35 protein-coding genes and 1 tRNA gene (1 of these 36 cut by a window edge) are annotated in these 43,485 nt (G+C 74.6%); 18 read left to right on the top strand and 18 right to left on the bottom strand.

All coding sequences use genetic code 11. The annotated features are described in order from the left end of the window. A partial coding sequence (locus ACIOHG_RS31555; protein ID WP_400955696.1) for a D-alanyl-D-alanine carboxypeptidase family protein occupies positions 1-1,940 on the top strand: 1,940 nt, incomplete at its 5' end. Positions 1,941-2,048: 108 nt separating this feature from the next. On the opposite strand, the gene ACIOHG_RS31550 is transcribed toward ACIOHG_RS31555, so the two are convergent. The 3 genes from ACIOHG_RS31550 to ACIOHG_RS31540 all read right to left on the bottom strand — a co-directional run bounded on the left by ACIOHG_RS31550 (position 2,049) and on the right by ACIOHG_RS31540 (position 5,777). Next, positions 2,049-2,969 carry a YhjD/YihY/BrkB family envelope integrity protein gene (locus ACIOHG_RS31550; protein ID WP_400955694.1) on the bottom strand — a complete coding sequence of 307 codons (921 nt, stop codon included), beginning with the start codon at positions 2,967-2,969 and terminating at the stop codon, positions 2,049-2,051. A gap of 75 nt (positions 2,970-3,044) precedes the next feature. Continuing rightward, the gene (locus tag ACIOHG_RS31545; protein WP_400955693.1) at positions 3,045-3,815 is read right to left on the bottom strand and encodes a polyprenol monophosphomannose synthase; all 771 of its coding nucleotides are present in this window, start codon (positions 3,813-3,815) and stop codon (positions 3,045-3,047) included. Between the two features lie 150 nt (positions 3,816-3,965). Beyond that, the gene (locus tag ACIOHG_RS31540) at positions 3,966-5,777 is read right to left on the bottom strand and encodes a hypothetical protein (protein ID WP_400955691.1); all 1,812 of its coding nucleotides are present in this window, start codon (positions 5,775-5,777) and stop codon (positions 3,966-3,968) included. 139 nt (positions 5,778-5,916) lie between these two features. On the opposite strand from ACIOHG_RS31540, the gene ACIOHG_RS31535 reads away from it, so the two are divergent. Next, positions 5,917-6,702: a hypothetical protein gene (locus ACIOHG_RS31535; protein WP_400955689.1), complete on the top strand. Its 786-nt coding sequence runs from the start codon at positions 5,917-5,919 to the stop codon at positions 6,700-6,702. Positions 6,703-6,726: 24 nt separating this feature from the next. Here ACIOHG_RS31535 and ACIOHG_RS31530 read toward each other — a convergent pair whose 3' ends face one another. Together ACIOHG_RS31530 and ACIOHG_RS31525 are read right to left on the bottom strand one after the other, a co-directional pair. Beyond that, positions 6,727-7,305, bottom strand: coding sequence for an SUKH-4 family immunity protein (locus ACIOHG_RS31530; RefSeq protein ID WP_400955688.1), 579 nt, complete (start codon positions 7,303-7,305; stop codon positions 6,727-6,729). Positions 7,306-7,361: 56 nt separating this feature from the next. Then, positions 7,362-8,339 carry a nucleic acid/nucleotide deaminase domain-containing protein gene (locus ACIOHG_RS31525; RefSeq protein ID WP_400955686.1) on the bottom strand — a complete coding sequence of 326 codons (978 nt, stop codon included), beginning with the start codon at positions 8,337-8,339 and terminating at the stop codon, positions 7,362-7,364. Between the two features lie 127 nt (positions 8,340-8,466). Between ACIOHG_RS31525 and ACIOHG_RS31520 the strand changes: the two genes are divergently transcribed. Both ACIOHG_RS31520 and ACIOHG_RS31515 read left to right on the top strand, forming a co-directional pair. Next, on the top strand, positions 8,467-9,330 hold the full coding sequence (locus ACIOHG_RS31520) for a nucleic acid/nucleotide deaminase domain-containing protein (protein ID WP_400955685.1): 864 nt from the start codon (positions 8,467-8,469) through the stop codon (positions 9,328-9,330). 249 nt (positions 9,331-9,579) lie between these two features. Beyond that, positions 9,580-9,652: transfer RNA gene (locus ACIOHG_RS31515), tRNA-Arg, on the top strand. Between the two features lie 486 nt (positions 9,653-10,138). On the opposite strand, the gene ACIOHG_RS31510 is transcribed toward ACIOHG_RS31515, so the two are convergent. Further along, on the bottom strand, positions 10,139-10,357 hold the full coding sequence (locus tag ACIOHG_RS31510) for a hypothetical protein (protein ID WP_400955683.1): 219 nt from the start codon (positions 10,355-10,357) through the stop codon (positions 10,139-10,141). A 164-nt stretch (positions 10,358-10,521) separates the two neighbouring features. Between ACIOHG_RS31510 and ACIOHG_RS31505 the strand changes: the two genes are divergently transcribed. Continuing rightward, the gene (locus tag ACIOHG_RS31505) at positions 10,522-11,013 is read left to right on the top strand and encodes an HPP family protein (protein ID WP_400955682.1); all 492 of its coding nucleotides are present in this window, start codon (positions 10,522-10,524) and stop codon (positions 11,011-11,013) included. A gap of 186 nt (positions 11,014-11,199) precedes the next feature. Here ACIOHG_RS31505 and ACIOHG_RS31500 read toward each other — a convergent pair whose 3' ends face one another. Together ACIOHG_RS31500 and ACIOHG_RS31495 are read right to left on the bottom strand one after the other, a co-directional pair. Next, positions 11,200-12,009 (bottom strand): ABC transporter permease, encoded by an 810-nt coding sequence (locus tag ACIOHG_RS31500; RefSeq protein WP_400955680.1) that lies wholly within the window; start codon positions 12,007-12,009, stop codon positions 11,200-11,202. Beyond that, positions 12,006-12,917, bottom strand: coding sequence for an ABC transporter ATP-binding protein (locus ACIOHG_RS31495; RefSeq protein WP_400955679.1), 912 nt, complete (start codon positions 12,915-12,917; stop codon positions 12,006-12,008). Before ACIOHG_RS31495 ends, ACIOHG_RS31500 begins: the two co-directional genes overlap by 4 nt. Positions 12,918-13,223: 306 nt before the next feature. Between ACIOHG_RS31495 and ACIOHG_RS31490 the strand changes: the two genes are divergently transcribed. From ACIOHG_RS31490 to ACIOHG_RS31455, 8 genes are all read left to right on the top strand, one after another. Beyond that, a complete protein-coding gene (locus ACIOHG_RS31490) occupies positions 13,224-13,388 on the top strand; it encodes a hypothetical protein (protein ID WP_400955678.1) in 165 nt (54 codons plus the stop codon). 103 nt (positions 13,389-13,491) lie between these two features. Then, positions 13,492-14,730, top strand: a complete 1,239-nt coding sequence (locus ACIOHG_RS31485) for a cytochrome P450 (protein WP_400955676.1) — start codon at positions 13,492-13,494, stop codon at positions 14,728-14,730. Continuing rightward, the gene (locus ACIOHG_RS31480; protein WP_400955674.1) at positions 14,727-15,575 is read left to right on the top strand and encodes a biotin/lipoyl-containing protein; all 849 of its coding nucleotides are present in this window, start codon (positions 14,727-14,729) and stop codon (positions 15,573-15,575) included. The genes ACIOHG_RS31485 and ACIOHG_RS31480 overlap by 4 nt, the downstream gene beginning before the upstream one ends. Further along, a complete protein-coding gene (locus ACIOHG_RS31475) occupies positions 15,572-17,926 on the top strand; it encodes an ATP-binding cassette domain-containing protein (RefSeq protein ID WP_400955672.1) in 2,355 nt (784 codons plus the stop codon). Before ACIOHG_RS31480 ends, ACIOHG_RS31475 begins: the two co-directional genes overlap by 4 nt. Then, a complete protein-coding gene (locus ACIOHG_RS31470; protein WP_400955670.1) occupies positions 17,923-20,172 on the top strand; it encodes an ATP-binding cassette domain-containing protein in 2,250 nt (749 codons plus the stop codon). The genes ACIOHG_RS31475 and ACIOHG_RS31470 overlap by 4 nt, the downstream gene beginning before the upstream one ends. A 3-nt stretch (positions 20,173-20,175) precedes the next feature. Further along, a complete protein-coding gene (locus tag ACIOHG_RS31465) occupies positions 20,176-23,421 on the top strand; it encodes a DUF4135 domain-containing protein (protein ID WP_400955668.1) in 3,246 nt (1,081 codons plus the stop codon). A 28-nt stretch (positions 23,422-23,449) separates the two neighbouring features. Beyond that, on the top strand, positions 23,450-25,732 hold the full coding sequence (locus tag ACIOHG_RS31460) for a TOMM precursor leader peptide-binding protein (protein ID WP_400955666.1): 2,283 nt from the start codon (positions 23,450-23,452) through the stop codon (positions 25,730-25,732). Positions 25,733-25,786: 54 nt separating this feature from the next. Continuing rightward, complete coding sequence (locus ACIOHG_RS31455; protein ID WP_400955664.1) at positions 25,787-27,304, top strand: SagB family peptide dehydrogenase; 1,518 nt, start codon at positions 25,787-25,789, stop codon at positions 27,302-27,304. Between the two features lie 83 nt (positions 27,305-27,387). On the opposite strand, the gene ACIOHG_RS31450 is transcribed toward ACIOHG_RS31455, so the two are convergent. From ACIOHG_RS31450 to ACIOHG_RS31440, 3 genes are all read right to left on the bottom strand, one after another. Beyond that, positions 27,388-28,083, bottom strand: a complete 696-nt coding sequence (locus ACIOHG_RS31450; protein WP_400955662.1) for a response regulator transcription factor — start codon at positions 28,081-28,083, stop codon at positions 27,388-27,390. 48 nt (positions 28,084-28,131) lie between these two features. Continuing rightward, positions 28,132-28,395: a hypothetical protein gene (locus tag ACIOHG_RS31445; protein ID WP_400955660.1), complete on the bottom strand. Its 264-nt coding sequence runs from the start codon at positions 28,393-28,395 to the stop codon at positions 28,132-28,134. Positions 28,396-28,774: 379 nt separating this feature from the next. After that, positions 28,775-29,104, bottom strand: a complete 330-nt coding sequence (locus ACIOHG_RS31440; protein ID WP_400955659.1) for a hypothetical protein — start codon at positions 29,102-29,104, stop codon at positions 28,775-28,777. Between the two features lie 282 nt (positions 29,105-29,386). On the opposite strand from ACIOHG_RS31440, the gene ACIOHG_RS31435 reads away from it, so the two are divergent. Beyond that, positions 29,387-30,397: a LuxR C-terminal-related transcriptional regulator gene (locus ACIOHG_RS31435; protein ID WP_400955657.1), complete on the top strand. Its 1,011-nt coding sequence runs from the start codon at positions 29,387-29,389 to the stop codon at positions 30,395-30,397. Positions 30,398-30,414: 17 nt separating this feature from the next. Here ACIOHG_RS31435 and murJ read toward each other — a convergent pair whose 3' ends face one another. Together murJ and ACIOHG_RS31425 are read right to left on the bottom strand one after the other, a co-directional pair. Then, complete coding sequence (gene murJ / locus ACIOHG_RS31430) at positions 30,415-32,490, bottom strand: murein biosynthesis integral membrane protein MurJ (protein ID WP_400955655.1); 2,076 nt, start codon at positions 32,488-32,490, stop codon at positions 30,415-30,417. 290 nt (positions 32,491-32,780) lie between these two features. After that, the gene (locus ACIOHG_RS31425) at positions 32,781-33,611 is read right to left on the bottom strand and encodes a phosphatase PAP2 family protein (protein WP_400955654.1); all 831 of its coding nucleotides are present in this window, start codon (positions 33,609-33,611) and stop codon (positions 32,781-32,783) included. A gap of 323 nt (positions 33,612-33,934) precedes the next feature. On the opposite strand from ACIOHG_RS31425, the gene ACIOHG_RS31420 reads away from it, so the two are divergent. Together ACIOHG_RS31420 and ACIOHG_RS31415 are read left to right on the top strand one after the other, a co-directional pair. After that, the gene (locus ACIOHG_RS31420) at positions 33,935-34,906 is read left to right on the top strand and encodes a sigma-70 family RNA polymerase sigma factor (RefSeq protein WP_400955652.1); all 972 of its coding nucleotides are present in this window, start codon (positions 33,935-33,937) and stop codon (positions 34,904-34,906) included. A gap of 42 nt (positions 34,907-34,948) precedes the next feature. After that, positions 34,949-35,137, top strand: a complete 189-nt coding sequence (locus ACIOHG_RS31415; protein WP_400955651.1) for a hypothetical protein — start codon at positions 34,949-34,951, stop codon at positions 35,135-35,137. Between the two features lie 39 nt (positions 35,138-35,176). On the opposite strand, the gene mscL is transcribed toward ACIOHG_RS31415, so the two are convergent. The 4 genes from mscL to ACIOHG_RS31395 all read right to left on the bottom strand — a co-directional run bounded on the left by mscL (position 35,177) and on the right by ACIOHG_RS31395 (position 39,558). Then, positions 35,177-35,590: a large conductance mechanosensitive channel protein MscL gene (gene mscL, locus ACIOHG_RS31410; protein WP_400955650.1), complete on the bottom strand. Its 414-nt coding sequence runs from the start codon at positions 35,588-35,590 to the stop codon at positions 35,177-35,179. A 528-nt stretch (positions 35,591-36,118) separates the two neighbouring features. Further along, positions 36,119-36,436 carry an FmdB family zinc ribbon protein gene (locus tag ACIOHG_RS31405; protein ID WP_400955648.1) on the bottom strand — a complete coding sequence of 106 codons (318 nt, stop codon included), beginning with the start codon at positions 36,434-36,436 and terminating at the stop codon, positions 36,119-36,121. A gap of 95 nt (positions 36,437-36,531) precedes the next feature. Beyond that, positions 36,532-37,830 (bottom strand): MFS transporter, encoded by a 1,299-nt coding sequence (locus ACIOHG_RS31400; RefSeq protein ID WP_400955647.1) that lies wholly within the window; start codon positions 37,828-37,830, stop codon positions 36,532-36,534. 207 nt (positions 37,831-38,037) lie between these two features. Beyond that, the gene (locus ACIOHG_RS31395; RefSeq protein WP_400955646.1) at positions 38,038-39,558 is read right to left on the bottom strand and encodes a potassium/proton antiporter; all 1,521 of its coding nucleotides are present in this window, start codon (positions 39,556-39,558) and stop codon (positions 38,038-38,040) included. 241 nt (positions 39,559-39,799) lie between these two features. Here ACIOHG_RS31395 and ACIOHG_RS31390 point away from each other — a divergent pair, with 241 nt between their 5' ends. Together ACIOHG_RS31390 and ACIOHG_RS31385 are read left to right on the top strand one after the other, a co-directional pair. Beyond that, positions 39,800-42,538 carry a penicillin acylase family protein gene (locus ACIOHG_RS31390; protein WP_400955645.1) on the top strand — a complete coding sequence of 913 codons (2,739 nt, stop codon included), beginning with the start codon at positions 39,800-39,802 and terminating at the stop codon, positions 42,536-42,538. A 168-nt stretch (positions 42,539-42,706) separates the two neighbouring features. Continuing rightward, positions 42,707-43,093 carry a hypothetical protein gene (locus ACIOHG_RS31385; RefSeq protein ID WP_400955643.1) on the top strand — a complete coding sequence of 129 codons (387 nt, stop codon included), beginning with the start codon at positions 42,707-42,709 and terminating at the stop codon, positions 43,091-43,093. Between the two features lie 79 nt (positions 43,094-43,172). Here ACIOHG_RS31385 and ACIOHG_RS31380 read toward each other — a convergent pair whose 3' ends face one another. Beyond that, positions 43,173-43,485 carry the 3' portion of a 5-formyltetrahydrofolate cyclo-ligase gene (locus ACIOHG_RS31380; protein WP_400955642.1) on the bottom strand. It continues 284 nt past the right edge of the window, so the window shows 313 of its 597 coding nt (coding positions 285-597); its start codon lies off the right edge, out of view; it ends in the stop codon at positions 43,173-43,175.

Here is a 43,485-nt window from a genome sequence, read left to right as displayed (position 1 = left end):
CCGTCGAGTCCGCGAAGGACGACGGTGCCGAGGAGGAGCCGGTCGCTGCCGGTCCCGAGCCGACGATGACGTTGCGGCTGGGCGCGCTGCCCCCGGCCGAGAAGGACGCGGAGGAGGCCGAGCCCGCCGAGCCTGCGAAGAGCGAGGACGCGGAGGACGGTGAGGAGGAGCCGGTTGTTGCCGGGCCGGAGCCGACGATGACGCTGCGGCTGGGCGTGCTGCCTCCGGCCGTGAAGGCGGAGGACGCGGAGGAGGCCGAGCCCGTCGAGTCCGCGAAGGACGACGGTGCCGAGGAGGAGCCGGTCGCTGCCGGTCCCGAGCCGACGATGACGTTGCGGCTGGGCGCGCTGCCCCCGGCCGCGAAGGACGCGAAGGATGCGAAGGCGGGGGACTCCGAGCCCGCCAAGTCCGTGAAGGCGGAGCCTGCTGAGCCCGCCGAGCCGGCGGAGGACGAACCTGTCGCGCCCGAGCCGACGATGACGTTGCGGGTCGACAAGGACCGTCCCGAGCGGACCGTCAGGTTGCGGGCGCCCGAGGATGGCGGTGCGGCCGAGGCGAAGACCGTGCGGACCGTACAGCCCGGGGCCGCGTCCGCTCCGGCCGCCGCTGCGCCGGTCGCGGCTGCGCAGGAAGTGGCTCCGCAGGAGCTGCCGCCGCCCGGGCCGGACAGCACGATCGAGGCGCTGGAGGTGCTGAAGGCGCTCAGTGCGCGGCCGATGACGCCGTTCCGGCGGGCGATGAAGCGGGTCGTCGTCTGGGGCGTCTTCCTGTCCGTGGTGCTGGGGGTGCTGGTGGCCGCGCAGCTGTTGCGTCCGCTGCCGCAGCCGAAGGCGAAGCTGGGGCTGACGGACTCGTACACCTTCGGCGGGGAGCCGCTGAACCTCCCGTGGCCCGCGAAGGGGCAGGCCGCCGCCGCGGTGATGGGGGTGGGTGACCTCGGGTCCTCGGGGGAGGAGAAGGCCGTCCCGATCGCCTCCGTCACCAAGGTGATGAACGCCTACCTGATCCTGCAGGCGCACCCGCTGAAGAAGGGTCAGACCGGCCCGGTGATCACGGTGGACAAGCAGGCCGCGCAGGAGTCCGCCAACGCCGACGAGTCGAAGGTGACGCTGACCGAGGGGCAGCAGATCAGCCAGTACGAGGCGCTGGAGATGCTGATGCTGCCGTCCGCGAACAACGTGGCCCGGCTGCTGGCCCGTTGGGACTCCGGCAGCGAGGACGCCTTCGTCAAGAAGATGAACGACACCGCCGCGAAGCTGGGCATGGTCAACACGGTCTACGCCGACCCGGCCGGGTACAACGCCGACACCAAGTCCACCGCCAAGGACCAGTTGAAGCTGGCCGCGCAGGTGATGAAGGACGACACCTTCCGGCAGGTGGTCGCCGAGCCCGACACCCGCTTCAACGGCCAGCGGGTGTTCAACACCAACGGGCTGCTCGGCAAGAACGGCAACATCGGGGTGAAGACCGGCTCGTCCACGCCCGCGCAGTCCGCGTTCATGTGGGCCGCGGTCAAGGACGTCGGCGGCGTCAAGCGCACCCTGATCGGCGTCACGCTGTCCCAGCCGGCCACCAAGGAGGAGCCCAGCCTGGTGCGGGCCGCCCAGCCGGTCAGCCAGAAGATCAACGTGGCCGCGCAGGAGGCGCTGACCGGGCAGACCCTGGCCAAGCAGGGCCAGGTGGTCGGCCGGGTGAGCGACGGCCTGGGCGGCAGCGTCCCGCTGATCGCCACCAAGGACCTGACGGTGGCCGGCTGGTCCGGCATCACCGCGCGGCTGACCCTGACCCCGGTCGGCACCCTGGCCCACACCCTCCCGGCCGGCACCCAGGTCGGCACCCTCTCCGCGGGCGACGGCGACGACCGGGTCGAGGTCCCGGTGACCCTGCAGACCGCCCTCGCACCGCCGTCCATCGGCTCCCGCCTGCTGCGCCTCGGCTAGCGGAAGCAGCGGCGGACCGCGAAGGGCCCCCGGTGTCGGGGGCCCTTCGCCGTGTGCGGGGCCCACCGACCGCCGGGCGCGGGTCTCACCGGCCGCCGGGGGCGGGGCTCACCAGCTGCCGGGCGCGGTGGGGGTGCCGAGGCGGCGGGCCAGCACCGGCTCCTCGGCGAGCACCCGGCCCAGCACCAGGGCCAGGGTGACGGTGGTGAACAGCGCGATCAGCCAGGACAGCGCGGTGAACACCACCCCGTACGGGCCGAACTTCTCGACCGAGACGGACATCGCGTGCGGGAGGTAGACCTTCGAGGCGACGCCCAGCCCGACCTCGCCGAGGCCGCACAGCAGCGCGCCCGGCAGCAGCGGGTACCAGCGGACCCGTCCGCCCAGCAGCAGGTGCTGGGTCCACCACCAGACCGCGGTGGAGACGGTGAAGGTCAGCGGGAGGCCCAGCCAGGGGCCGGCCCCGAAACCGTCCCGCAGCGGCACCTGGACCACCAGGAACACCAGCCAGCCCAGCAGCCACACCACCCAGCGCCACAGCGCCAGCCGGGCGCTGTTCCGCGGCATCTCCCAGGCCCGTTCGCAGACCCGTTGCAGGGCCCGGCTCAGCGCCGTCGCGGAGATCAGCGTGACCAGGGCGCCGACCAGGCCGAAGCTCTGCGCGGTGCCGTCGTCGTGCCGGGCGTCCATCAGCTGCTGGACCTGCTGCTGGGCGGCGCCCCGCAGTCCGAGCTGCTCGCGCAGCGAGTCCGTGACGCTGTGCTTGAGCGAGGCGGGGGCGAACACCGCGAGCACGAACAGGGCGGGCAGCGCCGACAGGAAGGCCTGGGCGGCCAGCCGGGTCGCGTTGTCCAGCAGGTTGACCCGGACCAGGTTGCCGACCGCGCGGCCGACCAGCGGGATCCGCTCGGGGGCCTGCTTGGCGGACTCGCCGAGCCGGGCCGCCCGGGCCTTCGCGGCTCCCCACCGGCCACCGCCCCGGGACTCCGGCTCCGCGCCCGGCTCCGCTCCTCGCCGTGGCTCTGTCACGCCGCCACCTCCGCACGCTCCGCCGGGCCGGGAACACCCATCGTCACCCGGCCCGCGGAGGCGCGGCGCTGCCGCCTACTTCTTCCGGGTGAGCTTCGCCAGCCGGGCGGAGAGGCCCCAGGAGGTGACCCGCCACAGGGCCTCGACGACGATGTCGCGGCTCATCTTGGAGGCGCCGTGCTCGCGCTCCACGAAGGTGATCGGCACCTCGGCGACCTTGAAGCCGGACTTGACGGCCCGCCAGGCCAGGTCGACCTGGAAGCAGTAGCCCTGCGAGGCGACCTCGTCCATGCCGAGTCCGAGCAGGGTCTCCTTGCGGAAGGCCCGGTAGCCGCCGGTGACGTCGCGGATCGGGACGTCCAGCATCAGCCGGGAGTAGGTGGAGCCGCCCTTCGACAGCAGCAGCCGGGACTTCGGCCAGTTCACCACCGCGCCGCCGGGCACCCAGCGGGAGCCCAGCACCAGGTCGGCGCTGTGCAGCGCGGTCAGCAGCCGGGGCAGCTCCTCGGGCTGGTGCGAGCCGTCGGCGTCCATCTCCACCAGGACGTCGTAGCCGTTGTCGATGCCCCAGTGGAACCCGGCCAGGTAGGCCGCGCCGAGACCCTCCTTGCCCTTCCGGTGCAGCACCTGGACGTGCGCGTCCCCGGCGGCCAGCGCGTCCGCGAGCTTGCCGGTGCCGTCCGGGCTGTTGTCGTCGGCGACCAGGACGTGCGCCTCGGGGACGGCGGCGCGGACACGGGAGACGATCCGCTCGACGTTCTCGGCCTCGTTGTAGGTCGGGATGATCACCAGGATGCGGCCGAGACCGGCGAACGGGGTCTGCGGGTTCTCCGGGGAGGAAGTCACAGGCGGAGACCTTTCGAGTGCGACGAACCGGGGCGCCACGAGCGCTCAGCACCCACCGTAGGCCACCGGGACCACCATCCACCGCCACGCCCGCCGTCGCCCGGCCCGGCGGGCAGCAGACCTGTCGTCTCCCCTCGCCCCACGGCAGGATCAATGGCGAGGTGTCGACCGGTCGCGCAGTTCCAGGGCGAGCGAGCCCTCCGGGAGACCGACCAGCAGGATGCTTCCGACCAGTGAGAGCCCGGTGGCGGGGGAGCCGAGGCGCAGGTCGAGGACGGTGTCGGACACCTCCAGGGAGCGGACTCGGATCAGGCCGTCGGACCAGGCGGCGGCCAGGGCCGGTCCGGAGGCGCCGGTGTCGAGGGCGAGTGCGGTGACCGGGCACGGTCGCCGGTCGGCGGGTTCGGGCATCGGCTCGTCGCCGGGCCCCCAGAGCCGGACGGCGCCGTCCAGGCCGCCGCTGGCCAGCAGCGGCATGCCGAGGCCGGCCGGCTCGGCGTCCACCGCGGCGGCAGCGAGGGCGGTGACCGGCCCGGTGTGCAGTTTCTCGCCGAGCACCGAGCCGCCGTGGTGCCAGTGGACGGTGCCGTCGCTGTCGCCGAGGGCCGGGGCCGCGTGGGGCAGGTCGGCGGCGGCGGCCAGGGCGGTCGGTTCGCCGGCGGCGGCGCGCAGCCGGGCCAGTGCCTCGTCCAGGGCGTGCGGATCGAGGCCGGGGGTCGGGGGGCCGGGGGTGACCAGGTCGAGGCCGCCCCACTGGTCCAGTAGGACGAGGCTGCCGCCGGGAGTGGCGGCGAGGGCGCGCAGCGGTTTCGGTCCGGGGACGGTGATGCGGCCGAGGACGGTGCCGTCGGCGGAGGCGAGGGTGTGGACGGCGCCGTTGGGGTCGGCGAGCAGCCACCGGCCGCGGTAGGGGCCGGCGCCGGGGGCCGTGGCGGCGGTGTCGGGGTGGCGGCGGGCCCAGCGGGCGGTCCAGCGGCACGGGGCCGTGCCGAGCCGGTCGGCGGCGAACGCGGCGGCGGCGAGGTCCTGCGGGTCTCCCGGGTCGGTGCCGAGCAGCCGTGCGCGCAGTTGGTGGGCCCGGACCGCTGGTTCGGGGGTGTCGATCAGGGCGGGGCCCGCGGCCTGCCAGGCGGCGTCCAGTGCGGCGGGGGCGGTGCCGGGGGCGGCGGCTTCCAGGGCGGCGGTGACGGCGACCGGTTCGGCGAGTGCGTACAGCAGTGGGTCGGCCGCCAGCGGGCCGGGGTCGCCGGAGCGGGCTGCCGCGGCCCACAGGCCGGTGAGCAGTTCGGTCCCGGCGGCGACCAGGTGGGGCCGGCCGTCGGCGTCGAGCGGGACGCGGGCCAGCAGGTCGGCGAAGGCCGGTGGGGCGGGGAGGACGGCACCCACCGCCCGGCCGGGGTTCGGGTACGCGGCGGGGTCGAGGCCCTCGCTCGCGCACCAGGCGTCCCAGCGGGCGCGGTCGGTCCAGCGGGGGTCATCCAGGTCGAGTTCGGCGGGTTCCGCGACCGCGGTGAACACGAGGTCCGCCGTTGCCTCGGCCACCAGTCGGACGTGCGGCAACTCCAGCAGCGGGTCCAGGAGTTCGGCCACCAGCCGGACCGGGTCGAGGGCCTGGTCGAGCTCGGGGACGCAGATCACGGTACGCCGGGGGTCGGAAGCCAGCCGGTCGAGCAGTTCCCCGACGGTGCGGGCCGACACGCCCAGTTGCTGTCCGAGCTGCCAGACCGCGGCCCGCACGCCGTACCCGGCGGCGGGCAGGAAGGCGTTGACCCGCTGTTCCACGGGGGTGTCGGGGGCGGTGCCGCCGGCGGTCAGCCAGGCCAGCAGGTGGGTCCGGCCGCTGCCCGCAGCTCCCAGGACCCGGCACAGGCGAGGCGCCCTGGGGTCCTTCAGCCATCCGAGCAGAGCCGCTCCGGCGTCCCTGCGGCCGGCGTGCAGCGGAGGTATCCGGTGCTGGCCCACTTCCTTCGCCCCCGTTCTGTCCTGTGTCCGTCACTGTTCCGGTCGGAGCCTACCCACCGGCGGCCGGCCCGGCGGGAGAGTTGACCGACTCCCGGTGCGGCCTGAATAGTCGTTCCGGCAGACGGGGGAAGGGGAGCGCATGGGTGTCGTACTGCCGGACGAGTTGGCCTGGGTCCTCGACCTGATCGGTGTGAACTGGCCCAACGTCGACGAGGACGAGTACCGCGAGATGGCCGACGAGCTCCGCGAGCTCGCGTCCTCGCTCACCGAGGACACCGACGCCCTGTCGAGCGCGGTGGGCGGCCTGCTCGGGATGAACCAGGGGGCCGCCGCGGAGGCGTTCCGGGCGAAGTTCGACAAGGTGGTCGGCACTCATCTGCCGCAGGTCGGCAAGGCGTTGGACCTGTTCGCCACCGGTTTGGACGGCGCCGCCCTGGTGATCTCCGGCGCGAAGGTCGCCGCGATCGCCCAACTCGTCATCATGGCCACCGAGTTGATTGCCGCCCAGGCCGCCGCTCCGTTCACGTTCGGACTGTCCGAAGCGGGTGCGGTGGGCGCCACCCAGGTCACCCGGGTCATCGTCAAGCGCCTCCTCAAGGAGGCCGAGCAGCAGTTGCTGTCGCAGCTGATGTCGCTGGTCGAAGGCCCGGTGTTCGCGGCCCTCGGCAGCATGGGGCAGGACCTGGTGGTGCAGCTGACGATGAACGCGGTCGGCGCCCAGCACGGGATCGACCTGGGCCGTACCGCACAGGCCGGGGAGAGCGGTTTCAAGAGCGGTGTGCAGCAGTCGGTCGACCAGGTGAAGGGCTACGCCGCCGATCCGCTGGGCGCGGCCGAGCAGTTCGGGCAGGGCGTGGTCACCGGTGCCGCCAGCAATGCGGGCACGGCCCCGGCCGGGAGGGTGCCGCACCCGCGCGGCCGCTGACCCGGCTCTCCGGGCGGCCGGGAGTCAGGAGCCGTGCCGGATCTCGTCGAGCAACAGCCGCCAGACGCCTTCGGGTTCGGCCATGGCACGTGGCTCCAGGGCGGTCAGCTCGGCGGTGAGCCGTTCGACCGAGTCGCGCAACTCCTGCGCTCCGCTGCCCTCGTCGTAGTGCGGCAGCTCGCGCTGGAAGGCCAGCAGGAAGGCCGCCAGCGAGGACAGGTCGACGTGGTAGGGGCGCTCCAGGCCGTCCTCGGCGATGTCCAGCGGGACGGCGTGGACGCCGCCGGTGGTGCCGTCCAACGCGAGTGTGCCGGTGGCGAGTTCGCCGAGGACCAGCCAGGACCCGGCACCGGGGCCGAACAGGTCGAGGTACTCCTCCTCGGCCTCCTCCCAGTCGCCGAAGTGCTCGCGCATCGGCACCGGTCCGGTGGCCAGGTGCTCCTCCGCCTCGAAGACGGCGGTGCGGCCGGCCGGCAGGCCGACGGTGGTCAGGAACTCGAAGGCGCCGGGGTCGGTCACCGACTCCGCGATCCGCTCCGCGGGGGGACGCACCAGCCCGTCCGGACCGAACTCCCGTTCCATCTCCGCGCGTGTCACTGCCACCGGGCCCTCCCGCCGTCCGCCGCGGCCCCGCCCGGCCCGGTGCGGGCCGGTGCGGATCAGCCGTAGATCTGCTGGTGTCTGCGCTTCAGTCTTATCAGATAGCGGTTGTGCTGGACGTTACCGTCGGAGGTGGCGGAACCGTCGTAGTCGAAGGTGTGGGTGACGTCGGTGGCGTTCGGGAAGTACTGCTTCAACCAGGCTCCGCAGGTACTGCCCGTCGGGCAGGGCTGGCGCTCGGTGTAGACGGCTTTGACGTGGTCCTGCATGCCTTGGCGCAGGATGGGCAGGCCGAGCACGACCTCGGAGTGGGAGCGGCGGGGGATGCTCTGCGCCACCACGATGATCGGGTTGCCGGTGCCGTTGTCGTAGTGGAAGGCCGCGTAGTTGGCGCTGGGCTTGTCCTCGACTCCACCGCCGTACTTGCCGGTTGCCTGCCGGGCGCGCTGGGTGGCGCGGGCCAGCTCGGAGCTACCGGCGTCGATCTTGGTCGACGGGACCTGCGGGCGGCCCCCCGGCGGGCGCTTCTTGGGCTTGAACGGATAGTTCTTGCGGTCGTTGGGCGGGCCGACGGTGGTCTGCATGCCTCCGGCCGGGTCGGGCGTCAGCAGGTCCTTGATGCCCGGTTCGTGGCCGGTGATCGGCTTCGGCGCGCTCCCGTCGCGCTCCAGCCGGTGGAGCTGGCCGTCGGCACTGAGCAGGTAGACCGGGGTGGTGTCGTGCTTGTCGACGATGCGCTTGAACTCCCGGCCGAGGTGCTCCTCGTGCTCCCGGTGGTTCTTGTTCATCTTCAACAGGCCCTGGGAAGCCTGGTCGGCGTGGTCCGCCAGGGAATCCAGCGCCTTCTCTATGCTCTGCAGGGCCGTGGAAGCGGCCTTGGCCACCACCTCGCCCAGACTGTCCCCCCGGGCGGTCGAGCTCGCCCTCGCATGCCCGTGGTTGACCATGTGCTTCTTGGCACTCAGCTTCGCATGCAGCTTGTCGAACTCGGCCGCGGCCCGTTCCACGTTCTCGTAGTCGTGCACGATGTCGTTCACATCAACCCCCGCCCCGTCCACCGCAGTTGCCCGTCCTCGCTCCGGGCGCTCGAGGCATCATGCCACTGACCCACCGTCTGTGAGCGATCCGAGTCCCACCGACTGCCCCCGCCCATACACTGCTGCCATGACCGCAGAACTCGCCCAGCGCCTCCTCGAACGCTTCGGCCCGGAGGGCCTCCGCCGCCCGGACGCTGCCGAGTTCGCCCTTGTCACGGTCCCCGACGCGGCGGCCCGCCTGCTGACCGCCACCGGTCTGCCGGTCCAGGTCGGCCCCTACTTCCGCACCTCTCCGCAGGACGCGCTCGCACTCGGCGACCTCACCGCCGGGCAGGACCGCTCCGGCCCGCACGGCGGTGAGGAACGGTGGGCCCGGCTCGGCACCGACGGGGGCACCGAACTGTGCCTCGACCCGCAGGGCCGCGTCTGGTCGGTGTTCACCGACTTCGAGGAGCCCTCCAGGCCGGTCAACACCAGCCTGGAGGCGTTCTTGTCCTCCCTCGCCGAACTCGACCGCAGCCTGGCCGCGCTGGCCGCCGCCCAGCACCCCGACCAGGTGTTCGCCGAGTTCACCGCCGTGGAGAGCCGGCTCCGCGCCCTCGACCCGCACGCCCTCGACGCCGAGCTGTGGTGGTCGCGGGTCCTGGAGGACGTCCGGCACACCCGCGGCGTGCCGAGCTACGCCTCCTTCAAGTACCTGGACACCAAGGGCGAGCCGCAGATCGTCACGGCCGGCGGCGCGCTGGCCCTGCACGCCGAGGAAGCGCTCTGGTACCGCCTCCAGGCCCTCGGCGTCGAGCCCGAGCAGGTCGTGGAGATCTACACCGAACTGCAGGCCTGCTTCATGCCCGGCCACTACTGCTCGGTGTGGATGGCCGAAACCTTCCCCCAGGCCAAGTTCACCCACAGCTACGACTACGGCGACACCGCCGCCGAGCGCGACGCCGGCATCCGCGAACTCGCCGCAGCGCTGACCCGACGAGCCGACTGATCGCAGACAGCCGTCCGGGGCGACTTCGGACTCGTACGGGGAACGCCCACCGGCCGGCCTGTGGAATGCGGCAGACCATCGGCCTGCATCCGCTAGGCTGTCGGAGGTTTTACCGGCATGGCGCCAGTGCACGGCCAGTAACCCCCTCGGGGAGCTGTCGAGACTGGTGCAGGGCGGTCGACCAGGCGGTTTGTCGGTGCGACCAGGAGTTGGGGTCTCGATTCCTGGCAGCATTCTCGGCAAGCCCCGGCCTCAGTAGCTCAGGGGATAGAGCACAGCTCTCCTAAAGCTGGTGTCGCAGGTTCGAATCCTGCCTGGGGCACAGCGCACGGCAGCAGCCTCCGCCCGGTCGGGCGGGGGCTGCGGTGTTTTCTCAGGGGGCCAGGCGGTGGCGGAGGCCGAGGAGGAAGGTGTCGAGGCCGGCGGCGAACCAGGTGTCGTAGGAGGCGGGCGGGGCACCGGGGCGGTGGCGGAAGGGGTGCCGGTCTGGGCGAGGGCGTGGCCGAGGGTGTAGACGCCGACGGTCCGGACGGCGGTGAGGGCCTCCTGCTCGGGTACGCCGGCGGCGGCGAGCAGGGGGGCGCATGGTGAGCGCCTCCGGGCCGTCCGCGTCGATCACGCCGACGGCGGCCTCGGTGACGGCGGCGGCGTCGATCCGGGCGGGACGGCCGGCCCGGCGGCGGGGGGCTCGGTGCTCATGCACCCATGGTGGCCGTCGCCGCACCGGCGGTCATCAGCAGGGGCAGCACGCCGACCACGGTGTGCTGGAGGTCGGGCACCACGTCCCGGCCCGCGGTGGGCAGGACCTTCAGGGTGCGGGCGTAGTCGCGGCGGTACAGCTCGCGCCGGGCGGCGGTGGCGAAGCCGAAATAGCCGGCGGGAACGGGTAGTTGATGGCAGTGGCGAGCAGTCGGGTGCGCAGGTTGCCGGGGCGCAGGTCGTTGAGCGGGAACATCGGCACCCACTCGGTGAGGGCCAGCCGGGCGAGCCAGAGCAGCGGCAGTGCGACGGCGAGCGAGTGCGGCATCGGAACCCCCCGATTTGTTTACCGCGCATGTTTGCGTTGTGGGGAAACATGGCGCCGAGGGCGGGGCAGGGCAAGGGCTTGCCTGGGAGGCAAAGGGATTCTTGAAACGTCAACGTTCTGTTTAGGCTTCCGGGACCGATTCCGTCCGACCCGGGAGCCAGCAGATGCCCTTGACCTCGCACCTTTCCGCCCTGGGAAGCCGGGCCCGGCAGGCCGTCCGGGCCGGGGGGTTTGCCACGGGGGCACTGCTGGTGCTGGTCGGGGTGGGGGTGCTGCTGCACCAGCCGGTGCTGATCCCGCCGCTGGCGGCCAGTGCTGCGCTGGTGCACGGCGCTCCCGGGCTGCCGCTCTCGCAGCCGCGCAACCTGATCGGCGGGCAACTGCTGTCGGCGGTGGTCGGGTTCGCGGTGCTGGCGGCGGCCGGGCCGGGGCCGTGGGCGGCGGCGGTGGCCGGCGGGCTGGCACTGGTGGCGATGATGCTGGCGCACGTGCCGCACTCGCCGGCCGCGGCGACGGCGGTGATCGTGGTGCTGCAGGCGCCGGACCCGGTGCCGTTCCTGCCGCTGCTGGCGCTGGCCGCGACGGTGCTGGTGCTGGTCGGGCTGCTGCCGCACCGGGTCGGCGGCCACCCCGTGCGCTACCCCGCCGCCCGGTGACGGCGCGTCGGCCGGCGGGGAGGGCGGTCGGAGGAGCGGCCGGGGGAGGGCCCGCGTTCCCGGCGGCCGCCGGACGTGTGACGGCCCGCCACGGGCGGAAGTCCCCTCGGGGGAGGGCACTTCGCACCGGGGCGGGCCGGTCGGAGCCGGGTCGGTCGGAGGCGGGGGTGGGAGTTGCGGTGGCGGTCAGCCGCGGCGCGGCTCCCAGCGGAGCAGGCGGCGGGCCAGCATCGCGGCGGCGGCCAGCCAGGCGGCGAGCAGCAGCAGTGAGGGCCCGGCGGACGTCCAGCCGTGCAGCAGGTCGAGTTCGGGCAGCGGACCGCCCGTCCAGGTCTCCGGGCCGAAGCCGCGGCCGAACCAGGCGGTGCGCAGGCCGCGGACCACGGGGGAGAGCGGCAGCGCGCCGGCCGGGCCGCGCAGCCAGTCCGGCAGGCCGGCCACCGGGGTGAACACGCCCGCGCCGAACATGCAGAGCACCAGTACGGGCGTGGCCACCAGCGGCGCCGACTCGGTGGACGGGGTGACGCCGGAGAGCGCCACCGCCAGCACCGAGAACAGCAGGTAGCCGCCGAGCAGGACCAGCAGCAGGAGCAGCGGGTCGGCGGGCAGCGGTGCGCCGAACCAGCCGACCGCGACGCCGCCCAACACCAGCGCCTGGATCAGCACCACCACCGCGCCCGCGCCCAACTGCCCGGCCAGTACGGCGCTCGGCGGGCACTCGGTGCCGCGCAGCCGCTTCAGCACCAGTTCCTCGCGGCGCGCCACCACGCTGTTCAGCAGGTTGACGAAGGAGGTGACCAGCGCCAGGCCGAGCAGCCCGACCGCCACGTACCCGGCGGCGTTCACCCCGCCGATCTCCTGCGCGCGCAGCGGCGCGGCGATCACCAGGTTGAGCAGCACCGGCAGCAGGAAGCCGATGAAGGTGGAGCGCCGGTTGCGCCAGAACACCTTCCAGGACAGGCCGAACTGGCCCTTGGTGTAAGCGATCCAGTTCATCGGGCGGCTCCCTCGGGGGCGGGGTGGTGGGCGGCCAGGTCGAGGAACAGGTCCTCCAGCGAGCTGGAGCGCACCTCCAGGCCGTCGAGTTCGATGTGCCGGCCGGCCGCCCAGGAGTGCAGCGCGGCCAGGGCGGGTGCCGAGCGGGGCACCCGGTAGACCGCCCGGCCGTCCTCCCACGAGGGCGCGGTGCCGGCCAGTTCGGGCAGCTCGGCGAGCGGGCGGCCGGCCGGCAGCGGGAGCGTGATCAGGTCGCCGCGGCCGGACAGCACCTGGCGCACGGTGCCGGTGGCGGCGATCGTGCCGCGGTCCATGATGGCCACCCGGTCGGCCAACTGCTGGGCCTCCTCCAGGTAGTGGGTGGTCAGCACCACCGTGGTGCCGCCCGCCCGCAGTTCCTCGACCAGCTGCCAGGTGGCGCGTCGGGCCTCCGGGTCCATGCCGGTCGTCGGCTCGTCCAGGAAGAGCAGTTCGGGGTCGTTGAGCACGGCCAGCGCGAGGTCCAGCCGGCGGCGCTCGCCGCCGGAGAGCTGGGAGACCCGGGTACCGGCCTTCGGCTCCAGCGCGACCCTGGCCAGCACCTCGGCGGTCGGCCGGGCCCGGCTGGTGAAGGCGCGCCAGCAGTCGACGGTCTCCTTGACGGTCAACTCCTTGAAGAAGCCGCCCTCCTGGAGCATCGTCCCGGTCCGGCGGCGGACCTGCGGGCCGGCCGTGAACGGGTCCAGGCCGAACACCCGGACGCGGCCGGAGGTCGGCGGGTGGTAGCCCTCCAGGACTTCGAGGGTGGTGGTCTTGCCCGCGCCGTTGGTCCCGAGCAGCGCGAACAGTTCACCGCGGGCGATCGAGAAGGAGATTCCGCGCACCGCCTCGTAGTCGCCGTAACTGCGCCGCAGATCCGTTACCTCCACGGCCGGGGAATTCTCGGAAAGAGGTGTCATGCAAGGCAGCGTGACGGGTCCGCGCCTGTTCGGGCAAGTAGCGCATCGCCGCAGGTCGGAGTACATGCAAAATGTCATGCAGGGTGATGACATCTACACCCCCAGGAATCTGACATCTCCTACTGCACGGGTTTTCGCGGCTCGGTCATAGTTGAGACATCGCCGAGAGCGGAACCGGAGAAAGCGAAAGCCGGGAAAGCGAAAAGGCGGTGCGGGAAAAGCGGGACGACCGACCCGAGGAGCGGGGAGGCGCCGCGAGAGCCGAAGGAGAATCCCATGGCTGAGAACGAGATCAACAAGGACGAGCAGTTCGACATCGAGGTCGAGGAGCTCGACACCGTCAACGGCGGCGTCTCCGTCTCGTCCCTGTTCTGCGCGGCCTGCCCGGTGTCGAGCTTCGGCTCGATCTCCAACGCGGTCGAGGCCCCGGCGGCCGAGTAACACGGGTCCTGTGCGGGGGTGGTCCGCCCTCCGGCGGCCCACCCCCGCACCCCGCCCGGCCCGAACGTCCCCGTCACACCGCCAGATTGAAGGAGAGCCGGGCATGGACAGCCTCCGGCACGAGCTGACGCGGTTCATCCAGCAGCCCGCCGCTCAGCAGGACCCACCCGCGCTCTACCGCCGGCTGCTGGCCGAGGCGCCCGTCCTGGACCTCGGTCCGCTGCACGTGGTCTCCGGGCACCAGGAGATCCTCACCGTCCTGATGAGCCCCGGCAGCAACGTCGACCCGACCACGGTCGGACTGCCCCGGGCCGGCAACACCGCCCTGCTCGACGTGGTCAACCGGATGCTGCCGATGCGCGACGGCGCCGACCACACCCGGCTCAAGCGGCTCGCCACCGCCGCGTTCAGCCACCGCCGGCTGGAGCAGATCCGCGAGCGGATCGAGACCACCGCCGCCCGGCTGCTCGCCCCGCTGGTCGAGTCCGGCTCCTTCGAGCTGGTCGCCGACCTGGCCGTCCCGCTGCCGGTCGCCGTCTCCTGCGCGATCCTCGACGTCCCCGACTCCGAGCACGACCGGATCACCGGCTGGGCCGCCCTGGTCGCCCGCTCGCTGCTGGATCCCTTCGGCAATGGCCCCGAGGCCGCCGAACTGGACGCCGAGTTCGCCGAATTCCGCTCCTACGTCGAGGAGTTGTGCGCCCAGCGGGCCGCCCGCCCCGGCGAGGACCTGATCAGTCGGCTGACCGTCGCCCGCGGCGACGGCCGGCTCGACAGCGAGGAACTGCTCGCCTTCGTGGTGATGCTGCTCGCCAACGGACTCGAAACCCTGACCTCCGGACTCGCCCTGGCCGCCTGGGAGTTGATCCGCACCCCCGGCCTGGCCGCCCGGCTGCGGGCCGAACCCGCCCTGGCCGCCGCCGTGTTCGACGAGGCGCAGCGCCTGGGCAGCCCGGTCCGGGCCAGCTCCCGCGCGCTCACCCGCGCGGTCGACCTCGGCCACACCGTGATCCCGGCCGGCCGGGTCGCCATGCTGCTGTACGCCGCCGCCAACCGCGACCCGCGCCGCTTCGCCGACCCCGACCGCTTCGACCCCGACCGCGCCGAGCGCCAGCACCTCGCCTTCGGCCACGGCCCGCACCACTGCCTGGGCGCGCCGCTCTCGCTGATCGCCGGCGCCGCCGTCCTGCGCGGCCTCGCCGAGGCCGACGCGGTACGGGAGTTGAGCACCACGCTGACCGACGCCACCGCCCGCCGCCACGAGCAGTTCGCCTTCGGCGGGGTCCGCGAGCTGCCGGTCTCCTGCCCGCCGCGCACGCACCTGGTGGAGGTGGCGGCATGAGCACCGTGACCGAACCCGCCGCCGAGAAGCACGAGAAGCCCGCGGAGCACGCGAAGCCCGCAGAGCACGAGAAGCCCGCAGAGCACGAGGAGCACGCGGAGCGCTCCCGGACGGCGGTGGCCGCCGCGCGCGCCGCCGCCGTGCTGGAGCCCGGCCTGGACCAGCCCGTGCGGACGGTCGGCGCCCGGCTCTGGCTGGCCGGCGCCGCGCTGCTGCTGGCCGTCGGCGCGGGCGCGGGCTGGGCGGTGTGGGGCGAGCTCCCGCACACCCTGACCGTGCACGCGGTCGCCGCCCACGGCGAGGCCCCCGTCCGGGTGGCCGCCGCGCACCCCGGCAGCCTGGTCGCCTTCACCGTCCGCCCCGGCGAGCGGGTGACGGCCGGTCAGGTACTGGCCCGGGTCGGCGACGCCGAGGAGACCGCCCCCGCGGCCGGCACCGTGACCGCGCTGCTCGCCGCACCCGGCACCCGGATCGACCCCGGCGCCCCGCTGCTGACCCTGGACGCGGCGGACGCCCCGGCCACCGTCCGGCTGCTCGCCGACGACCCGAAGGACGCCGCGCGGCTCGCCCCCGGCCTGACCGTACTGGTCCCGCTGCCCGGCGGGGGCGCGCTGCCCGCCGTGATCGACCGGGTCGAGCCGCTGCCGGTGCGCGCCGACTCGCTGGACGGCACCCTCCCGGTGCCCGTCCCCGGCCTGCCCGCCGGCAGTGCCCCCGTCCGGGTCGCGTACGCCCAACTGCCGCCCGGCACCGTGCTGAACGGGCCGCTGGCGCTGGACGTCCGGATCGACCTCGGCAGCCGGCACCCCTACCAGGCGGTGCTGGGCCAGGAGGCGAAGCGATGAGGCCGACCCCGACCGCCACGGTCGAACCGCCCGCCACCGGGGCGCGCACCGCCAACGGCGGACCGGCGGCCCCCGACGCCCCGAAGCAGGCGAAGCAGGCGAAGAAGGCGAAGAAGGCGAAGAAGCGCACCTACCTGCGCACGCCGGTCGTCCCGCAGATGGAGGAACAGGACTGCGGCGCCGCCTGCCTGGCCGTCGTGCTCGGCGCGTTCGGCCGCCGGGTCACCCTGAACGAGGCGTCCCGCTCGTGCGGGGTCAGCCGGGACGGCGTCAGTGCCGCCGCGGTGGCCCGCGCCGCCGGCCGCTACGGGCTGACCGCCCGCGGCCGCCGGGTGGTGCGCCGCGAGGACGACCGGCTGGAGGGGCTCGGCGAGGTGCCGGTCCCGTCGATGGTGCTGGTCACCGGCCCGCACTTCGCCGTCTTCGAGGGCGTCCGGCGCGGCCGGGTGCACGTCAACGACCCGTCGCTGGGCTCGTACTCGGCCACCCCGGCGGAGTTCTGGGAGTCCTTCGCGGGCATCGCCGTCGGCTTCGAACCCGGCCCCGACTTCGAGCGCGGCGGCCGTCGGTTCCCGCTGCTGCGTTCGCTCGCCGCCCGGACCCGCCCCTACGCCGGGCCGCTGCTGGCCGCGGTGCTGGTCGGCATGCTGATGACCGTCCCCGGGGTGGCCGGCGCGTTCCTGCTGCGCACCTACCTGGCGGGCGTCGTCAACGGCGGCGCCACCGGCTGGGCGGTGCCGCTGACGCTCGCCGGGGCGGCCGTCGCCGCCCTGGTGCTGGCCGGCAACCGGCTGCGCTCCGCGCTGGTCAACCGGGTGCTGGAGGCGATGGCCGCCCGCTCCTCGGCGGCCTTCCTGTGGAAGATGCTCCGGCTGCCCGGCTCCTTCTTCCACCGCCGCCAGCTCGGCGGCCTGGTCACCCGGGTCCAGCTCAACGACGGCCTGGCCAACCTGCTCTCCTACCGGGTGGCGGGCGCCGCGTCCGCACTGGCCGCCGCCGCCGTCCACCTGGCCGCGCTGGTCCACCTGGCGCCGCGGCTCGCCGCGATCCCGGTCGCCGTCGCCGTGCTGGACGCGCTGGCGCTGCGCTCCGCCGACCGGCGGCGCGGCGGCCTCGTGCACCGGCTGCACGCCGAGCAGCACAAGCGCGACGGCGTCGCCTTCGCCGGGGTGTCCGCGATCGAGACGGTCAAGGCGGAGGGCGCCGAGGACGCGCTGTTCCGCTCCTGGGCCGGCTGGCAGGCCCGGGCCGCGCACACCGGCCAGCGGGTGGTGGAGACCGTCCTGGTGCCGCTCTCGCTGCCCGGCGCGCTCAACTCGGCCGCCGCGGCCGCCGCCGTGGTCCTCGGCACCGCCCTGCTGCTCGGCGGCTCGCTCTCCTTCGGCACCCTGCTGGCCTTCCTGCTGCTGCTCAACGGCTTCCTCCTGCCGGTCTCCCAACTGGTCGGCACCGGGAGCGAGTTCACCATCGCCCGGGCGCAGAACGCGCTGCTGGAGGACATCGAGTGCAGCGAGGTCGACCCGTACCTCGCCCCGGTGCTCGACGCCCCCGCCGAGGACGTCCGGCTGACCGGCGAACTGGAGCTGCGCGACCTGGAGTTCGGCTACGACCCGAACCGCCCGCCGACGCTGGCCGGGATCTCGCTGCGGATCGCCCCCGGCGAATGGGTCGCCGTGGTCGGCGGCAGCGGCAGCGGCAAGTCCACCCTGGCCCGGCTCGCGGCCGGCGTGCTGCGGCCCTGGAAGGGCGAGGTGCTGCTGGACGGCCGGCCCCGCGACGACTGGCACCGCGGCCTGATCACCAGCCAGGTCGCCTACGTGGAGCAGCAGTTGCGGCTCTTCGAGGGCACCGTCCGGGAGAACCTGACGCTCTGGGACCCGAGCACCGGCGAGGACGCGCTGCGCCGGGCGCTGGCCGACGCCGAGTCCGAGGAGCTGGTCCGCCGCCGCGGCGGGCTGGACGCCCGGATCGACGAGGACGCCCGCAACTGGTCCGGCGGCGAACGCCAGCGGCTGGAGATCGCCCGCGCCCTCGCCCTCGACCCGGCCCTGGTCGTCCTCGACGAGGCCACCAGCGCCCTCGACGCCCACACCGAGGCCGCCGTCAACGCCCACCTGCGCCGACGGGGTGTCAGCTGCCTGGTCCTGGCGCACCGCCTGAGCACCGTCCGGGCCGCCGACCGGGTGGTCGTCCTCGCCGCCGGCCGGATCGTCCAGCAGGGCCGCCCCGCCGACCTCGCCGAGCAGGACGGCCCGTACCGCGACCTGCTCCGGGACGCCGCCCGCAAGGCCGGGGCGGCCACCGGAACCACCACCCAGGAGACGCCCGCCCGAACGGAGGAGTCGGCATGAGCACCGCCACCGCCGCCGCCCGCCCGGGCGGGGCAGAGACCGTCGCGGCGGACACCGAGCGCGACCCGGCGACCCGGGTCGACGCCACCGCGACCGCCAACCGCACCGCGCTCGCGGACGCGTTGGCCGCGCTGGGAACCGCCGCAGCACGTCCGCACGCCTCCGCGCGCCACCGCGCGGCCCCGCCGGAAGCGCCGCGCCACCGCGCGGACTCGGCGCGCGAGGTGCTGCGGGCGCTCGGCGTCGACGTCCCTGCCGAGCTCCCCGCCGCCGTGCGGGACGCCGCCGACCCGGTCACCGCGCTGCTGCGCCGGGCCGGGGTGCGCTGGCGGCCCGTCACGCTGGCCGGCGGGGACCCGACCGGCACGGCCGGGCCGATGGTGGCGTTCGCCGCCGAGGACGGCCGGCCGATCGCCCTGATCCCCCGGGCCGGGCGGCACCGCCGCCTCGACCCGGGTTCCGGACGGGCTGCCACCCGTACGGAGCTGAGCGGCCAGGCGCTGCTGCTCTACCCGCCGCTGCCGCCGGGGAGTCCGACCCCCGGGGCCCTGCTGCGGTTCGCCCTCGCGGTTCCCGGTGCCCGCCGGGACCTCGGGACGCTGACCGCCGCCGGGCTGCTCTCGGCCCTGCTCGGCCTGCTCGTCCCGCTGTCCACCGGAGTGCTGCTGCCCGGCCTGCTGCTGGCCGAACGGCACCCGGTGCGCTGGCTGGCCGGGCTGCTGGGCTCCGCGGTGGTGGCGTCCTGGCTGCTCACGCTGGTCCGCAACACCGCCGCCGTCCGGCTCACCTCCCGGGTCCAGCACGCGCTCGAACCCGCCGTCTGGGACCGGCTGCTGTCCCAGGACGCGCGGTTCTTCCGCGACTGGACCACCGGCGACCTGGTGCACCGGGCGAACGCGGTCGCGCAGGCCCGGCAGGCCCTCTCGGAGGTGCTGGTGGGCGCCGTGCTCGGCGCGGTGTTCGCCGTCACCGGCCTGACGGTCCTGCTGCTGGTGGACTGGCGGCTCGGCGGCCTGCTGCTGCTCGCCGTGCTGGCGGTGACGGCCGTGCTGCTGCTGCTCGGCCGCCGCCGCCAGCGGTACGAGTCCCGGGTGTACGAGGCGCACGGGCAGCTCCAGGGCGTGCTGTACGGGCTGCTGCTGGGCATCGACAAGATCCAGACCGCCGGCCGGGAGATCCAGGCCTTCGCCCGCTGGGCCGTCCCGTTCGCCGCCCAGAAGCGCGCCGACGCCGCCGCGATGCGGGCCGACGCCACCGCCGGGGCACTCACCACCGCGCTCCAGCCGCTGCTGCTGGCGGTGCTGCTGGCCGGGGCCACCTTCGGCCCCGCCGCCGAGGCCGGGCACCTGATGGCCGCCGGCGTGGCGGCCGGCCAGGTCGCCCTGGCGCTCGGCCAGGTCACCCACGCCGCGGCCGGCGCCTACGGGGTCGCCCCGGTGCTGGACCGGCTGCGGCCGATCCTCGCCGAGCCCGCCACGGCCGCCGCCGACCGGGCCGGACAGCTCGCCGACCCCGGCCCGCTGAAGGGGCAACTCGCCCTGGAGGACGTGGTGTTCCGCTACCCCGGCAGCGCACTGCCGACCCTGGACAAGGTCTCGCTGCGCGCCGAACCCGGCGAGTTCGTCGCCGTGGTCGGGCCCTCCGGGGCCGGCAAGTCCACCCTGGTCCGGCTGCTGCTCGGCTTCGAGCGGCCCGAGTCCGGGACGGTCCGCTACGACGGCCGCGACCTGTCCGCGCTGGACCCCCGGCTGGTGCGCCGCCAACTCGGCTCGGTGCTCCAGCACGGCCGGATGCTGCGCGGCTCGCTGCTGGAGAACCTGGCCGGCGCCGACCCCGACGTCACCGAGGAGCAGATCTGGCGGGCCGCCGAACTGGCCGGCATCGCCGAGGAACTGCGGGCCCTGCCGATGGGCCTGGGCACCCGGGTCGGCGAGGACGCGCAGGGCTTCTCCGGCGGCCAGGTCCAGCGCCTGCTGCTGGCCCGCGCCCTGGTCCGCGACCCCGCCGTGCTGCTGCTCGACGAGGCCACCTCCGCGCTCGACAACGCCACCCAGCAGCGGGTCGCCGGGGCCGTCGCCGGCCTCGACCGCACCCGCCTGGTGATCGCCCACCGCTTGAGCACCATCCGCACCGCCGACCGGATCTACGTGCTGGACGGGGGCCGGGTGTCCGCCGAGGGCACCTACCGCGAACTGCTCGGCACCGACCCGCTGTTCACCCGCCTCGCCCGTTTCCAGGAGATGTGAGAGATGTCGCTCGACCTGCAGACCTGGCTCCGCACCGCCGGAAGCCCGGGCCCCGTCGCCCCGCAGACCGCCCTGCTGCCGCAGCTCCCCGGCGCCGACGAGCGGCTGCGCGCCGTGATCGCCGCCGCCGCGAGTTTCGAGGAACGCGCCGCCGCCCGGGACGACGGGCGGGCCCTGTTCGTCCCCGACCCGGACGAGGACCGGCGCAGCCGCACCGCCGCCGTCGAGACCTGGCTGCGCCGGGCCGCCGGCGACCAGAAGTCCGCCGGGGTGCTGCTCGACCACCTGGCGCGGACCGGGCGCCCGCTCGGCGAGGGCCTGCGCCGGGTCCGCCTCGCCGACCCGGAGAAGCTCCCCGACTGGGCGTACCCGCTGGCGGTGTTCCTGCGGGCACAGGCCGACGCGCCGGCCACCGGCCCGGGCGCGGTCGCGGCCGGCTTCCGGGCCGCCGCCGACGCGCTGCTGCCCGGCGGCCCCGGCACCGTCCTCGGCGTCGAGGTCACCGCGCAGGGCCGCGCCGACGTGGTCGGCACCCTCACCGGCCGGCTGGTCGAGGTCGCCAACCTGACGCTCTGCCAGGAGTTCCAGCTCGCCACCGGCCGCCCCCGCGACACGAGTTGGGACGCCGAGGGCGGCCCGGACGCCTCCGCCGCGGGCTGGCTGGCCCGGCTGGAGCGGCTGCCCGCGCTGGCCTACCTGATCGGCACCGTCTGCCGGCAGTGGCAGGAGATGTACACCGAGATGTTCGCCCGGCTGGCCGCCGACCGGGCCGGCCTGGTCGAGCAGATGTGGCACGGCACCGACCCCGGCCCGCTCGACTCGGTGCACGGCGACGCGGGTGACCGGCACGCCCAGGGCCGCTCGGTGGCGCTGCTGCGCTTCGCCGACGGCCGCGGCGTGGTCTACAAGCCCAAGGACATGCGGCACGCCACCGCCTTCCTCGGCCTGGTCGAACGGCTCAACCGGGAACTCTCGCTGGACCTGCCACTGCGCACCGTGCTGCTGCGCTCCGACCGCGGCGACGACGGCCACTCCGCCTCGCTGAGCACCGACTGCGCCGGCGACTACGGCTGGGAGGAACTGGTCCCGTCCCGGCCGTGCGCCGACCGCGCGGGCTTCGCCCGGTTCTACCGCCGCCTCGGCATGACGATCCGCCTGGTGCAGCTGCTCGAAGGCCGCGACATGTGGGCCGACAACCTGCTCGCCGACGGCGAGCACCCCGTGCTGATCGACCTGGAGTGCCTGCTCTACCCGCGGGTGCAGAACCCGCCGGTGCTCAAGCCCGCCCAGCACGCCCTGCTGGACGAGCTGGAGACCACCGTGGTGCGCACCGCGATGGCTTTCCAGCCGTGGACCCCGGCCGGGCGCACCGACGCCCTGGACATCGGCTGCCTGTCCCGGGTCGGCTCGCTGGAGATCGTCCCCGGCGTGCCCGCGCTGCCGATCACCGCCTACCGCCCGGTGCACGACGGGCAGCCCGCCGACCCCTGGCAGTACACCGAGGAGGTGGTCGAGGGCTACCGCGAGATGCAGGCCGCGCTCCACCGGATCCGTGGTGAACTCGCCGACCCCGAAGGCCCGTTGAGCGGATTCCGGGGCGTCTGGGTGCGCTACATCTGGCGGCACACCTGGGACGGCTACAAGATCCTGCGGGCCTCCACCAGCCCGCTCGCGCTGGACGACGGCGCGACCCGGGAGACCGTCATCGCGGGCGCCCTGCGCGGCGCCGTCACCGCCCGCTCCGGCGACGGCGACCGCGACGACCTGCTGGAGGTGGTGCTCGCCGAGCTCGACTCCTTCCGCACCCTGGACATCCCGTTCTTCCGCTCGCTTACCACCTCCTCCTCGGTGTTCACCGCCGACGGCCGGGAGATCCCCGGGCACTTCCGCTCCACCGGCTGGCAGCGCCTGCAGCAGCGGGTCGCCGAACTCGACGGCTTCGACCTGGAGACCCACGTCGCGGTGCTGACCGGCTGCGTGGACGCCGCCCGGCTCGGCACCGAGCGGCCCCCCGCCGGGCCGGTCCGGCCGCTGACGGCGGCCGAACCGCCCGCCCCCGGCGAGCTGCTGGCCGAGGCCGTCGCCGTCGGCGACCGGATCCTCGCCGCCCGCCGCGGCACCGGCTGGGTCGCCCAGGGCTGGTACCCCGGCACCGGCCTGCGGCAGGTCGAGGTGCTCGGCCCCGACCTGGCCTCCGGCACCCTCGGCATCGGCCTGTTCCTCGCCGAACTCTGGTCCGCCACCGGCGAACCGCGCTTCCACCGGGCCGCGCACGCCCTGCTCGCCGAGGCCGCCGCGCTGATCGACCCGGCCGAGCCGATGGCCTTCGCCTTCGCCGGCGACTCCCGGCTCGCCTCCGGCGCCCCCGTCCCCGGCGGCCTGTTCGGCCCCGGCGCGATCATCCACGGCCTGGCCCGCGGCGCCCTGCTGCTCGGCGAGAGCGGCTTCCTGACCGCGGCCCAGGCCCTGGTGCCCGGCGCGCTCACCGTCGCCGAGTCCGCCTCCAGCCGCCCCGGCCGCCCGGTCCGGATCCCGCACGCCGACCTGCCGCTGGGCACCGCCGGACTGCTGCTCAACCTGCTCCGGCTGCGCCGCGCCGCCGGCGCCGGACACGCCGACACCGACCACGCGATCCGCACCCTGGCGGCCGGCGCGCTCGACCGGCTCGGCGAGGAGAGCGTCCCGTTCGACTTCAAGGAGCTGGTCCCCGGCGGCGCCGACTCGATCGCCGCGGCGCTCGCCCGCACCCTCGCCGAGGCCCCCGGCCTGCTCGCCGACCCGGAGGCCGTCCGGGACCGGCTGCGCGGCCACCGCTTCGCCACCGGCACCGCCTCCGGCCGGCTGGCCTGCCTGGACACCGCCGTCTCGCTCGGCGCCGACGCCGTCGACCCGGCCGACCTGGGCGTGCTCGCCCCGCCCGTCACCGGCCCCGAACTGGCCGCGCTCACCGGCCGGGCCCTGCTCTCCGCCGCCACGGAGGCGCTCACCGCCGCCGAGGCCGGGCTGGTCCACACCCTGCCCGAGGACACCGAGGCCCTGCTGCCCGGCCCGTTCTACGACGGCCGCGAGGCCGCCGCCCTGATGGTCCGTGAACTGCTCACCCGGCACCGCCTGCACGGCACCTGGTTCCCCGACCGCGCGGTGCACGACGCGGTCAACCTCGGCGCGCTGGACGGCACGGTGGCCGTCGGCCTGCTGCTGCTGCGCCTGCACGACGCCTCCGCCGCCCCGCTCGCCACCCTGCGCTGACCGCGCGCCGCTTCGAGGAGCCCCCGCCATGTCCGAACTCATCGGTTTCAAGCGCCACTTCACCCCCTACGTGGTCGACGGCGAGGCCGTCTACCTGGTCTCCGAGCGCGGCGTCTCGGTGGTCGACGGCAAGCTCGCCCTCGCCCTCGCCCCGCTGCTGGACGGCACCCGCACCGCCGAGCAGATCGGCGCCGCCCTGGACGGCACCGTCCCCGCCGACAAGGTCGGCCTCGGCGTCGACAAGCTCCGGGCCGGCGGCTGGATCACCGCCGCCGACCCCGGCACCGACCGCCCCGCCGCCGCCTTCTTCGAGATGGCCGGGCAGGACGGCGACGCCGCGGTGACCGCGCTGCGCACCGCGACCGTCCGGGTCGAGGTGCACGGCGACCTGGACGCTGCCCCGTTCCTGGCGGCGCTGGCCGCCGCCGGGGTCACCGTCGACCAGGACGCCGGGTTCACCGTCGCCCTCACCGACGACTACCTGCACCCCGGCCTGGCCGAACGCAACCGGCAGGCCCTCGCCGACGGCCGCCCCTGGCTGCTGGCCCGCCCGGTCGGCTCGATCGTCTGGGTCGGCCCGGTCTTCACCCCCGACGCCCCCGGCACCGGCGGCACCGACGCCGCCGACGGCTCCGGCTGCTGGGAGTGCCTGACCCACCGCCTCTCCGCCAACCGGCAGTCGCTCAGCTACCTGCAGCACCGCCTCGGCCAGGACGAGCCGATCTCCACCTCCGGCGCCCACCTGCCCGCCACCCTGGCCCTCGGCACCCAGCTCGCCGCCCTGGAGACCGTGAAGTGGCTGGCCGGTGCCCGCCCCGTGCAGGCCGCCGTCACCACGCTGGACACCGTGTTGCTGGAGAGCGAGAAGCACACCCTGGTGCGCCGCCCGCAGTGCCCCGCCTGCGGCGACGACAGCCTGGTGTCGCAGCGCCAGCTCGCCCCCGTCCGGTTCGAGTCCCGCCCGAAGGCGTTCACCGCGGACGGCGGGCACCGCTCCGCCTCGCCCGAGGACATGCTGGAGAAGTACCGCCCGCAGCTCAGCCCGATCACCGGCGTGGTCACCGCGCTCGTCCCCGCCGCGCACACCCCGACCGGCCTGCGGGTCTACGTCTCCGGCCAGAACCTGGCCCGGCAGAGCGGCAACCTGCGCCAGCTGCGCACCGGCCTGCGCTCGATCAGCTGCGGCAAGGGCCGCACCGACGTCCAGGCCCGGGCCTCCGCGCTCGGCGAGGCGATGGAGCGCTTCTCCGGCGTCTTCCAGGGCGACGAGGCCCGCCGCACCGCGACCTTCGCCGAACTCGGCGACGCCGCCATCCACCCCGAGCGCACCCTGCTCTACTCCGAGCGGCAGTACGCCGAGCGCGACCGCTGGAACGTCAAGCAGTCGATGTTCAACGTCGTCCCGGAGCGGTTCCGCCCCGAGGACCGGATCGAGTGGTCCCCGGCCTGGTCGCTCACCGAGCAGCGGCAGCGCTGGCTGCCCACCCAGGCGATGTACTACGGCTACCGGCACAGCGGCCGGTTCTTCGCGGCCGGCGACTCCAACGGCTGCGCGGCCGGCACCTCCTTCGAGGACGCCGTGCTGCAGGGCTTCTTCGAACTCGTCGAGCGGGACGCCGTGGCGCTCTGGTGGTACAACCGGGTCCAGCGCCCGGCCGTCGACCTGGACTCCTTCGGCGACCCCTACACCGACCAACTGCGCGAGGTCTACCGCGGCCTGAACCGGGAGATCTGGGCGCTCGACCTGACCAGCGACCTCGGCATCCCCGTGGTCGGCGCGTTCTCCCGCCGCACCGACGCCGACCCCGGCTCCGGCACCAACGAGGACCTGCTGATCGCGTTCGGCGCGCACCTCGACCCGCACATCGCGCTCACCCGCGCCCTCACCGAGATGAACCAGTTCCTCGGCCCGGTGGTCGGCGACGAGCACGGCCGGGTCGGCTACGCCGGGGCCGACCCCGAGCAGAAGCGCTGGTGGACCACCGCCACCCTGGCCAACCAGCCCCACCTGCGGCCCTCCGCGGCCCCCCGCTCCACCCCCGCCAGCTGGCTGCCGCTGGCCGGCCCCGACCTCGCCGACGACCTGACGCTGGTCCAGCGGATCGTCGAGGACCACGGCATGGAGTTCCTGGTCGCCGACCAGACCCGCCCCGACGTGGGGCTGCCCGTCGCCCGGGTGATCGTCCCCGGCATGCGGCACTTCTGGGCCAGGTACGCGCCCGGCCGGCTCTACGACGTCCCGGTCCGGCTCGGCTGGCTGGACGCCCCGACCCCGGAGAGCGAGCTCAACCCGATCCCGATCTTCATCTGACCGACCGTGCGGGGCAGCCGGGCCCGGCTGCCCCGCCCACCCGGGGAGGTACCCATGACCGTCATCGAAACCCTGCCGCCCACCCCCCTCGAAGGGGGCGACCGCCGGCTGCGCCGCCTGCTCCGCCTGCGACCCGAGGTGGAGGTCACCGCCCAGGGCGGCGACGTCGAACTCACCCACCCGTGGGGTCACCAGCGGGTCCACGCGCTCGGCGAGCGCACCGTCGCCGCGCTGGCCGAACTCACCCGCACCCACGCCGACCTGGACGACCTGGTGCTCGACCAGGCCAGGCTGCTCAAGCTGCTGGAGCGCTTCCCGTACCTGGTCACCACCACCGTCGCGGACCGCCTCGGCGCCCCGCTCGCCACCGCCGTCCCGATCGCCCGGTTCGCCGGCCTGCCCGGATTCGCCCGTCCCACCGGCCCGCTGGTGCTCTCCCGGTTCGCCTACCTGCGCCGGCTGCCCGAGGGCGACGGCGAGTCCTGCGTGCTGGAATCCCCGATGGCGCCGTTCCGGCTCACCGTCCACCAGGCCGCCGGCGGCGCCTTCGTGGCCGCGCTCAGCACCAGCCGCACCGCCGCCGAGGCGGCCCTGCTGGCGGGCCTGTCCGCCGAGGAGGGCGAGGCGCTCGCCGGACTGCTGGCCGGCGGCGGCTTCCTGGAGGCCGGCCAGGGCGCCGAGGCCCCGCTCTGGGACTTCCACGACCTGCTGTTCCACGCCCGCAGCCGGGCCGGCCGGCACGACTACCCGGCCGGCGGCGTCTACTCGCACCAGGACGTCCCGCAGCTGCCCGCCGTCTCCGGCACCGGCGCCCGCGAACAGGGCGAGGGCATCGACCTGCCCGTCCCCGACTGGGACACCGTGGTCGCCCGCGACCCCGCGCTCAGCGAGGTGCTGGAGGGCCGCCGCTCGGTCCGCAGCTACGCCGACACCCCCGTGACGCTCGACCAGCTCGCCGAACTGCTCTACCGGGTGGCCCGGGTCCGCCGGATCATCCCCGGCGACCCCGCCGACCCGCACGGCTACGACGGCGTCGAACGCCCCTACCCGGCCGGCGGCGCCACCGGCGAACTGGAGGTCTACCTCTCGGTGGTGAAGTGCGTCGGCCTGGAGCCCGGCGTCTACCGCTACGACGCGGCCGCCCACCGGCTGCGCCCCCGCCCGTTCCAGCACCCCGGCGAGGAGGCCGCGTTCGGCGAACTCGTCACCGCCGCCTGGCGCGCCGCCGCCTGCAGCGTCGACCCGCAGGTGCTGCTCACCGTCACCAGCCGGTTCGGGCGGCTGTCCTGGAAGTACAGCCAGATCGCCTACGCGCTGACCCTCAAGCACGTCGGCGTGCTCTACCAGACGCTCTACCTGGTCGCCACCGCGATGGGCCTGGCCCCCTGCGGCCTCGGCTCCGGCGACACCGACGCCGCCGCCCGCGCGCTCGGCCTGGACTGGACCGCCGAGTCCTCGGTCGGCGAGTTCCTGATCGGCAGCCGTCCGACGAACGTCCCGCGCACCGCGCACCGGTTCGCCGACGTGGTGGCCGCCGCCCGGGCGGGGGAGGGGCTGGGCGAGAACTTCTGAACGCGCCCGCCCGCACGCACGCCTGCGACCCGTCAGCGGGAATCTGACGGGTCGTCGGCGAGCCTGCGTACGTTCGGGAGGTCCTACAGCCAGCCGCACTCGCGGGCGATCCGGATCGCGTCGCAGCGGTTGCGGGCCCGGGTCTTGGCGATCGCCGCCGAGACGTAGTTGCGCACCGTCCCCGGCGAGAGCGACAGCGCCGCGGCCGCCTCCCGCACCGTGGCGCCCTCGGCGATCTCGCCGAGCACCGCCAGCTCGCGCCGGCTGAGCGGGCTGCCCTGGCCCGTCCGCACCACGTCCAGCACCAGCCGCGGGTCGTACACCCGCCCGCCGCGGGCGAGTTCGCGCACCGCCGCGATCAGCGCCGCCGCCTGCACGTCCTTCAGCAGCACCCCGGCCGCGCCCTCCACCAGGGCCCGCCGGGACTCCGCGGTCCGCGGCAGGGCCGGCACCAGCAGCAGCACCGCGGTGCCCGGCGCCGCCTGCTGCAGGCGCTGCGCCGTCGCCGCGCCGTCCGGCTGCTCCGGGTCGAGCCCGAGCACCGCCACCGCGGGCCGCACCCGCGGGGCCGCCGCCGCGGCCTCCTCGGCGCCGGCCGCCTCGGCGATCACCGCGAGGTCCTCCTCCCGGTCCAGCAGGGCCCCCAGGCCGGAGCGGAACAGGTGGTGCCCGTCGGCCAGCAGGATCCTGGTCGGGCTCACCGCCACCGCCGCGGTCAGCGGCGGGAGCGGCTGGGGCAGGGCCCGCTGCACGGGCGGGCGTTCCAGTGCGGTGGTCATCAGCGCACCTCCCCGGGTCGCTTCTCGAATGGCGTGGTGTCGGTCCGGTCAGCCCCAGCCCCAGGTGTCCGAGTGCGGGGGAGTGGTCGAGGTCGGGCTGCCGGACGGGGCCGGGCTCGGCGGGACGCTCGGACCCACCACGACCGCGTTGGCGCTGTCGGCCGGCTGCTGCGGGCCGTCCGCGGTGGTTCCGTCGGCCGTCACGACCGCGCCCGGCCGGGCCGGACCGGCCAGTTCGGCGGCGGTGGCGACCCCGCCGACCGCCAGTGCACCAATGACCGCAATCGTGACAAAACGGATGTTCAGCGCCATGGGAGTGCCCGATCCTCTCAAGCTTCTGCCGAGCCCCGGGCTGCCACCGGGGCGTGTGGTGATCCGCCGTCAGGTGGCCGGTCCGCGTCCCCCGCCGGGGGCTGCTGCCGCGGTTCCGATCCGCCGTCCTGCTGACAACAACGAGAGTGCTCCCCGGGGCACCCCGCTGTCAGCACCCGGAGCTGGCACCAGGGTGCCGTGACACTCAGCGGCCAGCTCCTGACACCCCGTCGACACGGACTTTGCGAAGTCCTGACGGAGCCTGATCCATGGCCCGGCCTGCGGGAATCCACTACCGCGGCCCGCTCGGGCCCTCCTCGGGCCCCGCTCGGGACGGAGCCGGGCGGGGGCGCCGGGCACCTTGCTGCCGCGCCGGACGTCAGCTCCTGGCCCGGTCCTGCCACAGGCCGAGCGCGATCCACGGGTCCGCCTCGCAGCGCTCCACCGTCCAGCCCGCCAGCGGGCCCGCCGGGTCCACCAGGCCGGCCGCGCCCGCCCGCAGCGCCCGCTCGGCGGCCAGCAGCGAGGGGGCCGCCAGGAAGCACACCGAGGCCAGCCCGCCCGCCACCGCCAGCACCCGGGCGTGGCAGACCCGGGCCCCGGGCAGCGGCAGCCGCAGCAGCGCCGCCCGCACCGGCCCGGCCCCGGCCGTTTCCGCGGGGCCGCCCGGCCCGGCCGGCGGCATCAGCTCCAGACGGATCGCGTACACCCGTCCAGCGTGGCAAATCCCGGGGCCCGCCGGGGGACTGAGCGGGTGTCAGATCGATGCCTGGCACGAAGATGACAGTTGCCGGGCGCTCTTCACGCTTCGCCCATCAGTGGGACAGAATCTCCGCAAGCCAGTTCTATCCGTCACCCGGTCGGCGCTAGTCTGACGGCCGGTCGGTACGGAGCCGGGGGGCGCAGTCCACCGCGCGGTGCGTTGTTGGAGGTCGAGGATGGGCAGAGCGGCGCACACCGGCACCGGACGGCCCGTACCCAGGACCGGCAGGTGACCCCGGGGGGCCCGATCGGGCTGGACGCCTTCGGCGAGGCGGTCTACCGCGCCATGCTCCTGCACCCCGACCTCGACACCGGGGGCCTCGCCGACCACCTCGGCAGCACCGAGCCCGAGGTGTGCGCCGCCCTCGACCGGCTGGCCGACCTCGCCCTGACCCGCCCCGCCAGCTGCGGCACCCGCTGGCGGGCCGTCAACCCGGAGCGCGGCCTCGCCGCCCTGCTCGCCCACCAGGAGGCCGAGGAACTGCGCCGGCAGCGCGAGGCCGAACGCAGCCGGGCCGCGATGGCCGGGCTGATCGCCGAGTACGCCAGCCTGCACACCCCGGGCGAGCAGCGCGGCATCGAGATGCTCGCCAGCCTCGACCAGGTCCGCGACCGGCTGATCCAGCTCGCCTCCGACGCCACCGCCGAAGTGCTCTCCTTCGCCCCCGGCGGCCCGCAGCCCGCCCCCGTGATGGAGGCCAGCCGGGTCCTCGACCAGGAGACCCTGGAACGCGGCGTCCGGATGCGCACCGTCTACCAGGACAGCGTCCGCAACGACCCCGCCACCGTCCAGTACGCCCGCTGGCTGCACGGCCTCGGCGGCGCCGTCCGCACCGCGCCCACCCTGCCGCTGCGGATGATCGTGGTCGACAACGCCACCGCGATCGTCCCGATCGACCCGGAGGACCCGCGCAAGGGCGCCGTCCTGCTGCAGAGCCCCGGCGTGGTCGCCGCCCTGCGCGCGCTGTTCGACCAGGTCTGGGAGCACGCCCGCCCGCTCGGCGAGAGCCCGCAGCGCGACCCCCGCGGCCTCACCGGCCAGGAGCGCGAACTGCTCCGCCTGCTCGCCGACGGCCTCACCGACGAGCGCGCCGCCCAGCGCCTGGGCGTCTCGCTGCGCACCGTCCGCCGGATGATGGCCGACCTGATGGTCCGGATGGACGCCCGCAGCCGCTTCCAGGCCGGCATCCAGTGCGCCGCCCTCGGCTGGCTGGAGGCCGCCGAGGACGCCCCCGCCTGACGCCCCGTCGGGGACGCTCAGCGGCGGTGCTTGCCGACCACGGTCGGGGACGGGTACGGGATGCGCAGGCGGCGGGCGAACGGGGAGACCGCGCCGCTCACGCCCAGCGGGAGGGCCAGCACGAACAGCGAGACCAGCACCAGCAGCGAGCCGGCCGCCAGGCCCGCCGCGCTGCCCAGCAGGGTCGGGCCGAACCGCCCCGCCACCCAGTGCGCGGCCAGCGCGCCCGGCAGGCAGGCCAGCGCGATCCCCAGGTGCAGCGTCACCAGCCGGCCGCCCGCCAACCCGCTGCGGCCCTTGCCGCCGCGCAGCACCCCGAAGTCCACGGTGGCGTTCGCGCCCGCCGCGACGGCGTCCTTGCGCAGCACCAGGGTGGCGTCCGGCCCGGACGGCCCGGCGGACGCGGCGGGCGCGGCGGCGGGAGCCGCCGGCCCCTTGCGCAGCCGGCGCCCCAGCGCCCCGCCGGTCGCCACCACCGACACCAGCGCGGCCAGGCTGTGCGCCACCGCCATGCCGACCACGATGTAGCGCGGCGACAGCGTCTCGTACGCCACCAGGCAGAGCACCGCGTTCGAGGCGGTGGTGATCAGCGTCATCCAGAACGGCGTCCGGGCGTCGTTGATCGCGTAGAAGCCGCGGGCCAGCGCGTACTGCGCGCAGAACGCCGGCAGGCCGACCGCGAAGGCCATCAGCAGGGTGGCCACCACCATCGCGTCCGCCCGCACCGTGCTGCCCGAGCCGTAGCCGTACGCCGCCATGGCGATCTGCGGGGCCAGCGCGACGAACAGCACCGAGGCGGTGACGATCATCGCCGCCGAGGAGCGCAGCATCCCCGACAGGTCCTCGCCGATCTTCCGGTAGTCGCCCGCCGCGGCCGCCCGGGACAGGCCCGGCAGCAGCGCCGTCACCATCGAGATCGTGATCACGCCCTGCGGGACCATGAACAGCTGGTACGCGTTGGTGTAGGCGGAGAAGCCGTGGCCGCCCGCGATGCCCTCCTTCGCCGCGGCCGCGCCCGCGCCGGTGCTCAGCGAGGTCACCACCGCGAAGGACAGCTGGGTCGCCACCACCAGCAGCAGCGCCCAGCCCGCCGAGCGCAGCGGCCGGGTCAGGCCCGCGCCCTTCCAGTCGAAGCGCGGCCGGTAGCGGAACCCGGAACTGCGCAGCGAGGGCAGCAGCGCGGCGGCCTGCACCACGATGCCCAGGGTCGAGCCGAGGCCCAGCAGCAGGGTGTCGCCGGAGGTGATGCCGCCGACCTGCGTGGCGTCGTGCCCGATCCACAGGAAGATCCCGAACACCGCGATCGCCACCACGTTGTTCAGCACCGGCGTCCACATCATCGCGCCGAACCGGTCCCGGGCGTTGAGCACCTGGCCGAGCAGCGTGAAGACGCCGTAGAAGAAGATCTGCGGCAGGCAGTACCGGGCGAAGGCGATCGCCAGGTCGCGCTGCGCGCCGTCGAACTCCGAGTACAGGTCGACGATCTGCGGGGCGAACAGCCAGGCGCCGACCGTCAGCACCACCAGGATCACCGTGCACAGGGTGAGCAGCCGGTCGATGTACGCCTGGCCGCCGTCCCGGTGGGTCTGCATCGCGTGCACCAGCTCCGGCACGAACACCGAGGCCAGCGCACCGCCGATGAGCATCATGTAGACGATGTTCGGCAGCGAGTTCGCCACGTTGAACGCCTCGCCGACCGGCCCGGTGGTCAGCGCCGCCACCAGCACCGCGCTGCGCACGAAGCCCAGCGCGCGCGAGGCCAGCGAGCCCAGCGCCATGATCATCCCGTTCCGGGCGGTGGACGCGGCCGGCTTCGCGGCGGGTCCGGTGCTCTCCCCGTCCGGCTCGGCCCCGGCGTCCGGCTCGGCCCGCTGCGGCGGGACGGCGGGCACCGGCGGGGCCTGCGGCGGGACGACCGGGACAGGGGGCGGCCCGGCGACCCGGCCGAGTTGCACGGTCGGCGGGTCGTACGGCGGATGGTTCGGCGGGTGGTTCGGCAGGCCGTGCGACGGGGCCTGCGACGGGTCGTGCGGCGGCAGTGCGGGGCCGCCCGGCCGGCCGTAGGGGTCGTTGGCGCCGTCCGTGGTGTGCAAGGTCGTCGGACCCCCCGTAGCTCGGTGCCCGTCCGGCGCCCTGTGGGATGTGTGCGCGGAGACCGGGCCTGGCCTGGGCTCCACCTGCCGGTTGCAGGCTGCATCCAGCCGCAGAAGTCTGCCGCAACTCGGCACCTGATGGGGAGTCGGGTGCCGCCCGCGGGGGCCCCGGGGAGGCCGGCCGGGCCGGCGGGGCGGGGCGCCGGTGCCGGGAAACCGGCGATTTGCCGGGCCTGCCCGTTCCCTCCGCCGGACGAACCGCCGGGGCGTGTGACGTTGATCACGACCCGTCAGGGGCGCCCCGGATCGCGCTCCGGCGCGGACTCCGGCAGCGGCAGCGGCAGCGGCGGTGCGAGCACCCGCTGCACCCGGGGGCGGGTCCGGCGGCGCAGCAGCCGGACGTCCCGGCCCAGCCGGCCGGGCAGCCACAGCTCCACCGCCAGCGTCACCCCGGCCGGCAGCGCGACCGCCGCCAGCCAGGCCGCCAGCACGTCGCTGGGCCAGTGCGTGCCGAGCGCGACCCCGCTCCAGCCGGCGCCCAGCACCGTCACCGCGGCGGCGGTGCCCGCGACCGCCCGCACCGCCCGGTCGGCCCGCGGCCACACCAGGGCCAGCAGCGCTCCGCAGGCCACCGCCGAGGTGAGCGCGGGCCCGGACGGGAAGGTGCCGTCGGGGCCGGCGGCCACCGGGTCGGCGAATCGCGGTCCGACCCGGCCGATCAGTTCCCGGCCCGCCCCGGCGGCCAGCCAGGCCGCCAGCGCCTGCGCCGCCGTCCAGGCCGCCAGCACCCGGGCGCCCAGCGCCCACTGCCACAGCGCGACCGCCCCGAGCAGGGTCCGCAGCACCCAGGGCGCGCCCAGGTCGGCCAGGGTCTGCACGGACGCCGTCCACACCGGGTGCCGCACCGCGTACCGGTGCAGCCCGGCCGTCCAGCCCAGGTCCAGCCGGGCCAGCGGGGCCCAGCCGGCCCGCACCAGCACCAGCAGCACCGCGAGCAGCGCCGCGGCCGCCAGCGCCGCCCCGGCACAACGGAGCACCCTGCGGCGTTGGAAGGGGTGGCGGTGCGTTCCCCGGCGCCCGCCCGGTGCGGCCGCCGCCCCGGAGTCACTGGGCTGGTGCATGACAGACACCTTCCCAGCGCCGGGCGGCGAACGGGCCGTGGAGCGATAGCGATTCGGCATCGGTTGTGCGGACGCGCCGCGAAGGCCGTGCGCCGATCCGGTGGACGCACGGTGTGCGCGCCCCGTGTCGACCGGGTCACGCTCCGTCCATCACGGAGATGAAAATCGGCAGGATACTGCATCCTCGGTGAAAAACTGAGTCACTTGGGAATGTTGTCCGATTTCTGTGCGTTGGATCGTTACGTGTGGGCCGCAACCGGCCCGCGCACCCGTGCCGAGCGGCGGAACGGAGCGCCCCCGGCAGTGTCAGTGAGGGAGCAAGCATGGCCACCCGTGCCGTCGTACGCGACCGGGCCGATCGGACTCGCGCCGCCCGCCCGACCAATCTCGAAGCCGACCGCGACCTGGTCGGCATGTACCTCGACGAGATCGCCAGGACGCCGCTGCTCGACGCCGCCGAGGAGGTCGAGCTGTCCCTGCGGATCGAGGCCGGCGTCTTCGCCCAGCACCTGCTCGACGAGGGCGAGCCGCCCGCGGGCACGACGGTCGAGGAACTGGAGTTCCTGGCGCGGGACGCCGAGCGCGCCAAGGACGTCTTCATCCGCTCCAACCTGCGCCTGGTGGTCGCGGTCGCCCGCCGCTACCCGCGCAGCGGCCTGCCGCTGCTCGACCTGATCCAGGAGGGCAACGCCGGCCTGGTCCGCGCGGTGGAGAAGTTCGACTACTCCAAGGGCTTCAAGTTCTCCACCTACGCGACGTGGTGGATCAGGCAGGCGATCACCCGCTCGATCGCCGACCAGTCCCGCACCATCCGGCTGCCCGTGCACCTGGTCGAGGAGCTGGGCCGGATCCGCCGGGTGCAGCGTGAGAAGGCCAAGGAGCTCGGCCGCGAGCCCGAGCCGGCCGAGATCGCCGCCGAGCTGGACAGCACCGAGCAGCGGGTGAAGGACGTGCTGGACTGGTCCCGCGACCCGGTCAGCCTCAACATGGCGGTCGACGACGAGGGCGAGACCCAGTTCGGCGACCTGGTGGAGGACACCGGCGCGGTCTCCCCGGAGGACGCGGTGATGGTGATGATGCGCCGCGAGGAGCTGGACGGCCTGATCGGCCGACTGGACGACCGCACCGCCTCGATCATCCGCAGCCGCTACGGCATGGAGGACGGCCGCGAGCGGACCCTGACCGAGGTCGGCAAGCAGCACGGCCTGACCCGCGAGCGGATCCGCCAGATCGAGAAGCACGCCTTGGCGGAGCTGAAGAAGATCGCCGACCACGCGGGCTTCGAGGCCGCGTAGCCGGCGGGCCGCCGGGGCCCGCGGCGGTCCTACAGTGGAGGCATGACCTCCCCGGACGCACCGCAGCCCGAGCCCCGGCCCGAACCCGCCCCCCGGCCCCGCCTGGTCTTCCGGGACCCGTTCGAGCAGCAGACCGCCGACGACACCGACCGCGGCTGGGGCGACTCGCCGGGGGAGCGGGGGCTGGACTGGTACCGCAGCCAGCGGCCCCCGCACCACGGTGAGAAGTAGCCGACGGCGAGAAGTGGCCGACGGCGCGAGAGGCGACTGTCAGCGGCGCACCAGCGCGTCGCGGATCTCGGTGAGCAGTTCGACCTCCTTGGCCTCGGCCTCCAGCGCCTCCTCCTCCACGCTCTTGCGCTTCCGCATGAAGTGGTTCATCGGCAGGATCAGCAGGAAGTAGACGACGGCGGCGGTGATCAGGAAGGTCAGCGCGGCGCTGAGCACCGAGCCCCAGAGGATGAAGATGCCGGACGTGACGTTCCCGGCGGCATCCACCTCGCAGGGGCCCTTGAGGCAGGAGCTGTAGGCGGACAGGTCCTTGGTGCCGAACAGGCCGACCAACGGGTCGATCACGCCCTTGACGAACGCGTTGACGACGGCGGTGAAGGCCGCGCCGATGACGACGGCGACGGCCAGGTCCACCACGTTGCCGCGGAGCAGGAATTCCTTGAAGCCTTTCATGCCGCGTCGAACGGTGGTTCCGCGCGGAGGTCACGGGTGAATTCCCGGTCCTCCGGTTGACGCCTGGGGACAGCCGGCGGCCGGTGCCCGGTCGGCGCCGCCCGGGTGCGGCGGGCCGGACACCAGGGCCGCCGCCAGCGCGAGGGCGCCCGCGGCGAACAGCCCCGGACACCGCCGCAGCGCGTGCCGCCAGCGCGGGCGACCCCGCGCGGTGCCGCGGATCGGCGGGAAATCGGGCACCTCGCGGCGCGGCGGGACGAGCACGGCGGGCAGCGGGGGGAACACGGCGGCGGTCACGGCGGCGGGCCCTTCCTGGAGGGGCGGGGGAACTGCCGGCCATCCTGCGCCCCGTCGCCCCCGCCCCGCGCGCCGCTTCCGCACCCTGTGGAAAACCCCGCCCTGTGGACAACCGCCCTCACCCGTCCGGGTGAGGGCGCTGCGCCGTTCGGAGTATCGCCCGTGACCGCCCGGATCCGGGTACGCCGGAGCCCCGGTCCGCACGGCGGACCGGGGCTCGGTGCGACGGGTTCAGCTCGCGGTGGACGCGGAGCCGGAGCCGCTCGACGACGAGGACGACGAGGACGTCGACGGAGCGGACGCCGAAGAGGCAGAGGTCGACGACGAAGAGGTCGAGGAGGTCGAGGACGAGGCCACCGAGCTGCTGGAGCCGGAGCGGCTGTCGGTGCGGTAGAAGCCGGAGCCCTTGAAGACCACGCCCACGGCCGAGAAGACCTTGCGGAGCTTCCCCTGGCAGTCGGGGCACGTGGTCAGCGCGTCGTCGCTGAACTTCTGCACCGCCTCGAGGCCGTTGCCGCACTCGGTGCACTGGTACTGGTACGTGGGCACTTTCCGCTTCCTCCTGTCACTCCCCCTGGCACTCTCACGCCATGAGTGCTAACGACGGTCCATGATGCGGCATTCCGCTGGTGGAGTCCAGCGGCTCAGCCGCGGCGGGCGGCGCCGGCCAGCTGTTCGCGGACGATCCCTCCCCCGGCCACGGTACGTGCGGCGGGGGCCGGAGCGGCCAGCAGACCGCGCATCGTGACGAGCGCCACCAGGCCGAGGCCGGAGCCGGCCAGCGCGACGGTGAAGCCGAGCGAGGGCCCGGAGCGGTCGATCAGCTGCCCGGCGGCGGTCGAGCCGAGGGCCAGGCCGAGGCCGATCGCGCCGGTCAGCCAGGTGAACGCCTCGGTCTTGGCGCCGTCCGCGACCAGCGACTCCACCAGGGTGTAGCCGGTGATCAGGGTGGGCGCGATGGCCAGGCCGCAGAACAGGCAGGCCGCGGTCAGCGCGACCAGGTTCGGCATCGCCCACAGGGTCGAGCAGCCGAGCACCAGCAGCGCGTAGCAGGCGACCATCCGCTGCCGGGCGCCGGAGCGCCACGGGACCAGGCCGTAGAGCACGCCGGCCACCATCGAGCCGGTGGCGAACAGGCCGTAGACCAGGCCGCTGAGCCCGCCGGAGCCGGCGTCCTCGGCGAAGGCGGTGATCGAGACCTGCAGGGTGCCGAAGACGGTGCCCAGGCCCAGGAAGGCGCCGGCCAGCAGCCGGACCCCGGGGGAGGCGAGCGCGGAGGCGCGCCGGTGGCCGGGGGCGGCCGGGCCGGTGGGCACCGGGGCGGTGTCCCGGCGGGCGGCGAAGGCCAGGCCGCCGAGCAGGGTGAGGGCGGCCTCGGCGGCCAGGCCGACGGACGGGTCGGCCAGGGTGGCGACGCCGGTGGCCAGCATCGGGCCGACCACGAAGGTGAACTCGTCGGTGACCGACTCGAAGGCGAAGGCGGTGTTCAGCAGGGCCGGGCGCGCGCCCAGCCGGTGCACCCAGCGGGCCCGGACCATCGCGCCGACCTGCGGCACGGCGGCACCGGCCGGGGCGGCGGCCAGGAACAGCGTCCAGTCGGGGGCGCCGGAGCGGGCCAGCAGGACCAGCGCGGCCACCGCGAGGGCGTGCACGACCACGGTGGGGACCAGCACGGCGGCCTGGCCGTACCGGTCGGCCAGCCGGCCGGTCTGCGGGCCGACCAGGGCCTGGGCGACGGCGGCGACCGCCGCGACCGAGCCGGCCAGGCCGTAGGAGCCGGTGGTGTCGTGGACCAGCAGCACGATGCCCAGGCTGAGCATGGCGTACGGCAGGCGGGCCGCCAGGGCGGGGAGCAGGAAGGTCCAGGAACCGGGGGTGCGCAGCAGCGCCCCGTAGCCGGTGCCGCTGGTGGTGGGGTCGTCGACCGGTCGGCGGGCCGCCACGGTCGGTCCTCTCTGCTGCCTGGTAGCGCGGGAGGGCGGTCGGGAGTGGACCGGTCCGGCGCCGAGAGTCGTCCTCTCGCGCGTCGACCGGGGTTGTTACCGGGCCGCGGACGGTGTGCCGCGGGGCCCGGCCGCCGAGCGGTCGCGCCGACTCTGCATCAGGCAGGTACGGAAAAAATCTAGGGGTTCTGCCTTCAGCTTAGCGGTTCAGCGCGGCTTCTTCCTGGGAAGGGAAGGTGAATCCTCGGCGTTGTGCAGCCATCCGGCGAGCTTGCCGCCCTGGTCGACGGCGCGCAGCCGGCGCTCGGCGGCCTCGGAGACCGCGTCGGTGGTGACCACCAGCAGCTCGTCGCCCTCGCGCAGCACCGTCATCCGGTCCGGGACGAAGCTGGAGCCCTCGCGCACCACCAGGGTGACCGCGGCGCCCTTGGGCAGGCGCAGCTCGGAGACCTCGACGCCGGACATCCGGGAGCCGGGGGAGAGCTGCACCGACAGCAGGTGGCCGTGCAGCTTCTCCAGCGGGGCGGACTCGATGCCGAGGTCCTGGCCGAGGTCGCCCTCGCCGATCCGCAGCCACCGGGCGACCAGCGGCAGGGTCGGGCCCTGGAGCAGGGTGAAGACCACCACCAGGATGAAGACCACGTTGAACAGCTGCCGGGCGTCGGCCGCGCCGGAGACCAGCGGGATGGTGGCGAGCACGATCGGCACCGCGCCGCGCAGGCCGGCCCAGGACAGCAGGGCCTGCTCGCGCCAGGGGACGCGGAACGGCGTCATGGTGAGCAGCACCGACAGCGGCCGGGCGGCGAACACCAGCACCGCGCCCGCGACCAGCCCCGGCACCAGCGCCGAGCCCATGGTGGCGGGGGTGACCAGCAGGCCGAGCACCACGAACATGCCGATCTGGCCGATCCAGGCCAGGCCGTCGGCGAAGCCGCGCACCGCGGGGCCGTGCGGCAGCTTGGAGTTCCCGAGGATCACCGAGGCGAGGTAGGCGGCCAGGAAGCCGGAGGCGTGCAGCAGCGCGCCGCCCGCGTAGGCCAGCACGATCAGCGCCAGCACCGCGATCGGGTACAGGCCGGAGGAGGGCAGCGCGACCCGGCGCACCGCGTAGGCGCCGAGCCGGCCGACCGCGTACCCGACCGCCGCGCCGATCGCCAGCTCGACCACGATGGTGCCGACCAGTACGTACCAGGGGTCGAGCTCGCCGGCGGTGGCGAAGGCCACCACCAGGATCACCACGGGCGCGTCGTTGAAGCCGGACTCGGCCTCCAGCAGGCCGGTGAGGCGCTTGGGCAGCGGGACCATCCGCAGTACCGAGAAGACCGCGGCGGCGTCGGTGGAGGAGACGATCGCGCCGAGCAGCAGCGCGGTGCGCCAGTCCAGGCCGACCAGCCAGTGCGCGCCGGCGGCGGTGACGAACACCGAGACCGCGACGCCGGCGGTGGCCAGCACGGCGGCGGCCGGGACCACCGGCCGGATCGACCGCCAGCTGGTCTTCAGGCCGCCCTCGGCGAGGATGACCACCAGGGCCGCGTAGCCCAGGACCTGGGTGAGCTCGGCGTCGTCGAAGTCCACGCCGATGCCGTTCTGGCCGAGCGCGACCCCGATCCCGAGGTAGATCAGCAGCGAGGGCAGTCCGGACCGGGTGGAGATCCGCACCGCCACCACGGCGAACAGCAGGATCACGGCCGACTCGAGGAGCAGGGTGTTCAGGCGGTCGACGGTCACGCAGGGGCACCTCTGGCAGCGGAAGGGCTTCTGACGGATCGTTGCTCAGTTCGTTACTCAGTCTAACATTTTACTTGATCTTTACGCCAGGACCGCTCCCCGCCCCGGGCCGAGTAAGGTCCCAACGGCACCGTCGACCCACCGCCGGTGTCCCCCGTGCACGGCCGCCCGCGCCGTCGCCCTAATGTGGTGACCTGTCACGGCCGCACCCTCAAAACCGCACCCTCAAACAAGGACTGGGATGCCCCGCTCGAAGAAGTTCCGGCGCGCACGTCTGATCGTGATCCTGCTGGCCGTTCTGCTGGTGGCGGGTCTGGCGGGCGGCGGCTGGTGGGCGGTGGACACCGTCCGCTCCTCCTTCCCGCAGGTCAGCGGCACCGTCAAGGTGCCCGGCATGTCCGCCCCGGTGGACGTGGTCCGCGACGACAAGGGCATCCCGCAGCTGTACGCCGACACCGACGCCGACCTGTTCCGCGCCCAGGGCTACGTGCAGGCCCAGGACCGGTTCTGGGAGATGGACGTCCGCCGGCACGTCACCGCCGGCCGGCTCGCCGAGATGTTCGGCTCCAGCGCGGTCGAGAACGACACCTTCCTGCGCACCATGGGCTGGCGCCAGGTCGCGCAGAAGGAGTGGGACACCGTCCTGTCCGAGGACACCAAGCGCCACCTGACCGCCTACACCGAGGGCGTCAACGCCTGGCTCGCCGAGCACCCCGGCGGGGCCGGCGCCTCGTTGGAGTACGCGCTGCTCGGCGCGGTCAACTCCGACTACACGCCGGAGAAGTGGGACCCGGTCGACTCGGTCGCCTGGCTCAAGGCGATGGCCTGGAGCCTGTCCGGCAACCTGCAGGAGGAGATCGACCGCTCGCTGCTCACCCAGGACTTCGGCGCCGAGCAGATCGAGCAGCTGTACCCGGCGTACCCGTACGACCGCAACGGCACCATCGTGAAGACCGGCAAGCTGGCCGCCGACGGCACCTACACCCCGGGCGCCGGCGCCACCGTGCCCGCCGTGCCCGGCACCGCCCCCGCGGGCGGGGCGCAGGCCCGGGCCGCCGCGCAGGCGCTGCTCGGCGACGTGTCCGGCAAGGTCGGCGCGCTGCCGCAACTGCTCGGCCCGCAGGGGCAGGGCATCGGCTCCAACTCCTGGGTGGTGTCCGGCGCGAACACCACCACCGGCAGCCCGCTGCTGGCCAACGACCCGCACCTCGGCCCCGGCATGCCGTCCATCTGGTACCAGATGGGCCTGCACTGCCGGAGCACCTCGCCGAGCTGCGGCTACGACGTGGCCGGCTACACCTTCGCCGGGATGCCGGGCGTGGTGATCGGCCACAACAAGGACATCGCCTGGGGCTTCACCAACCTCGGCGCCGACGTCACCGACCTCTACCTGGAGAAGGTCACCGGCCCCGAGACCTACCTGCTCGACGGCAAGGACGTCCCGTTCGCCGTCCGCAAGGAGACCGTCAAGGTGGCCGGCGGCGAGGACCGCACCATCACCGTCCGCACCACCCAGGACGGCATGCCGCTGATCTCCGACCAGTCCTCCGAGGAGCAGAAGGTCGGCCGCAACGCCCCCGCCGGCCTCACCGCCCCCGACCGGGCGGCCGGCTACGGCGTCGCACTGCGCTGGACCGCGCTGGTGCCCGGGAAGACCATGGACGCCGTCTTCAAGCTCGACCGGGCCGCCGACTTCGCCGGGTTCCGGGCCGCCGCCCAGGACTTCGCCGTCCCCGCGCAGAACCTGATCTACGCCGACACCAAGGGCAACATCGGCTACCAGGCCCCCGGCCTGATCCCGGTCCGCGGCAAGGGCGACGGCCGCTACCCCGCCCCCGGCTGGGACTCCGGCTACGCCTGGAACGCGAACTTCCTGCCGTTCAAGTCGCTGCCCTACGCCTACAACCCGCCCGAGGGCTACATCGTGACGGCCAACCAGGCCGTCGTCGACCAGACCTACAAGCCGTCGCTCACCACCGACTGGGAGTACGGCACCCGGGCCAAGGAGATCACCGACCAGATCCAGGAGAAGCTGAAGAACGGCGGCCGGATCTCGCCGGACGACATGCAGGCCATCCAGCTCGACAACACCAGCGTGCTGGCCAAGGAGCTCGTCCCGCTGCTGCTCAAGGTCAAGATCGACGACCCCTACGTGCGCGAGGCCCAGGACCTGCTGAAGGACTGGAACTACCACCAGGACGCCGACTCCGCCGCCGCCGCGTACTACAACGGCGTCTGGCGGGCGCTGCTCACCCTCGCCTTCGGGCAGAAGTTCCCCGCCGACCTCCGGGTCGAGGGCGACTGCCTGCTGGTCCGGCAGAAGCGCGACAACACGCTGCCCGACGACGCCCTCGGCGGCGCCGTGCAGGCCGTCACCGAGTGCGGCACCCGCAAGCCCTCGCAGGCCCAGCCGGACGGCGGCGACCGCTGGACGGAGGTGGTCCGCCAGCAGCTCGCCAACCCCAAGTCGTCGTGGTGGGACTACATCGACTCCAACCACCAGCCGCAGCACGGACTCGACAACCTGCTCGCCGAGGCCCTCAAGGACGCCCGCCAGGACCTCACCTCGCGCCTCAGCAAGGACATCTCCACCTGGAGCTGGGGCCGCCTGCACCGGCTCACCCTGAAGGAGCCCACGCTCGGCAGCGACGACTCCTCGATCGCCTCCGGCGTGGTGCGCCGACTGCTCGACCGGGGTCCCTACAAGCTCTCCGGCGGCAGCGCCGCGGTCGACGCCACCGGCTGGAACGCCGCGGCCGGCTACGAGGTGGACTGGATCCCCTCGATGCGGATGGTCGTCGACCTCAGCAACTTCGACGCCTCCCGCTGGATCAACGTCGGCGGCGCGTCCGGGCACGCCTTCCACGCCAACTACAACGACCAGACCGAGCTCTGGGCCAAGGGCGAACTGCTGCCCTGGGCCTACGGCAAGGACGCCGTCGCCAAGGCGGGACGGAACACCCTGCGGCTGACCGGCTGACCCGGCACGCTTTCTGACGGGGCCTCAACTTCGCGTTGGGGCCCCGTTCTTCGTGCCGCCACCTGTGCGCCGGGCCCGATTTCCCGTTGAACCGGCCCCGCGCGCAAGGCCGTTGAGTGGACCGGGGGCACGAGAGCCCCCTGCCGCACCACGACCTCGGAGGACCACATGTCCATCACTTCGCACTCCGTCCGGGCCACCGGCCTGCTGCTGGCCGCCGGCCTGGTCTCCGGCGTGGCCCTGGCCGCCCCGGCCGCCGCCTCTGACAGCTCCAACCTGCAGCCGCTCCCGAACATCAGCGTCTGCACCAAGGGCAACTACCCCGCCTACCTCGTCTTCACCGACCGCGGCGGCCTCGCCACCCGCGTCGCCGCCGCCAACGGCGGCTGCGCCTCCCTCTACCTGAGCGGGCGCAGCAGCGAGCACGTCACCATCAAGGGCATCCGCCCCAACGGCAGCAGCTTCACCGTCGGCACCGACACCTTCGACGACGCCGACGGCGAGCACATCACCGTCTACGGCACCCCGGAGACCAACGACTGGTACGCCGCCTGACCACGGGCGCGCGGGACCGGGGCCGGGAGCGATCCGTCGCTCCCGGCCCCGCCGTGTTCCCGGTGCCCCCGGAGCGGCCTCAGAACCGGGTGACCCCCGCCGGGGTGACCGCCGCGTGCACCGGGAGGTCGTGCGGCTCGGCGGGGACGGCGGGCCGGAGCTCGTGGGCGTAGAGCAGGGTGGCCAGCAGCGGGGTCGCGCCGGCCGCCCGGAGCCGGGCCAGCACCCGGTCGTAGGAGCCGCCGCCGCGGCCCAGCCGGGTGCCGCGGGCGTCGACCGCCAGGCCGGGCAGCAGGACCACGTCGGCGGTGGTGACGGCGTCGGGGCCGAGCCGGGGCCCGACCGGCTCCAGCAGGCCCCGGGCGGCCGGGGCGAGGTCCGCGTCGCCGGTG

Source organism: Kitasatospora sp. NPDC088134 (assembly GCF_044741705.1).
GTDB lineage: Bacteria > Actinomycetota > Actinomycetes > Streptomycetales > Streptomycetaceae > Kitasatospora.
This window is presented reverse-complemented; position numbering and strand designations above follow the sequence as displayed.

What these genes read in the sequence shown, in the direction of transcription:
- ACIOHG_RS31490 (WP_400955678.1), top strand. Translation starts at nt 13,224, where the DNA reads ATGGCTGAGAACGAGATCAACAAGGACGAGCAGTTCGACATCGAGGTC.
- ACIOHG_RS31455 (WP_400955664.1), top strand. Translation starts at nt 25,787, where the DNA reads ATGACCGTCATCGAAACCCTGCCGCCCACCCCCCTCGAAGGGGGCGAC.
- ACIOHG_RS31415 (WP_400955651.1), top strand. Translation starts at nt 34,949, where the DNA reads ATGACCTCCCCGGACGCACCGCAGCCCGAGCCCCGGCCCGAACCCGCC.
- ACIOHG_RS31535 (WP_400955689.1), top strand. Translation starts at nt 5,917, where the DNA reads ATGGGTGTCGTACTGCCGGACGAGTTGGCCTGGGTCCTCGACCTGATC.
- ACIOHG_RS31480 (WP_400955674.1), top strand. Translation starts at nt 14,727, where the DNA reads ATGAGCACCGTGACCGAACCCGCCGCCGAGAAGCACGAGAAGCCCGCG.
- ACIOHG_RS31450 (WP_400955662.1), bottom strand. Translation starts at nt 28,083, where the DNA reads ATGACCACCGCACTGGAACGCCCGCCCGTGCAGCGGGCCCTGCCCCAG.
- ACIOHG_RS31475 (WP_400955672.1), top strand. Translation starts at nt 15,572, where the DNA reads ATGAGGCCGACCCCGACCGCCACGGTCGAACCGCCCGCCACCGGGGCG.
- ACIOHG_RS31465 (WP_400955668.1), top strand. Translation starts at nt 20,176, where the DNA reads ATGTCGCTCGACCTGCAGACCTGGCTCCGCACCGCCGGAAGCCCGGGC.
- ACIOHG_RS31485 (WP_400955676.1), top strand. Translation starts at nt 13,492, where the DNA reads ATGGACAGCCTCCGGCACGAGCTGACGCGGTTCATCCAGCAGCCCGCC.
- ACIOHG_RS31420 (WP_400955652.1), top strand. Translation starts at nt 33,935, where the DNA reads ATGGCCACCCGTGCCGTCGTACGCGACCGGGCCGATCGGACTCGCGCC.
- ACIOHG_RS31445 (WP_400955660.1), bottom strand. Translation starts at nt 28,395, where the DNA reads ATGGCGCTGAACATCCGTTTTGTCACGATTGCGGTCATTGGTGCACTG.
- ACIOHG_RS31385 (WP_400955643.1), top strand. Translation starts at nt 42,707, where the DNA reads ATGTCCATCACTTCGCACTCCGTCCGGGCCACCGGCCTGCTGCTGGCC.
- mscL (WP_400955650.1), bottom strand. Translation starts at nt 35,590, where the DNA reads ATGAAAGGCTTCAAGGAATTCCTGCTCCGCGGCAACGTGGTGGACCTG.
- ACIOHG_RS31510 (WP_400955683.1), bottom strand. Translation starts at nt 10,357, where the DNA reads ATGCCGCACTCGCTCGCCGTCGCACTGCCGCTGCTCTGGCTCGCCCGG.
- ACIOHG_RS31460 (WP_400955666.1), top strand. Translation starts at nt 23,450, where the DNA reads ATGTCCGAACTCATCGGTTTCAAGCGCCACTTCACCCCCTACGTGGTC.
- ACIOHG_RS31520 (WP_400955685.1), top strand. Translation starts at nt 8,467, where the DNA reads ATGACCGCAGAACTCGCCCAGCGCCTCCTCGAACGCTTCGGCCCGGAG.
- ACIOHG_RS31505 (WP_400955682.1), top strand. Translation starts at nt 10,522, where the DNA reads ATGCCCTTGACCTCGCACCTTTCCGCCCTGGGAAGCCGGGCCCGGCAG.
- ACIOHG_RS31500 (WP_400955680.1), bottom strand. Translation starts at nt 12,009, where the DNA reads ATGAACTGGATCGCTTACACCAAGGGCCAGTTCGGCCTGTCCTGGAAG.
- ACIOHG_RS31470 (WP_400955670.1), top strand. Translation starts at nt 17,923, where the DNA reads ATGAGCACCGCCACCGCCGCCGCCCGCCCGGGCGGGGCAGAGACCGTC.
- ACIOHG_RS31425 (WP_400955654.1), bottom strand. Translation starts at nt 33,611, where the DNA reads ATGCACCAGCCCAGTGACTCCGGGGCGGCGGCCGCACCGGGCGGGCGC.
- ACIOHG_RS31390 (WP_400955645.1), top strand. Translation starts at nt 39,800, where the DNA reads ATGCCCCGCTCGAAGAAGTTCCGGCGCGCACGTCTGATCGTGATCCTG.